Origin of the sequence: Porticoccus sp. W117, assembly GCF_030341905.1 — a bacterium.
In the GTDB taxonomy this organism is placed as follows: Bacteria; Pseudomonadota; Gammaproteobacteria; order Pseudomonadales; family Porticoccaceae; genus SCSIO-12696.
The window spans coordinates 115,344-172,959 of the sequence record NZ_JATAAF010000006.1 but is presented as its reverse complement, the minus strand read 5'-3'; the positions used below and the strand labels follow the sequence as shown (position 1 = coordinate 172,959).

The window sequence follows — 57,616 nt, the reverse complement described above, 5'->3', positions numbered from 1 at the left end:
AAGAGATTTACAGGCGCCGGCAGGAGACAGTTGAACGCAGCTTCGCTGATGCTAAACAACTACACGGTTATCGATATGCTCGCTACACCAGGCTTAATAGAGTGGCTGGTCAGTGTCTGATGGCTGCAACTGCCCAAAACATCAAGAAAATTGCTCAGATGGCGGCCTGAGCCTCTATTGAGCCCTCTCTACACTCCAAACCCCTTGCTTAGCCTCTGTAAATGCCCCAGTACGGTGTTTGCGAGGCTCAACCTAGATTCGAGAAACTCTCCGGCTTTTGGGTTAGCAATGCCCAGAAACAACAAACCCCAGCAAAAATGCCAGGGTTTGTCAGCGATCTGAGCCCAGGCAAATGCCTGGGCTTTTTGTTTTCTGTGCTGTCATCCTGAGCGCAGCGAAGGATCTCGTTGCTTGTTGCGAGCTGGAGATCCTTCGCTGCGCTCAGGATGACAGTGGCTGTTATTTTTTCACCTGATTTTAATCAATTAATTCAATGAATTGCCCTTACCACTCCAAGGGCTATATTGCTAAAAAAGGCGCTTTTCTTTACTATTGCCCGCTATTTGTGGGTGGCCTTGTACAACTGCCCCCAACTCTCTCGCTGGTACCAAAATTGAGCAATAACACTAAGGGGAAGCGTCATGAGTAATGACGGTGTCAACCACGACAGACGTCGCTTTTTGATTGGGGGTGCCTGTGTTACAGGCGCAGTGGGTGCTGGCTTTGCCGCCGTGCCGTTTGTTGGCTCCTGGGCGCCCAGCGCCAAGGCAAAAGCCGCCGGTGCGCCGGTTAAGGCCAACATCGGCAAGTTGGAACCCGGTCAGATGATGACTGTGGAATGGCGAGGCAAGCCAGTCTATGTGGTGCGTCGTACCGAAGCGGTACTGGAATCTCTGCAAAAGACCAAAGATCGTGTCGCCGATCCCAATTCGGAAGCCTCCAAGCAGCCCGCTTACGTTGACCCTTTTAACCGTGCCATCAAACCGGAATATCTGGTTCTGGTGGGGCTGTGCACTCATTTGGGTTGCGCTCCCCAGTTTCAGCCTCAGGTAGGGCCGATGCCGTTTAATGCCGATTGGCAGGGCGGTTTTTTCTGCCCCTGTCACGGTTCCCAATTTGATTTGGCGGGCCGCGTGTTCAAGGGTGTACCTGCGCCGATCAATCTTGAAGTTCCCCCCCACCGTTACGAAGGCGACATACTGGTCGTCGGCGAAGATCAGGAGGCCGCATAATGAGTAAGTTGGCCCAATTCGGCGCGTGGATCGATTCGCGCATGCCCATGCTCCAAGTGGAGTGGAACAAGCACATGGCGCAGTACTACGCGCCCAAGAACTTTAACTTCTGGTATTTCTTTGGGGTACTTTCCCTGCTGGTACTGGTTAACCAACTGGTAACTGGTATCTGGTTAACCATGCAGTACTCCCCAACTGCAGAAGACGCCTTCGCCTCTGTGGAATACATCATGCGTGATGTGGACTGGGGCTGGTTGATTCGCTACATGCACTCCACCGGCGCCTCCATGTTCTTTGTGGTGGTGTACTTACATATGTTCCGCGGCTTGCTTTACGGTTCTTATAAAGCGCCTCGCGAACTGGTGTGGATTTTCGGCATGGCCATCTATCTGGTGCTGATGGCTGAAGCCTTTATGGGTTACGTACTGCCTTGGGGGCAAATGTCTTACTGGGGCGCGCAGGTAATTGTGTCTCTGTTTGGCGCTATCCCGGTGGTCGGTGAAGGCCTGGTAGAGTGGGTCCGTGGTGACTTCCTGATCTCCGGCGCTACCCTGAACCGTTTCTTTGCCTTGCACGTAGTGGCTCTGCCCATCGTATTGCTGGGCCTGGTGGTAATGCACATCTTTGCTTTGCACGAAGTGGGTTCCAACAACCCGGATGGCGTTGAGATCAAGAAAAACAAAGACGAGAATGGCAAGCCTCTGGATGGCATTCCATTCCACCCTTACTTCACTGTGCACGATCTGGTGCCGGTGGTGGTGTTCTTCTTTGCATTCGCCTTTATCTGCTTCTTTGCTCCGGAGATGGGTGGTTTCTTCCTGGAGTACGCCAACTTTGAAGAAGCTAATGCCCTGAAGACCCCTGAGCATATTGCTCCGGTGTGGTATTTCACCCCGTTCTATTCCATGTTGCGGGCGGTTCCGGACAAACTCGGTGGCTTTATCTGTATGGGCGCCGGTGTGGCGGTTCTGTTTGTATTGCCCTGGCTGGATAAGAGCCCGGCAAGATCATTCCGCTACAAGGGCAAGATTCCCGGCCTGATGATTCTGCTGTTTGCCGCGAACTTTATTATCCTGGGCTACCTGGGTGTTAAAGCGCCAACAGCAGCGCGCAATGTACTGGCAGAAATCACCACGGTTTTCTACCTGGCATTCTTTGTGCTGATGCCTTTCTGGACCAATAAAGATATTGGGCCTCGGATTCTTCGCCTGATCTCGTTTTGGGGTACAGGAGCCTTCTTGATTTGGTTGGCTTCCGAAAAAATTGATCTGCCTTATGAAGAATCGGGCATCGGTGTTGGCCTGCGTATCTACGGTTACGCCCTTGGCTTATTTGTCGCTATCCTGCCAATGCTGCTGGATAAAGATGTGCTTAAGCCAGAGCCGGCCCGCATTACCATGAATGGTGGTATGGGCTTCTGGCGTTCCATGCTGGCCTTGGCGGTCATGCTGCTTCTGGTGCTTCTGCCTCTGAAAGCGGTTGGTGCCGCCGGCGCCAAACCCTGTGGCTCCATTGACTGTGACCCGTTTGTGAATCCGGCACTGGCTGAGATTTCAGGGGATTTGACCGCGGGTGACCTCAAGCGCCTGGAACAGGAATCCCGCCAGCGCGGTGTACAGCTGTTTGCCAACTACTGCATGGGTTGCCACTCCGCAAAGTACTCCCGCTACGAGCGCGTTGCTGACGATCTCAATATGCCTCACCAGCTGGTATTGGATAATCTGGTGTTTAACGACGGCAAGATTGGCGACCTGATGGAAATCTCCATGCCGCCGCGCAAAGCCAAGGCCTGGTTTGGTGCTACGCCGCCGGATCTGACCCTGGTGGCTCGCGCTCGCAACCCGGAGTGGCTCTACACCTACCTGCGTCATTTCTACAAGGATGACAACCGCCCGCTGGGGGTGAACAACAAGGTGTTTAAAGACGTGGGCATGCCCCACGTTTTGATGGAGTTACAGGGCTTGCAGGAGTGTGCGCCGGGGCCATCTCTGGATGAGCACGGTCACCCCAAGACCGACCCGCTGACGGGGGCCAAGGTTCTTGATGACCCCTGTGGCGATTACAAAATTGTTCAGCAGGGCACCATGAGCCCGGCGGAATACGACCAGGCCATGTATGACCTGGTGAATTTTCTGGAATACGTAGCCGAGCCTATCGCTGAAAAGCGCCAGAGTATTGGCGTATATGTATTGTTGTTCCTGTCCCTGTTGTTTATCTGGGTGTGGTTACTGAACCGCGAGTACTGGAAAGATATTCACTAGTATTAGCAGGCCCTAATTTTTCCGGGCCGCCCACTGATGGGCGGCCCGTCACTTTTTTGATGAATAGATGAGGTTCCCCATGGGGGTTGTCGCCAAGCGATCTTCAATGACGTTTTTTTCTGACCCGCAGTGTCACTACTGCCACCGGGTTCGTATTGTTCTGGCCGAGAAAGGCGTAACGGTGGATATTGAAACCGTTGACCCGGCCAATCCGCCAGAGGAGCTGGCGGAAGTCAGCCCATACAACTCTGTACCCACCCTGGTGGATCGCGACCTCGCCCTGTACGAATCCAAGGTGATGATGGAATACCTGGATGAGCGTTTCCCCCACCCGCCATTGCTGCCAGCTTATCCGGTAGCGCGGGCTCTGAATCGCCAGTTCATGTACCGCATTGAGCGCGACTGGTGCCAAATGGTGGATCTGATCACCTCTAAGGGCAGTACCAAAGAAGCGGATGCGGCACGCAAGCAGCTGCGCGATGAGCTGGTTTCCATTGCGCCGATTTTTGCGGAAAACCCTTATTTCATGAATGAAGAGTTTTCTCTGGTGGATTGCTGCCTGGCGCCTATCCTGTGGCGCTTGAACTGGTTGGGCATATCACTTCCCAACACCAAACAGGTGAAACCTCTGCACGCCTATATGCAGCGCATCTTTGAGCGCCCATCGGTGATGCAAAGCCTGTCAGAAATTGAACGGGAAATGCGCCCCTGATTATTCGGGGCAGGATGAGCTCAGATGTCAATGGCTTCCAACCGGCCTTACCTGATCAGGGCCTTTTATGACTGGATTGTCGACAACGACTGCACCCCCTACGTGGTGGTGGACGCCTACTTCAATGGTGTAGAGGTGCCCCAGCAGCACGTCAACGATGGTCAGATTGTGCTCAACCTGTCACCCCGTGCCGTGGCGGGCTTTTCTCTGGAAAATCAGCAAATTCGTTTCAGTACCCGGTTTGGTGGCGTGCCCACCGATATTTGCCTGCCGGTGGAATCGGTGCTGGGCATCTATGCCCGGGAAAATGGCCAGGGCATGGTATTCCAGCGCGAGGAGCCGGCAGTGGCTCTGGCGCCGGTACAGAGCGTCGATAGCAATGACCCTGATGGCGATGATGATTCGCCGCCTCCCACGGGCTCTGGCCCCTCCGGCAGTCGCCCCAGCCTTCGGGTTGTCAAGTAGCCTGTACACAATTTAAAAACCCACTGAGCAAATAGCAGCCAGTGGGTTTTTAAATTGTGCTGTGACAACCGATATACTTCCCGCTTCCCAATAGAAATCCTGGCAAATTTTGAGGTGTTGTGATGAACGACCCGGTCGTTATTGTTGGTATGGCTCGTACTCCCATGGGTGGCTTCCAGGGAGATTTCAGTACGGTTTCAGCAACCGATCTCGGTGCGGCAGCTATTGGCGCCGCGGTTGAAAGAGCGGGTCTGGAGCCGGACCAGATTGACGAAGTACTGATGGGCTGTGTACTGCCCGCCGGCCTCGGCCAGGCGCCAGCGCGTCAGGCGGCACTGGCTGCTGGACTGCCGAAAAACGTGCCCTGTAGCACAGTCAATAAAGTGTGCGGCTCCGGCATGAAAACCGTGATGATGGCGGCGGCTGAACTGCAAATTGGCGCGGCAGATGTGGTTGTGGCCGGTGGTATGGAAAGCATGACCAACGCCCCCTACATGCTTCCCAAAGCCCGTGGTGGTCAACGTTTGGGCCACGGTGAGGTGCTCGACCACATGTTCTACGACGGCCTGCAGGATGCCTACGCCGGTGGCCTGATGGGGGCATTTGGGGAAAGTTGTGCCGACAAATATCAGTTCAGCCGGGAGCAGCAGGATGCCTATGCCATCGAATCCCTGCGCCGCGCCAATGCCGCTATTGAGGCCGGTCACTTCAAACAAGAAATTGCCCCAGTCACTGTGAAAAGCCGCAAAGGCGATGTGGTGATCGATACTGACGAACAACCCGGCAAGGCGCGCCCGGACAAAATCCCCGCCCTGAAACCGGCGTTCAAAAAAGACGGCACCATTACCCCGGCCAACGCCAGTTCCATCTCCGATGGCGCTGCCGCTCTGGTACTGATGCGTCAAAGCGAAGCCGAAAAGCGCAACCTCAAGCCCATTGCAGCCATTCGTGGCAGCAGCCAGCACGCCCACGAGCCGGAGTGGTTTACCACGGCCCCGGTGGGTGCCATGCAGAAGTTGCTGCAAAACCTGCAGTGGTCTGTGGAGGATGTGGACCTGTTTGAGGTAAACGAAGCCTTTGCTGTGGTGAGTATGGCCGCCATGAATGAACTGGATATTCCCCACGATAAAGTCAACGTGCACGGCGGCGCTACCGCACTGGGCCACCCCCTGGGAGCCAGCGGCGCACGTATTCTGGTCACCTTGCTGGCTGCCTTGCAGACTCACGGCAAAAAGCGCGGTGTGACGTCTCTGTGTATCGGTGGTGGCGAAGCAACAGCGATTGCGGTGGAGCTGTTGTAGCCAACGTCATTGCCGTTTAAAGCCTCGGTTTTTACCGGGGCTTTTTTGTGGTGCGCCAAGTATGGCGCGTAGCGTCTACTTGGTTCTGTTCCAACACGCGTGGTGGCGGTTGGATGACTTGATGGTGCACTTCTTGGTCTGTCAGCTTCCGATGACGACTGCCGTTCTTCTGGTTAAAGTCTCTGGCCTTTGGGGCTGTCGCTTTGATGGCTGATTTCTTGCCAGTGTACGCAGAGTCACCCCACACGGATGTTTGCTCTTCGGGCAGTAAATAACCAATCACCATCGAGTTATGAGCATTCGCTGAGGTAGCGACAGCTAAGTGAGTCAGCTTGCTCTGGTTATCGACGCCAATGTGGGTCTTCATGGGCCTGCAAAAAAGAAATATATTTATTGCCTTCGTACAAAATAGCAATTAATATGATTCTATTTGTTATTTTAGCAACAAATGTGTTTCATCATGAAATCATTATTGGATCAACTCAAAAACCGCCGGATAAAGCTGGGACTGAAACAGCACGATATGCTGCTGCGCGCTGGCATATCGCGCCAGCAATACCAGCGTCTCGAATCCAAGGGTAATCCCAGGCTGGACACCTTAGAACTCGTAGCCAAGGGCCTGAACAGCGAAATACTGCTGATACCTCAGGAAAAGCTACAAACGGTAAAAGCGGTGCTGGAGGGTGAGAGCGTCGAGACTCCACCGGGAAAAGCCTCAGCGATCGAAGAGAAAAAACGCAACTCTGTTAATGTTTGGGATGACCCTTGGAAAGGTATTCTGGGGGATGACGAATGAGCACAGCGAACACAGATAGTGGCGATGAAGTAAACGTCCTTCAACTAACTCTGCATGGCCGGTTGGTCGGCTACCTGGCAGGCTTTAGTAATGGTCGAAATGTTCTGAGCTTTGCTGAAGAATTTACTGGTGATCCTGGCCGACCCACATACAGCCTGATTACTCATCCAAATTTCCCTCGCGCAGAAAAAATTCTGTCTGAGCCGTGGGCGAGAAATCAACGACTCCATCCAATCCTGTCGAACCTGCTACCGGAAGGTTCTCTGCGTGAGCTGATAGCGCAAGGACTGAAAGTCCATGTAGATAACGAGTTCCACATCTTTTCGTATCTGGGTGAAGACCTGCCCGGCGCACTAGTCGCCACCCCGATGGAGCCCGACGACGTGTCTGATAGCGTTTTAACCAGCTCTTTAGCTCAAGGAAGAAAAGCAAAGGCTGTTAAATTCAAGAAAGGTGATCAGAAAAATAATTTTTCATTAGCTGGCGTCCAGATGAAGTTTTCCATGAAGGAAAAAGACGGTCGTTACAATCTGTCAAAGGGAGACGCCTTGGGCGACTGGATTATCAAAACACCATCCACCAAACATAAGAACGTACCGCTCAATGAATATACCGCCATGTCCTTGGCAGCCATGGTGGGTGTCGATATTCCAGAAATCAAAATAGTTGATCTGAATAAGCTCGATAACCTGCCACAAATCAACCTTCCTGATGAAAAGCAGGCTTTTGCAATCAAACGGTTTGATCGCCAGAACAATGAACGCATACACATGGAAGACTTTGCACAGATACTGGTGAAATACCCGCATGAAAAATATAACTCTGCCAACTACGAACAAATTGGCAGGGTAATTTACGAGTTTTCCGGCGATGGTCTGACTGATGTTCAGCAACTGGCTCGCCGGTTACTGGTCAATATACTACTAGCCAATGGCGATGCACACCTCAAGAACTGGAGCCTGTTGTACCAGGATCGGATAACGCCTCGACTTTCACCTGCTTACGACATCGTAACTACAAGCGTCTACATTGAGGACGAGAGAAAATATGCGCTCAACCTGGGTAGAACCAAAGAATGGTATACGGTAACAGCGGCTAATTTTCAGTCCTGGGCCGACAGAGCAGATATTCCCTGGCGGGCGATAAAGCCACATCTGGACGATGCAATGGACAAAGCCCGCTCCCTTTGGCCCGATGCTTTGAAAGACTTGCCTATGGATGAGGCACACAAAGAGGGATTAAAAAACCACTGGAGTAGCCTGCAGGAAGATTTCAGAATTGCAATAAAATGAAACAATCCTCTGCCTCTCTCAGAGGCTCATCTTTGTTAATGTTCATCAGCAATATTTCTAGCCTCGCTTAGAGCATTTTGGCGAGTGCTGAGGGGCGCCACTGGAGCTTTGACCGTATTCGCGAATCTGCTGAAAAAAGAACACTTTGCGGGTATCATGGCGCTCTCTATTACAATTCGTGTTTCGCCATGCTGCCAGATGCAGCAAAAGCCAATGATTGGAGACTGCTGAATGATCATCAAACCCAAGATTCGCGGTTTTATCTGCACCAATGCACACCCGGCAGGCTGTGCTGCCAGCGTTCGTGAACAAATCGAATACGTCAAACAACAGGGCACAATTGAAGGTGCGCCCAAAAAGGTGTTGGTGATTGGTGCGTCCACCGGTTATGGCTTGGCGTCGCGCATCACCGCGGCGTTTGGTGGTGGGGCCGATACCCTGGGTATCTTCTTTGAAAAACCGCCCACGGAAAAACGCACAGCCTCCGCCGGTTACTATAACTCCGCCGCTTTCCACGAAGCGGCACGAGCGCAGGGCCTGTACGCCGAGAGCCTCAATGGTGATGCCTTCTCCGACGAACTCAAAGAACAGACCATCGCCAAGCTCAAAGCGGAGATGGGCCCGGTGGATATGGTGGTCTACAGCCTGGCGTCACCGCGTCGCACCGACCCGAAAACCGGCGTTACCTACAGCTCTACTCTGAAGCCCGTTGGCCAAAGCTATACCACCAAAGGTTTGAATACTGACACTGAAGTAGTGGACGAAGTGACGGTTGAGCCCGCCAGTGACGAAGAAATTGCCAACACCGTCAAGGTGATGGGGGGCGAAGATTGGGAAATGTGGATCGACGCGCTTTCCGATGCCGGCTTGTTGGCAGATGGCTGTAAAACCGTCGCCTACACCTACATCGGCAAAGAACTCACCTGGCCAATCTACGGCAAGGCCACCATCGGTAAAGCGAAAGAAGACCTGGATCGCGCTTCTAGCGCTATCGATGCCAAACTGCAAACCATTGGCGGTGAGTCCAAAGTGGCGGTGCTGAAAGCGGTAGTTACCCAAGCCAGTTCTGCGATTCCGGTCATGCCGCTGTACATCTCTCTGCTGTTCAAGGTGATGAAAGAGCAAGGCAGCCACGAAGGCGTGATCGAACAAATTTACGGCTTGTTCGCCGACCAGTTCTACACTAATGGCGAGCGCGACCTGGATGAAGTGGGCCGCCTGCGCATGGATTTGAAAGAGCTGGACGACTCCATTCAGGACAAGGTCAAGGAATTGTGGGCTCAGGTATCCACCGAAAACCTGCGCGACCTGTCTGACTATGCAGGCTACAACGACGACTTCCTCAAGCTGTTTGGTTTTGGGTTTGATGGTGTCGACTACGATGCTGACGTCAGTCCGCTGGTTGAGCTTTGATCCGTAAAATGGCAGACGTGAGATGAGAGACGAAAGGGCAGCATCGGCTGCCCTTTTTTATTATGAATGAAGTAACGCGCATATCTTCCCTGATTCGCCGCATCACCGCACCCAACCCCGGCCCCATGACGGCGACAGGTACCCATTGCTACTTGGTGGGGAATAAGCAAGTGGCGGTGATTGATCCGGGCCCGGCTGTTGATACCCATATCCAAAATATTCTCGATACTTGCGGCGACCGCCTGAAATGGGTGGTGGTGACCCACACCCACCCGGATCACTCCCCGGCTGCTCAGGCGCTGATAGCGGCCACCGGTGCTGAGCCCATTGGCCAGGTGATGGTGGATGATGGTCACCAGGACACCAGCTTTCAAGTAGAGCGCAATATTGACGATGGCGAGTGGCTGGAATGTGGAGAGTTTCGTCTGCAGGCCATTTATACCCCCGGCCATGTGAGTAATCACGTGTGTTACCTGTTGCCAGAGGAGGGTACGCTGTTTGCCGGTGATCATTTGTTTGGCGGTGGTTCGGTCGTGATTATTCCCCCCAGTGGTGATATGAAAGATTACCTGACGTCGCTGCGACGGCTACTGGCGTTGGAAATAACCACCATCGCACCGGCCCACGGTGGCTTGATCCGTCAGCCCTATGAAGAAATCAAAAAATTGATTGAACATCGCCTGAAAAGAGAGCGCAAAGTCATTGTCGCCCTTAATCAGTGTGGCGAATCCAGCCTTGAGACACTGCTGCCAGTGGTGTACGACGATGTGGATAGCAGCTTGCACAAAATTGCCAGCTACTCCCTGTGGGCGCACCTATTAAAATTGGAAAAAGACGGCGTGGCGTTGAAAACCATTGACCGACACTGGGCCTTTGGTGAGGAGCATTGGGTGCTGGTTTGAGAGATAGTCCTTGTTAAGAACAACCGGTGAAAAATCACCATCGTGCCGCACAGTACTGCTATGAGTAAAATCACGGTTAAATGTTGTTTGAACAGCTGCGGTTGATGAAAAGCGTTTCCAGTAATTAATGGCACAGCAGCCATTAACAGAGCGTACAGTACGACCGGCAAAATCAACGGCAGATATCCCTGCCGTTGTTTCAACATCGTCTGCGCGGACAGTAGTGGCAGATAAACGGCGATACCTATCAGCCGGTGTTGCTGGTGGTCATCAATGCCCAATGCGGACCAGTCCCACTGTTGTCGAGCGGCTGTCATGGCGATCAGGATACGCAGACTGTTTGCCAACAGACTGGTTGCCCAGGCGGCCAAGGCTGCAGCCGGCAACAACACAGCCTGGTGAATTGGTTTCTTTGGCTGCAATACCCAGCAATACACCATCAGTGACAGAATCATAAAATTAATACCAGCACAGCCTTTTACCAGGCGCACATCGGCACTGTAGCTAAACCATTCCAGGTTCCCGTCTTGATTGCTTCCCTGCAAGAAATGGTGACCGCTAAACCACTCCAGCAATATTGCCAGTGGCTGCATAATCCAGTTGAGCTCGGCGATGGAGGCAGCGCTATAGTGCTGCTTTAAAAGCAGTGCCAGCCCCAGCGACAGCGGCCACCACAATAACCCCCAGCCCAGTGCTGAAAAGTGTTTAGTGAACATTGGTACAACACAATTTGCGGCGGTGTATCCGTATTGCCAGCAACAGGGTAATAAGGCCCAGCAGATACAGCTCCGGTTCTGGCATGGGCTGGCCCACGGCATGGTTGCTAACGCCTTTGGGCAGCGGCAGGGGTTGTTTGATGTTTTGGCTGCTGCCGGTTTTATTGCGCACTATTTCGTCCACCGCCACAAAGGAGGTATGGCGAGTGAGCAGTGAGTATTTCAGGCCAATGTCGACAATGTTTTCCCGCTGCTGTTTGGCATCCTGTTCAGGAATGACATACATCCGTTCCAATCGCTTACGGGCCCACAGTTGCGGCAGGGTAGGGTCAGCGGCTTCAGAGTTCTGCAGCGCAAATGACCACTGGTGTTCACCCTGGCCACTGACTCCTTTTAGTCCGATGGTTGCGTTGGCTTGAGCGTTGCGGTATTTGCCCAGCACCATCACCGCCCGTTGAGCCAGCATATCGGGAACTCTGGCGGGTTCTATATCGTATAGTTCCAGCCCTTTAACTGTGAGCTGAATATTGGTCAGCGCCGGAGCCGAAATATAATCGAAAAACCGTTTTGCCTGGCTGAGGGCCTCGGCCCGATTGGTTACTACAAATGCCTCTGAGCGACCTGCTTTGGCAACGCCTTCTATCAAATGCCGGTTCACCGACGAGCCGATACCAAAGGCGAATACATTGTTGCGGTGCAGGTTCTGGTCAATTAATGAGAAAACCCGCTGTTCGGCGCTGATGTAACCATCGCTCACCAGCACAATATTGCGCGAGCTGTTTTCGTCGCTGTTCATGGCCAGGGCGTTTTTCATGGCGGAATAAAGATCGGTGCCTCCGCCGCCGGACTGGTTGTTCATCATAGCGTTGGCGCGGGCAATATTTTCCGCAGTAGCTGCCAACGGCTGTGGCGATAGCAGCCGGGAACCGCCGGCGAAGAACAGAATGTTAAACCGGTCGCTGGGATTTAGTGTGCCCAGCAAGTTGCTCATCAATTGTTTGGTGGTGTCCAGAGGAAAGCCGTGCATGGAGCCCGACACATCCACCACGAAAAAATAATCCCGCGGGGGCACTTGCTCAGGCAGCACTTTTTGCGGTGGCTGGGCAACCAGTAAAAAGTAGTTTTCTCCGTTACTTTCAAAACGGCTGAGCCCGGTAAGAATTTTTTCCCCTTTTAGCTGGTAGCGCAAAATGAAGTCGCGATTGCCAGCGTTTTTGCTGTCGTGCAATTGCAGGCTGGCATTTTTTTCATCTTGCCAATCGGTAATGATTTTGTGACTGGGTGATTTGAGTGCGCCGATAGGCAGGGGTGAGGCAACCTGCACATCAATGCCATAACGCACCGGGTCTGGTTTGCCTTTGGCCAGGTAAGGGTTGGCTATCCACTGGGTTTCGCCACTGGCCTGGGCAGCATCTCCACCGTAGCGGGGGCCCACCACGCCGGGCAGAACAAATTCGTATATGCCGTCTTCCGGAGTGATGATCTCAGTGTAAGTGAGGGCAATTTTTATAACGTCTCCAGGCATCACATTGGCTACGTCCATCGAGAACACATTGGGTCTTTTCTGGGACAGCAGTGATGCAGATTTCCCGGCTTTTTTAGCCTCGGTGAATATTTTTTTTGCCTGCTGCTTTTCCTTGATTTTGGCCACTATACGCCGCTCACCTATGGTCATGGTCATACCGTTGACCGCAGCTCGAGTAGAACCCGGGAAAATATAGCAGGCATTAATTGGTGTATTGCCTTCGTTGCGATACTCCTGTGTCAGTACCACACTGGCGATAAAACCATTGAGCTGAATATCTGCGTGAGTCGCTTTTAGTGGCAGGCGATCGGTGCCGGAATCGCCTTCTTCCACAAAACTTTCTATAAAAAAATAGGGTGCTGGATTGTGTTGTGGTTGGATCGGGGTAGTGGTTGCCAGAGTGATAGTGGCTGTCGCTAGCAAAAACAAAGCAGCCAACAGCCGGTGGGCGATAGCGAGGCGCATAATTATTCTCCGTTGGTGGACGGAGCTACTATGCCTATGGAGTCTGTAGTTCGGGTGGAGCTACTCTGAATGTTTGTGGAGGCACTGTGGAGGTTGTGCTCAATTTTTCAACCGAAACGACAAATCCACCGCCCGGCAATGCTTGGTCAACGCGCCGGAAGAAATAAAATCGATACCGGCCGATGCGGCTTCTGCCAGATCTTCGGCGGTGATATTGCCAGACACTTCCAGCTTGACTCGCCTATCCGCCATTTCAACCGCTTTAGTGACCATCTCTTTGCTGAAGTTGTCCAGCATCACAATATCCGCGCCTGCATCTATAGCCTGTTGCAGCTCGTCCAGGTTTTCCACTTCCACTTCCACCGGTTTGTCCGCGGCAATCTGACGCGCCTGGCTCACGGCCTGGGCAATGCCACCACAGGCGGCGATGTGGTTTTCCTTAATCAGGAAGGCATCGTATAAGCCGATGCGGTGGTTGTGGCAGCCGCCAACCTTAACCGCGTATTTTTGTGCCAAGCGCAGCCCCGGTAGGGTTTTGCGAGTATCGAGAATCTTGATCGGGCGGTCGCCAATCAGGTGGGCGAACTCGCTGGCTGCGGTTGCGGTTCCACAGAGAGTTTGCAAAAAATTGAGTGCGGCGCGTTCTCCGGTCAACAGGCTGCGGGCACTGCCGGAAAGGGTAAACAGGGTTTGATCCGGCTCAACCCGCTGGCCGTCTTCCACCAGCCAATCAATTTCTACCTGAGGGTCCAGCTGCCGATATACCTCGTCCACCCAGGCACGACCGCAAAAAGTGGCCGCCTCACGGGTAATGACCCGTGCCGATGCCTGGCGCTCCGAGGGAATCAGCATGGCGGTGATATCGCCACTGCCAATGTCTTCTGTCAGGGCGCGCTCCACACACAGGCGAATATCGTCTGCCAATTGGGGGGTGATAGACATGTTGGTTACCGGGGGTTATTACCGAGGGCGCGATTATAGCGGCCTCGCTGTGCAAAGGGCAGTGCTGCTGAGCTAGCTGCTACAGCGGTATTGGTGCCGTCTGGCCTGTGAAGGGAGTCGCAAATAGTAAAAAAGTATTAAAAATTAACTTTATGTTTGGTTCTTATGGTTTAGATTTATGGCGTGGGGAAACCCTTTGCAGCATCGAGCCCCCTTGGTATCCATCCTCAATAACCGTTAATCACAATCGGTGAACAAAATGACCAGGCACCTGCACGTTGTCGACAGCGCATCAAACACCGCCAGAAAAAGGCGACCCGCGGAATTGGACCCCGCTTTGCAAATGCTGGCGTCCAAATCGGTGAATTTTATCGCCGACCGCCTGGAAGTGGTGTTTGAGCAGGTGGACGATACTTTCTTTGATCTGGCGGACAACGCCGAGAACAATCAGCAGCAAACGGTGTACTTCGATGCCATGCGGGTTTTGCGCATGAACCGCAATTCCATCGAGCAGGAATGTTTGAAGTACGTGCGCAGCGGCTTTTACGAAAGCACTCTCACCAGCCTGCTGGTGGCTGCCGCAGAAGAATCGGACGCCGACCTGGATTCCATGGAGTTGATGGAAAACGATGAGGTGGAGCAAAAAGTGGCCTTTGAGGTCATGGTGCGCCGCGCCGAGGAGCACAGCAAGCGAGGCCTGCAGATTCTCTGCAAACGCCTGGACAGTCTTTACGGCTGCCAGGTTAATGACACTAATAACCCGCTGGGTGGCGAAGCCATATGCCGCGCTTTCCAACAGGCGACCGAAAAAGTGGAACTGGATATTCGCTCGCGCCTGGTGCTGCTGAAGTTGTTTGAGCGCCATGTGCTGTCGAAGCTGGCGGAGCTGGTTCAACAGGGCAACCAACTGCTTAAAGAGCTGGGTGTTTTGCCCAATATTGAGCAGACCAAAAAGCGTCCGACGTCAAGGCGTCGACAGACAGCGGCCACCAGCCAACAAATCGCTGGCAGTGGTTCACAGGAAGCCGGTGGTGTGCTGGACAAACTCAGCGCTCTGATTGCCCAGCAGCAGAATAGTCAGCAGGGCACGGAGTTGCTTTACAGTGCCGAAAGTGAGAATTACGCCCCCCACGAAGATCTGTTAGCAGTTATTGGTCAGCTGCATAACAACAGCAGCCGAGTGAACGCTGACGGCGATGCACAATCTTTGCTGGATCACATCGGCCAACAGCTGCCCCAGCAACTCAACCTGATGGATCGCACCGTGGTGACCTTGGTGGATTTACTGTTTCAGCAGGCTTGTGAAAACAAAGTGGTGTCGCCCGCCCTGAACGGCGCCATGAAAAACCTGGAATTGGCGATTGCCAAAATTGCTTTGCAGGATGGCGAGTTTTTCGACAGCGAACAGCACCCGGCTCGGCAGTTGCTCAATGAAGTGGCCCAGGCCTCCATGGGCTTTGGCGAGAATGAAGAAGCCAGCAACGATCCGGTGTACAAAAAAATCCACGAAGTGGTGGAACAGCTGCACCAGTCCGATGTGGAGAGCGATCAGTTACCGCAATTGCTGGACGATTTTGTGTCTTTTGTGGGCCGCGAACAGCGCCGCAGCAGAGCTGTAGAGCATCGCATGTTGGAAGAGGAAGATGGCCGCTCGCGCCTGAACACTTCCCACACCATTGTTAAACAAAATCTGGAACAGCGTTTGCTGGGGTTTGAACTTCCCGGCGTTGTCACTTCTTTTGTGGAGCAGGGATGGGGCAAAGTCTTGTTTTTGGCGCACTTGCGAGAAGGCGAGCTTTCCGGTGCCTGGAACGACGCACTGCAACTGCTGGAAAACATCATTGCGTTTGCCAAGCCGGACGGAAAAGTTGACGACACTGTCGTTGCCAAAGAACAGGATCGCAAAAACCTGATGGAAGAAATTCGCCTGCAATTGGAAAAAGCCGCTATCGACCCCTATCAGATTGAATTTCTTGCCAAAGGCATAGAACGTTTAATTGAGCTGCGTGAAACCGGCCGCGAACAGGGCAAGCCGGATCCAAAACTGGTTGCCAAAAAAGTGGCTGCGTTGATGCTTAATATCCCCGGTGAGCCTTGCAAACTGCCCGGTGATGGCGACGCAAAAAACCTGGAAAGCCGTTATCTGAAACAAGTGGATAATCTGGAAAACGGCGATTGGGTAGAATTGGCAACCGGTGAAGACACCACCCGCAGGGCGCGCTTTGCCGGTATTGTTGGTGCCGACGATGAAGGCAAAAATGGCACCCTGATTTTTGTCAATCGCCGAGGCACAAAGGTGATCCAGGGCTCCCGCCAACAATTGGCTCGGGCGATAAAAACGCAACGCCTGGTGGTGCTGGATAAACAGCCGTTGTTTGACCAAGCTATGGAAACCGTGCTGGATAACTTGCAGCAAAACCTGCAAGAAACAAAAAATATTGCTTGATAGTTTGAAGCTAAAGCGACGCTAATACATTGAATACTGGAATTTTTTCTCCAGTATGGCTATAGTTTTCCCGATAATAAATCCAAAAGTGCTCCCATGGCCGAAGGGCATCTGCACATTGTTAAAAATGGAACTACGCTGCAACAGCGACAAAGTGGTGTTTTGCCGCCGCCTTTGCGCATGCTTCGAGATCGTGCAGAACGCCATTTTGGCGCGCGCCTGAAAGCGGTTTTTGAACAGGTTGACGATACTTTTTTTGATCTCGCCGACCGCTCTGACAACTCCCGCCAGCAAACTCTCTATTTCGACGCCATGCGCTTGATTCGCTTCGAGCGTAAGAATATTGAGTCTGGTTTTCAAAATTCCCTGGAGTTGGCGTTCGACAGCTTGGTGGATGCCGAGGCGGCGGAACGGCGTCAGCAGCGCCAACAAAAAAACACGGCGTTTGAGTTGGCAGATGGCGAGGAATTGGAAGAAATTATTGCCTTGGATGCCATGGTGTCCAGGGCTGATGAAGGTAACCGCCAGCAATTGCAGGTTTTGGCAACCCGCCTGGAATCACTGACCGGTGCGTCGGTTTCATTAAAAGATAACCCGCTGGGGCCGGATACGGTGTGCGACACGTTTTTCCGTGCCACCGCCGACCTGGATATTGGTATTCGCTCCAAACTGGTACTGCTGAAATTATTTGAGCGCCATGTGGTTTCTCCGCTGGGAGATTTTCTGTCGCAGAGTAACCAGTTGCTGCAAGAGTTGGGTGTGCTGCCTGACCTGGAAAAACGCCAGGGGGCCGAGGCGCAACCCATTCGCACTCAGCTACAAAAACAGCCGGTGGAAAACGGCCGTCACCCCGGAGATTTTCTCGATCGCGACAGCCTGCAGCAGCAACAGAAAAATTACGGTCGCCTGGTGAGCCAGCTGAATACGGTGATGGCGCGCCATTGGCAACAGGGTGACGAAGAAAACAATGGTAAATTACCCGAGCTGCCGGAAGCGGCACCCGCCGAAGTGCTGAAAGCGGTAGGGCAGCTGGAGGTAAGTGGCGTGTCGTCGCTGCTGGAACGCATTCAGCAGCAGCTAGCCAATGGCGACCACCCCATGTCGCTGGGCAGTACTGAACGAGGGCTGGTTCACCTGGTAGACGGGTTGTTCGACCATATTTGCGCAGATATGAGCTTCCCTCCTACCCTGGAAGCACAGATGGCAGAATTGCAAATTGCCATCGCCAAAGCGGCTCTCAGCGATTCCGGATTTTTTGATAAACAGCGTCACCCGGCGCGCCGCTTGTTTAATGAAATTGTCCAGGCAGCGCAGGGTTTTACGGATTCAGAAGATCTCGATAACGACCCCCTGTACCCGCATATCGACCAGGCTTTGCAACAGTTGTTGGGTTGTGCCAGCAGCCCGGTGCGCCTCACCCAGGCGTTGACTGAGCTGGTATCGGTGACCGAAAAACAACGTCGCCAGGCGCTGTCCCGTGAGCAGCACTTGCTGGAAGACGAGCAAGCCAGCTCGCAACTCCACCACTCCTATAACGCCGTCAAGCAACTGCTGCACGATGGCATGGTAGGACGCATCGTGCCCAAAGTTGTGGTGACTTTTGCGGAGCAAGCCTGGTGCAAAGTGCTGTTTTTAAATCACCTGCGTGAAGGTGCCGAGTCCGCCCAATGGCGTCGGGCCAAAGCCATGTTTGAGCAAGTATTGGAATGCTGCGGCGGAAATGGTGGTGCTGAAGAAACCAGCGGCGTAGAACTGGCTGCCAATATACGCAGCAAATTGGCAGAGATTGCTCTCGACCCTTACCAGACCGAACATCTGGTTCGTGATTTGGAAAAGCTGCTGACGACGGAATCATCAGCCCGTGACTCAGAGGCAGACGCTGTTGCTGTTGAACAGGTTTACCCGGCAATTCCCGGTGAACAGAAAACCCTGATGCCGGGGGATGCGCTGCCGGATATGAAACAGCTGGGCGATACCATTGAGGAGCATTTTCTCCACGATGCGGAATCCATTCCGGCGGGTTGTTGGGTGGAGTTCAGTACCCCCCGTGGCGGTTTGCGAGCCCGCTATATCGGCGCCGCTGGCCCCCAGAATATTCACATCTTTGTGGATCGCCAAGGGCATAAAGTAGCCGCTGGCAACAGTCGCCAATTGGCGCATTTGCTGAAAAATAATCAGCTGGTCATTATCGATAACAGCCCGTTGTTTGATCGCGCACTGGCGGCGGTGATCGACACCATGCGTCAGCAGTAAAATTTCCTTCTCCTAGCCATCGCGCTAAGCCTTGAATCTGTAGGGGGGATTAGCCGTAGGCGTAATCCACCAGATAATTTTGTGTGCTTTATTGGCGGATTACGCCGCTTCGCAGCTAATCCGCCCTACAAAGGCCGAAAAAGTCACACCAAAGTTCTGAATTTCTTTCTGCATGCCACCGCGCTAAGATGCCCTGATGACAACTGCGATCGACTCCGAGGGTTGGCTGCGCGATGCGGTGCAAGTGCCTTCCCCTAATCACAACCAAAGGCCGGATAATACGCCGGTGGACTTGCTGGTGATTCACAATATCAGCCTGCCGCCGGGGGAGTTTGGCGGCGGCCATGTGACGCGTTTTTTTTGCAATGACCTCAACGGCGCAGAGCACCCGTACTTTGCCACCATTGCGGACTTGCAGGTATCGTCACACTTGTTGATCGACCGTCAGGGCAAAGTGACCCAGTTCGTACCGTTACATGCCCGCGCCTGGCACGCGGGGGCGTCGCAGTTTGAGGGTAGGGAAAACTGCAACGATTTTTCCATTGGCATAGAACTGGAAGGCACAGATGAGTTGCCCTACAGTGACGAACAGTACGCGTGCCTGGTAGAGGTTACTCGGGAGTTAATGGCGCACTTTCCCGGCTTAACCACGGAGCGTATTGTCGGCCACAGTGATATCGCGCCGGGGCGAAAGACTGATCCCGGGCCGGCATTTGATTGGGTGCGTTACAAAAGTGCGCTAGAGCTTCTGAACCAAGTGGGGTAACAGATGGAATTTTTGATAATTCTTGTAGCCTTGGGCCTGCATCGGTTGATTCCGGATTTGCGCTTACTGCATCAGGACGGCTGGTTTTTCAGTTGGATCAAGCAGCTGGGTGAAGGGCCGCTGACCCTGCCGAAATTTATTGTTTCGCTGCTGTTGCCGACAGCACTTATGTGGCTGCTGGGCTATCTGGTGGCACAGTGGTTGGGCATGTTAGGTACCACGGTTTTTGGCTTGCTGGTGCTGCTCTATTGCCTGGGGCGGGGCAACTTGCCTGCCAGCCTGCAGACCATTGAAGGCCATGTGGAACAGGAAGATCGCCAGGCGGTATTTCACGACGCCATGGAACTGGAAGGTGAGGAACTGGTACTGGAATCGGTCGATGGTGAAACCACCCCGGTGCGTGACAGTGACGAAGAGTTACACCAAGCGCTGTTACAAAACCTTTCTTACCGCTTTTTCGAACACAGCTTTCCGGTGGTTTTCTGGTTTTTCCTGTTGGGCGTTCCCGGTGCAATACTTTATCGCCTCAGCGAATTGCAGGCCAACCGTAAGCAATCCCGGGATCAGGCAGACGAAAAATGTGACGACAGCGACGGCATTAACTGCCCCAGCCTTAACCTTGCCCAACGCTGGCTGTGGCTGATGGAATGGGTGCCGGTGCGCATTCTCGGCTTTACCTTTGCTTTGGTCGGCAACTTTGGCTGTTGTATGCACCATTGGAAAGAATGCGTTGTATGCCCCATACGCACGACCGGCCAGGTGTTATTGCATTATGTAGTTGGGGCTTTGTCGGCAGATGTAGACCGCGCGGATATACAGGTAGCGGAGTTAGAAGCCGTGCATAACCTGTTTCATCGCGCCATGGTGTTGTGGCTCTGCCTGATTGCGTTTTTGGTGGTTCTTTAAAACATAGGTTGCAGATTACAGGGCGGGCTGCGCCCTTACAGGTAACAGTTAAAAACCAGCGGCCTGTATTCTGTACCCTGTAGCGCGCAGCGCGTCCTGTTACCTTTGTTTATTCCTGGTGCCAGCGAAAAAGCCAGCCGGCAGCGGTTAAAAACACCAGGCTCATGGCGGTAAGCACCAGCACACTGGGCATTATCTGGCTTATGTCGCCACCTTCCAACATCACGGTTCGTGCCGCTCTCACCATATGAGTCAGTGGCGAAATTTCCGCCAGCCACTGCAACCACTGGGGCGCCCGATCCAGGGAAAACCAAACTTCAGACAACAACAGCATGGGGAAGCTCACCGCATTCAGCAGGCCGTTGGTGAATTCCTCGCTGGCGCTGCGGCTGGCGAATAATAACGCCAAGCTGATAATGCTGAGATTGCCCAACAGGGCAATCAATAGCAGCAACCATGGGCTGCCCACCACCAGTAAATCCACCAGCCACCAACAGGCAAGAAACAAAATGGTGGTGACCACCAGCATAATCGACAACCGCGACATGCCTTGTGCGAGCAGAAATTGCCAGGCTTTTACCGGCGCTGCCTGCAGTCGCTTCAGTACGCCGTTTTTGCGGTAGCGGACGATTACGTAACCCACGCCAAACAGCCCGCTGAACATGATGTTCATGGCCAGCATGCCGGGCAGTACCCAGTCGATATAACGCACCTGGCGGCCGCTGGTTGTTTGTTGTTGCCAGCTGTTCAGTTCGCTGGCCAGCAATTCTTCTAACAGCTGGCTTTTGGCGGACTGTTCGTTGAGCCAGTAGGTCTGGTTAGCCGGATCAAACAGAATGGCGATTTGCTGGTACTGAATCTGTTTCAGGGCTCGTTCCCGGTCGCTGTAATTGATAGCGGCGATGTAATTGCGCTCGGCACCGGGGTAAGTGCCATCCCCCAACAGGCCGATGGTAAACACCTCGGTGTCATCGCCAGAAAACGACAGCGCCAGTATCACCACCAGCAACGGTGTAAAGATAAACGACCAGAACAGCGAGGCTTTGTCGCGATAGTATTCCCGGTTACGGGCGGCCCAGAGTGCGAAAACTTGCTTCATATCAATTGCGCAGATGATGCCCGGTTAGTTTTAAAAACAAATCGTCCAGTGTCGGGTTTCTGACTCGCAATGAACTCAGGTTTATCTGCTTTTCCATAAGCTGCTTTATGGTCTGGTCAACGGACTGGGTTTGCAGTTCGATCTGGCCATTGACCGTAGTGGCCGTCTCTGTGAAATCATCCAGCGTGTTGCCAATATCGCTGCTGTCCAGGCACACATAACTGTGCCCGAAGTGTTGCTTTAGCAACTGTTGTGGCGAGCCTTCGGCAATGATTTTGCCGCTGTCGATAATAATCAACTGGTCGCACAGCTGCTCCGCCTCGTCCATATAGTGGGTAGTCAGCAATATGGTTTTGCCCTGTTGCTTGATGTCTTCAATCAACTGCCAGAAATTGCGCCGGGATTGCGGGTCGAGCCCGGTCGTGGGTTCATCCAGAAACAACAGCTTGGGATTATTGATCAGGGCGATGGCCAGCAGCAGGCGTTGCTTCTGGCCGCCGGAGAGTTTGGTGGCAAAGCTGTCGAGGAAGTCGCCCAATTGGCACAACTCTGCCAGTTCATCGATAGGCGCCGGGTTTTCGTAAAAACCGCCAAACAGCTCTAGCACTTCACGGGTAGTGACAAAATCCATCAATGCGGTGGACTGGAACTGGATGCCAATATCCAGCTTGAACTGCTCAGCTCGCGTCTGGCCTTGGTAAAGAATATCACCGGAAGTGGGCTTTTTAATGCCTTCGATGATTTCAATGGTGGTGGTTTTGCCCGCTCCATTGGGGCCCAGCAGGCCAAAGCAAACGCCTTCCGGAATATCGAAAGAGATATTGTCCACAGCCCGGAAACTGCCGAATTGTTTAATCAGATTGCGAACTTCGATGATTGGCTGCATTGTTCTTTGTCCTTAAGGCGGCGGCAGTATAGCATTGGTGCCTGCAGCGCCGATGGCGATCAATAAAAATAATGGACAAGTAAATGGCACAAGTTCATACCGTATCAACCTGGCGTGAGGCTTTTGGCATCTATAAAAAGCCCCAGGTCGTAACGATGCTGTTTTTGGGGTTTTCTGCGGGCTTACCTTACTTGCTGGTTTTTTCTACCTTAACTGCCTGGCTGAGGGATGAGGGAGTTAGCCGTACAGCTATTGGATTTTTTGGTTGGGTGGGCATTACGTATTCAATCAAAGTTTTGTGGGCTCCTGTGGTAGATCGTATTGGTTTGCCGTGGTTTACACGTACGTTAGGGCAGCGCCGTAGCTGGATGCTGATCGCCCAGCTGGGAATCATGGCCGGATTGCTCAGTTTGGTGCTTTTTCAGCCAGATCAAGCCCTGTATCCGTTTGCTCTTTGTGCTGTATTAATCGCCTTTTCTGCGGCAACTCAGGATATTGCTATAGACGCGTTCCGCATTGAATCGGCGGTTGATGAATATCAAGGTGCGATGTCTGCTTGTTACATTTTTGGTTACCGCTTGGCGCTTCTGGTTGCTGGGGCTGGGGCGTTGTATATAGCTGATTGGGCGAATTGGGAAAGTGCTTATATAGCTATGGCTGCGTTCATGCTGGTAGGGGTGGTAACTGTATTATGTATTCGGGAGCCGAAACGAATTATCAGTGATGATACTCAAGAACTGGAACAACAACTCCGGCGGTTAACTCACAGCGACCGGCCAGGCCGCTGGCGCCGAATTGAGGCCTGGTTTATTGGTGCTGTCGTTAGCCCGTTTGTGGATTTCTTCAAGCGAAATGGCCGGGATGCATTATGGATACTTCTCTTTATCAGCCTTTTCAGGCTGAGTGATATCACCATGGGTATTATGGCCAATCCGTTTTATCTTGATTTGGGTTTTACCAAATCAGAGATTGCAACAGTTACCAAGGTGTTTGGCTTCTTTATGACGATTGCAGGTTCGTTTATCGGAGGTTTGTGTGTCGTCAGATATGGGATATACAAACCCCTGATTGTCGGAGCGGTAGCTGTAGCACTGGCTAATCTGCCATTTGCATGGTTGGCAAATACAGGCCCAGACATGCAATGGTTGGCTTGGGTGATCAGTGGCGACAATTTGAGTGGCGGCTTTTCCAATGCAGTGTTTATTGCCTATCTGTCGAGTTTGACTAATAGGGCGTATACCGCAACTCAGTATGCGCTGTTCAGTTCGTTAATGACCCTGCCAGGAAAATTTATCAGTGGCTTTTCTGGGGTAGTTGTTGATGGGTTTGGCTACCACCACTTCTTCTTATATGCCGCCGGTATAGGTATTCCAGCTATCGTATTGGCAATATGGTTTTTCTACCATTTTCGGCAGAAAGAGAGTTTGGCGGCAGTTCAGAAACCCTAAGGCCGCCATTGGTATTCCCGTAGTTTCACTCTATCTCCACGAAACAATACCCCTTCATCCAGCAGCAATTGCCGCTGACGTTTGTGATTGGGGTGTTCGCTGGGAAAGCTGATTTTACCGGCGGAGTTAATCACCCGATGCCATGGCAGGGTGGAACCAGTTGGTAGTTTCTTGAGCGTCGTTCCAACCAGCCTCGCTGCCCGTGGCAAACCCGCCAGTTCCGCCACCTGACCATAGGTGACCACTTTGCCGGGCGGGATGGAGTGAAGTACGGCGTAAATGCGCTCTTGGGGAGTGGATTCCATGGGGGTAGGGTAGCGGGAAAAGCTACGGGCTGCGAGATTCGGGCTGCGCTCAGGCTTGTAGTGGTCAAGTAAAAACGGACACTTTGCTAAGCCGCCTTTCTAAATGCTGTCGCTTCATAAACATTGGGGCTCTGGTAGCCCAAATAACTGTGTAAGCGGCGGCTGTTATAAAACATCACAATGTAATCCAAGATGTCGGCCTTAGCGGCCGCACGGGTACGATACCGTGCACGGCTCACCCGCTCTACCTTGAGGCTCCGGAAGAATCGCTCCACGACAGCATTGTCCCAGCAGTCGCCCTTACGGCTCATGCTGCCCACCATTTGCCATTCATCCAAAACTTGCTGATAAGGTTGGCTGGCATACTGCACACCACGGTCTGAGTGGTGAATCAGCCCAGGTGAGGGCTGGCGTGTTTGGCAGGCCAATCGCAATGCTCGCACCGCCAAAGAACTCCCCATCCGATGCTCCATCGACCAACCCACCACTTTGCGCGAGTAAAGGTCAATGACCACTGCCAGATAAAGCCATCCTTCATCTGTCCATATGTAGGTAATATCGCTACCCCACACCCGATTAGCCTCTTTCACGTCGAATGCGCGGTTTAACACATTGCTTGCTACTGGCATTCCATGCCGACTATTCGTTGTGACTCGAAAACGCAGCTTGTGCCTCACTACCAACCCAAGTCGACGCATTAAGCTGCGAACAGCGTAGCGGCCAATACGATAGCCAAGAGTCTTCAAAGCCTTGAGCAGTCGGCGTGAACCATAGGTTTGACCAGATTCATCGAACACCCGCCTGACATCCCTCTCCAGCTCACTGCCGCCCTCTTGAGGTGAAGGTGGCCGCTTTAGGTAGCTGTAAAAACCGCTGCGGCTGACCTGCATCACTCGGCACAGAACCGCAACCGGGTAGGCCTTCTTCTGCTGGGCAATGAAGCCGTATCTCAATTCGACTCTTTGGCGAAGAAGGCCGTCGCCTTTTTTAGAATCTCACGCTCCATTTCCAGGCGCTTATTCTCTCGACGCAATCTTAATAGCTCTGTACGTTCACTTTCTAACAGCGGCTCTTCCCCTGTCTCTATGCTGCCTTGTTTACGAGCCTCTGCTTGTCGAATCCAGCGGCGCAGTATATCGGGCGTAACTCCCAAGCTGGAAGCAGCCTCTTTGGGCGTATAGTCCTGCTCAAGCACCAACTGGATTGCATCGGCTTTGAATGCGTCGCTGAATTTACGTCTTTTGATCACTGGCATTGTCTTTCCTCATTACTGCTATTTTATGAGGCTTAACAATGTGTCCGCTACCATTGGACCACTACAGCTGACGGCCCCGCTCGATCAGCCCGAAGCCCGCTGCTCGTAGCCCGCAGCCCCCCCCTTGAAACTCCCACACTTACCCCCACCTTATAACTACCCAAGCACTACCAACTACCGGATAACGCCCCCATGCGCTCACTGTTTCTGCTTTTCATAATCATGCCCATCCTGGAGATGTGGCTGCTGATTGAGGTGGGTGGTGTGATTGGTGCAGTGCCTACCATTGCTTTGGTGTTTCTGACTGCTGCCATTGGCTTTGCTCTGTTGCGCAAGCAGGGTTTTGATACGTTGCGTCGTGGCAACTGGAAAATGCAGCAGGGCCAGATGCCCGCACAGGAAATGGCGGAGGGGTTGATGCTGGCGGTCAGTGGTGCACTGCTGTTGACCCCTGGGTTTGTCACCGACGCCATTGGTTTTGCGGGCCTCACTCCTGGTATTCGCCGCTGGCTGTTCAGCAAGCTGTCTGGTCTGGTCACCGTCGTTGGCGCTGGCGGCTCTGTCTATGAGCATCGCTCTGCGCGCCGCGACGATGCGGATGTAATCGAAGGCAGTTACCGCCGCGAAGATTAACGGGCACATCTAAAAATGCGCTATCTCCGCGATAGCTGTGTTGGCGCCGTACTCGACTCCTCATGTATGTCTTATACACTGCGGGTCTCCGTGCGTCGCCGCCTTGCTCTCACGAAAATATCACTATTTTTAGAAGTGCCCTAACCCTTGAAGCCCCTTGAAACCCACTTAAATGTCCCTATCTATTGTTTGCCCCAAGTGTTTTGGGGCTCAAATTTTTGTGTCGGTACCCTTGATTTTGCTCAGGGTGCCACCACATAGGGTTACATCGCGGGGGTAGACTCGCGCGCTACTTACAAACTAACTCAACTAACTGATTGTTTTAAAAGCTAAAGCTGGAGACAACCAAGATGAAAATTCGTCCCTTACACGACCGCGTGGTAGTACGCCGCAAGGAAGAGGAAGAAAAAACCGCCGGTGGCATTCTGCTGCCAGGTGCTGCCAAAGAAAAGCCCAACCAGGGTGAAGTTGTGGCCGTAGGCGCTGGCAAGGTGCTGGATAACGGTGACGTGCGTGCGGTATCCGTACAGGTAGGCGATCAGGTGGTATTTGGCCCCTACGCTGGCAGCAACACCGTAACTGTAGACGGTGAAGAGCTGATCATCATGAACGAAAGCGAGATCTTTGGCGTTATCGAAGCCTGAGGTTCGACTGTTTATTAACACAGACAGATTCAAAGTTAAGGAAAGGTAATCATGGCTAAAGAAGTGAAATTTGCTGACGACGCCCGCCAGAAAATGCTGGCTGGCGTTAACGTACTGGCCGACGCCGTTAAAGTGACCCTGGGCCCCAAAGGCCGCAACGTGGTACTGGACAAATCCTTCGGCGCTCCCACCGTCACCAAAGACGGTGTATCCGTGGCCAAAGAAATCGAGCTGGCTGACAAGTTCGAGAACATGGGCGCGCAAATGGTGAAAGAGGTTGCCTCTAAAGCCTCTGACGAAGCTGGCGACGGCACCACCACCTCCACCGTTCTGGCTCAGTCCATCCTCAACGAAGGCCTGAAATCCGTTGCTGCGGGCATGAACCCCATGGACCTCAAGCGCGGCATCGACAAAGCGGTTGCCGCCGCCGTGGAAGAAGTGGCCAAGCTGGCCAAGCCCTGTGAAGACTCCACCGCTATTGCTCAGGTTGGCACCATCTCCGCCAACAGCGACACTTCCGTGGGCGATATGATCGCCAAAGCCATGGAAACCGTTGGCAAAGAAGGCGTTATCACTGTTGAAGAAGGTTCTGGCCTGGAAAACGAACTGGACACCGTAGAAGGTATGCAGTTCGACCGCGGCTACCTGTCTCCGTACTTCATCAACAACCAGGACAACATGAGCGTTGAGATGGAGAGCCCCTTCATCCTGCTGGTGGACAAAAAAGTCTCCAACATCCGCGAATTGCTGCCGCTGTTGGAAAACGTTGCCAAAGCTGGCAAGCCGCTGGTGATTGTTGCCGAAGACGTGGAAGGCGAAGCGCTGGCCACTCTGGTTGTGAACAACATGCGCGGCATCGTGAAAGTTGCTGCCTGTAAAGCCCCTGGCTTCGGCGATCGTCGTAAAGCCATGCTGGAAGACATCGCCGTTCTGACTGGCGGTACTGTGATCTCTGAAGAAGTGGGCCTGGAGCTGGAAACCGCCACTCTGGAACACCTGGGTCAAGCCAAGCGCGTGACCATGAGCAAAGAGAACACCACCATCGTTGATGGTGCTGGCGACCATGGCTTTATCGAAGCCCGCGTTAACCAGATTCGTGCCCAGATCGAAGAAACTTCTTCCGACTACGACCGTGAAAAACTGCAAGAGCGCGTAGCCAAGCTGGCTGGCGGTGTTGCCGTGATCAAGGTTGGCGCAGCCACCGAAGTGGAAATGAAAGAGAAAAAGGCCCGTGTTGAAGACGCTCTGCACGCTACCCGCGCTGCGGTTGAAGAGGGCGTAGTACCTGGTGGCGGTGTTGCTCTGGTGCGCGCTGTTCAAGCCATCGAAGGTTTGGCTGGCGACAACGAAGACCAAACCGTGGGTATTCGTCTGGCCCGTCGCGCTATGGAAGCGCCTCTGCGTCAAATCTGCGACAACGCCGGCGAAGAAGCCTCCGTTATCGTCGACAAAATCAAGCAGGGCGAAGGCAACTTCGGCTTCAACGCCGGTACCGGCGAATACGTAGACATGATCGAGCAGGGTATTCTCGACCCCGCCAAAGTAACCCGCACTGCACTGCAGGCCGCTGGCTCCATCGCCGGCCTGATGATCACCGCAGAAGCCATGGTTGCCGATCAGCCAGAAGAAAGCGGCCCCGCCATGCCAGATATGGGTGGTATGGGCGGAATGGGTGGCATGGGCGGAATGATGTAAGCCCGGCAACACCTAGCGAAAAGCCTCGTCCAAGACGGGGCTTTTTTTCGCCTCTGTTCACAAAATTTTTACCTGAGCAACGCTTTAATAGCCACGTTTTATCCACCAGCAAAACTACTTATTAAGGAACTAGCCATGAGTATAGAATTGCCCGCGCTGCCCTATGCCCAAGACGCACTGGAACCGCACATCTCTAGCGAAACCCTGGAATACCACTACGGCAAGCACCACAAAACCTACGTGGACAAGCTCAACGGCCTGCTGCCTGGCAGCGAGTTTGAAGGCAAAACCCTGGAAGAAATCGTTAAGGCCTCTTCCGGTGGTGTGTTCAACAACGCCGCGCAAATCTGGAACCACAGCTTCTACTGGAATTGTCTGAGCCCCAACGGCGGCGGCGAAGCCACTGGCGCCATTGCCGACGCCATCAACGCCAGCTTCGGTTCTTTCGACGCGTTTAAAGAAGAATTTACCAACAGCGCCATCAACAACTTCGGTTCCAGCTGGACCTGGTTGGTGAAAAAAGCCGACGGCTCCCTGGCCATCGTCAACACCAGCAACGCGGAAACCCCGCTCACTGGCAACGACACTCCAGTGCTTACTGTCGACCTGTGGGAGCACGCCTACTACATCGACTACCGCAACGCCCGCCCGGCTTACATGGGTGCGTTCTGGAATTTGGTGAATTGGGAGTTTGTGAACGGCAACTATGCTTAATTACAAGCAGGCTTAATCGCTAAAATTTCGATTTACAAAACGAAAGCCCCGGCTGTGAAGGCAGCCGGGGCTTTTTTATTAATTCATAGTATTTCTTGATACTGTAAAAATATTGATATCCTTCAGACGTGCCTAAAAGGAAATTGGCTACTTCCATCAAATCTCTTTATATTGAGTTGGCTAGCGCTTGTTAAGAAACAATGTTTTTGGCAACACGCGTATGCATGATATACAAATATCGAGCTTGTACCTATGAAAAGAGCGTTTCTAACTTTCGTCACCTTATTGTTCTCAAATATTTCTTGTGGTGATGTCATGCTGTGTGATGAGAATAAGTCAGCTGGGCAGTTTGGTGATTTATCGAGGCCAGAGAGTGAATTCAACTACAGAAAGTATCAGGCTTCATTAGATTATCTCAGCAAAATACCAAGGATGTTCGCTCATGCAGAACAGCCTGAAAAAGTGGCGCGAAGTGCGGAGGTATGGATCGGTTATTTAAACTCTTTAGTAATTGTGCAAGGCTACAACCTCAAGCAGGCGGCGTTGTTTGAACCAACCAAGAAAAATATTGAGGCGTTTTGTGAATTTCTGGAAACAGATGGCAGGTATGTTGACTAGAAACTGAAAGGAGCTTAAAGGAAAAAGAAATAGCCCCGAGCTGTCCCTTTGTTATTTAAGGAGCACATGACAAAACTAATTAATTTCAAACTGTTAGCTTGGAACATCTTTTACGTAATACTTGCGTTGGTGTCTGTGCCTATAATTTTTGTTGTAGCTTTTTCACTAATTTGGCCCGTGAATTCATGTCAAGAAGATTCGGAGGCGGTTGCATATGCTCGGTCTTTGTCTAGTGAAAGGTTAGGCAAGTTATACAGCGATATGGAGAAATACTCTTATAGAGATGACCTGCCAATAGGAGGATATCAAGTCGGACATGATAAATACGTTGTGCCGCAGGAGTTTGCAGATTTAAAGGTTAGAAAAATCAGGCCAAAAGAAGGAAACATTATGGTTGAAGGGTGTTTTGATCACTATATATACCTTGATTTTGGTGGCATAGGTCGATTAGCTAAGCCAAATGATAAGAAAGAGATAATTTTAAGCTGGGGTGAGCACCCTCCCAATACAGGTGCGCAGGTGTTGTGGTCAGAACGGTGAATAATAATGAATGTCTAGGTTTCACATTGTTTCTTTTTTTAAAATAAACTCTGGGAAATATATAAGTCGTAATTTTCTATCAAACATTACGACTTTGCTTTACATCATCAGCGAGCCAAGCCTTGATAAGAGATTGATAGGGCATGTCGCGTTTGTTGGCTTCAATTTTAATACTGTTCAATAAACCTTCCGGCAACCGGAGAGAAATGGTTTTTGTGGAAGGCTTTAAATTGGGCATCGCAACTGACAGGGCCTGCGTCCAATCAACGTATTCGCTGGAATCGTGTTCTTCCCAAAAAGCGCGTTCCTCTGCTTCATTCTTGAACTTGGGTGTCGTTTTAGTTTTGCTCATAAATCTTTCTCTCTTTCCGGTGCATATCGCGAGCTGAAATAACGCGAATCAACGTGTCTTCGGAGCGCAAGGTAAAAGTGATATGCAGTAGTCTGGCATCATTGCTTTTTCCCAAGGCGTGGTAGCGCACCTCGTTTTGGCTGTGTTTTTCGTCAGCTACAACCAGCAGGGGTTGGTTAAAAAACACCTGTTCAGCTTCAAAGCGGTTAACAGTGTGCTTTTCCAGGCTTTTTCGCTCGTTCCCGGAGTCCCAGTCAAAGCCTGTAATCTGTTTCCAATCGATCATTTCTGTATATTGCCATCATATACATTTGTGTCAAGGTTGGCCGCAATAAAAGGGCGGGAGAACTGTAGGGTGGATTAGTCGCGCAGCGACGTAATCCACCAAAATGTTGGCTATGAATCTGGTGGATTACGCCTTTGGCTAATCCACCCTACGAGTCTGGGTGTTTGTGGTGGTAATTATTTTTGAATTTTAAGTTTCTGTTTTTATTCGGTATTTTGTATAGATAGAACCCTGATCGCAAAAACGGTCAGGGTTTTTTAATGGCCAAAATGGCAATTCTGAGAAAAGGTGCCTATCTTAGCTATGTTACCTAACATGGCTAAGATAGGCAAAAGAATGGAGCTAACAACAAAAAAAGCCCAAACCCAGAAAGGCCAGTCGTTACAGCCGGTGCGCCCATATAACGCACCAATCAACAGGGCAGTGGGGGTGATCGATGCTATTTAACTCCCTGACTTTTATCGTCTTTTTCGCAATTGTTCTGCTGCTGCACTACATGCCGTTTTCCTGGCGGCAGAAGAAATTCAACCTGTTGCTGGCCAGCTACCTGTTTTACGCCGCCTGGAACCCGCCTTTTGTTATTTTGTTGTGGATTTCCACGCTGGTGGATTGGCATGTGGCGAAGTGGCTGTATGTGGAAAAGGTTCAGTCCCGGCGCAGGTTGTTGCTGGTTCTCAGTCTGGCCACCAATCTCGGCATTCTTGGCTTTTTTAAATACGGCGATTTCCTGCTGCACAACTGGCAGGCCTTTATGGGCCTGTTTGGCATTGACTACCAGGTGCCGGACTGGAGCATTATTCTGCCGGTGGGCATTTCCTTCTACACCTTCCAGACCATGGCCTACTCGCTGGATATTTATCTGAATCGGGCCAAGCCAGCGAAAAATTTCCTCGACTTTGCCCTGTTTGTCACCTTCTTCCCGCAATTGGTGGCTGGCCCCATTGTGCGGCCCACGCACTTGATTCCTCAGTTTGAAAAAGCACGCAAAGCCACCAAGTCCATGTTTATCTGGGGCCTGGGGCTGATCACCCTGGGAATGTTCCAGAAGGTGGTGATTGCCGATGGCGCGCTGGCACCGGCCTCCGATGCGGTGTTTGGCAGCGATGCGGTATTGAGTTTTAGCGATGCCTGGCTGGGTACGCTGGCATTTGCCGGGCAGATTTTTTCCGACTTTGCCGGCTATTCAACCACCGCCATCGGTGTTGGTTTGACGTTGGGCTTTTCATTACCCACCAACTTCCGTTTCCCCTATGCGGCCATTGGCTTTTCCGATTTCTGGCGGCGTTGGCATATTTCCCTGTCTACCTGGTTGCGGGATTATTTATACATTCCCCTGGGCGGCAACAAGCGCGGGCCGGTGCGCACTTACATCAACCTGATGGCAACCATGCTGCTGGGTGGCCTGTGGCACGGTGCCAGTTGGACCTTTGTGGTCTGGGGTGGTCTGCATGGCCTGTACCTGGCGGTAGAACGCTGGCTCAAGGCAACTTTCAAAGGCGCACAAATTGCCAAAACGATTTTGTTCCGTATTTTTCTGGCGCTGGTGACCTATTTCTTTATCAATATCACCTGGGTGTTCTTCCGGGCGCAGAGCTTTGACAAAGCGTTTTCGATGGTCAAATCCATGTTTGGGTTTAATCCGGATGGCACCAACGTACTGGCTACCGTGTATATCGTTCAGGTGTTGGTGGTCACCATCGCCATGGTGGCAATTCACTGGCGGATGCGCGATACCTCAGTCGAAGCGGTCGTACAAAAAGCACCCTGGCCGCTGGTGGGAGTTGTCTGGGGGCTTATGTTGTTTTTCATCATCATCACACAGGGAGGCGGCGATGCGTTCATCTACTTCCAGTTCTGATCCCTATTCCTACGAAGACCGGCCCATTCCTGAAATACCCTGGAAAAAGGCGTTGATTCTGGGGTTGGTATTAATGGCCCTCGGTATCGCTGCCTGGGAATACAACGCCCGTGTGATTTGGGGCTATGAGACTGGTTATTACATCGACAGCCCCGGCCTGTGGTCTATTGAGCGGCGCAAAGTGGATCGCGGCGAAGCTGAGGTAGCGGTGGTTGGTTCCAGCCGCATTCTTTTCGATCTGGATCTGGATACCTACCAACAAGTCACCGGCGTGCGCCCGGTGATGCTGGCATTGGTGGGCACCAACCCCAGGCCTTTTCTGGGGGATCTGGCGGCTGACGATGATTTTTCCGGACTGTTGATCGTAGGTGTTACACCGGAATTGTTCTTTTCAGAAAAGGCCGGCCTGCTTGGAGATACCACTGACTATTATCGGGATGAAAGCCCATCCCAGTGGGCGGGGCAGCGCATCAGTATGTTGCTTGAGCCACAGCTGGCGTTTTACGACAACGACACGTTTCCGCTGTTTTCCCTGATTGAAAAAATCCCTGTTGAAAATCCGCGAGGGGTGAGGCCACCGGCCTTCCCGGTGTGGAAGCTCAGAGACACTGATATCGACCGCAACAACAAAATGTTCTGGAAGGTGGAGGATCTGGATTACTACCAGACTCACGCGGAAAACACCTGGGCGATGTTTTTGCAGGCGCCGAAAGGGGAACAGCCCGCCTTGGATATGGATGCTTTTCTGGCAGGCATCAGCGCTGATATTGAAAAAATACGCGCCAGGGGTGGCGATGTGGTTTTTGTCCGGTCGCCCTCATCGGAATTCTACCGGGATTACGAGCGGCAGAACCTGCCCAGAAACACTCATTGGGACAGATTGATTCAGGAAACAAACGCAGTGGGTGTTCATTTTGAAGACCATCCGGAGCTGCAAGGCTTTCGTATTCCGGAATGGTCACACCTGCATTCAGACGATGCGGCGCCCTATACGGCAGCACTGACAACCATCCTGATGGAAAAACTCAACGCCGCCAACAAACGATAGAAGTTAGAGGAAGTAAAACATTGGAAACCTACAGTTCAAAAGATGCCCAAAACCAGTTTGGTGAAGTGCTGCTAAAAGCCCAGCACGGGCCGGTATGCATCAAACGCTATAACAAGGCGGCCGCTTATGTGGTATCGGCCAGTGATTTTGAGGCGTTTCAGGAATACCAGGCGCAACAGAAAAATGAGCAGGGCACTGCGCCGCAAGCCGAAGCATCTGCAGCGGATAACAAACAGATCAAGGTCGGCATCACCCAATACCCGGGGTCGCTGCATGCCTCCTTTGGCCGCCAGATGGCAGACGCTTACCTGCAAGCCTTTATCATGCGCCCGCCGCTGCGCTACGGCAGTGATGGGCAGCTTCATGGAAAAAGGTACGTCAGCCTGCCTACCCTGGACAATGGCGACGTCAATATCATCACCCAGGACGATGGCCAGCGCAGCATGGCAGTTACCTTTCGCATTATTCCGGAGGCCTGTTGGGGTGACGGTTCTGCCATCGTTTCCGACGATTTTAAGTTGCGCTGGGAAATCAGCTGCCATCCGGATCTGGATACTCGCAGCAAAAGCTGGTTTCAGCGTATTCAGCGCTTTGAACAGGTGGATGACAAAACTTTTGTTCTCCACTTTAAGGGGGTTGTAAATGAGTTTAGCGATATAAGCCCTTTGACCCCCCTGAATGCGCGATTGGAAAGGCCTGTGTTTGAAAGCAACCCGGTCGAGTATCAAAAGAATTCGCTGTACCGAACCCAACCAACCAACCCGGCGTTGTGGAATGGGCCGTTTTGCCTCGAATCCATGGTTTCCCGCAGCGAATACATTCTGGTTCGCAATCGCCATTGGTTTGGCAAGCAAGCCCATTACGAACGCATCAGGGTTCTTGCCGTAGAAGATGTTGTCGCACTGGAAAGTGCGGTGCTGTCCGGTGCCGTTGATGTGGCGGGATACGGGATGCAAACCATTCAGGCACTTGCCGTTGAAGAACTCCATGGCCATGACTTCAAAGTGATTTTTGGTACAAGTGCACTGCTGATGAACGTCAGGCTCAACCTGGATAACCCTATCCTGGCGGATGTCAGAGTGCGTCAGGCATTGCTCTATGCCTTGAACAGGGCGCAATTCAATCAGGATTATTTCGCTGGCAAGCAAGTCATTGCCAACGGCCATCCCAGCGAAAAGGTTATCGAGGGTGTTCCCTGTTATGACTTTGATGCGGCCAAAGCGATTCAGCTGCTGGAAGAAGCGGGCTGGGATTCCATCGAACAAGGCATTCGCCACAATCGGCAGGGTGAGCCACTACGCCTGGAGCTGGTGTCTGCCATCGGCCACAAGGAACATGAGTTAGTGCAGCAGTGGATGCAAATGGAGTTAAGGAAAATAGGTATTGACCTGCACCTCCAGAACTACACCACTACCTTGTACGTAAACCAGATCATGTCAAAGCGACAGTTCTCCGCCTTGGCCCTCAACAGTATCGGCGTCGGTGCTGACCTTCAATACCGAAACCTCTATCACTCTTCTTCTGTGCCCAGCGCAGCGAATAGCTTTGCTGGCAATAATCTGGCGGATTTTAGCCATGAAGAAGTCGACCAACTGATCGAGGAATTTGATGCCGCCATGGACGGCGATGAACGCCGTCGTCTGGGTGTGGCGATTCAGCGCATCGTATTCGAGGAGTTGCCGATTATTCCCATGTTCTGGCGACCCAGCGTCAACATTATTCCCTCCTGGTTAAAAGGCTTTCAGCCCAATTGTTACGGCGTTGGCAATAGCAGCAGGGTTGAGGATTGGTATCAGGAGTAGCGTTACTCACTGCAAACGAGTTATTGAAAAGGAGGCAGTAATGAAAAGTAAAAAAACTGTATTCCGAAAACTAACAACGCCGTTTTTTGCGCTGTTGGTATTGGCTGCTTGTAGTGGTGGCAGTGAAAACACTGTCGAAAAAAATGCCTCTGAATCTGTTGATAAAAAAATTGCAAAAAAACACCTGACCATCGGCATCAACCAATACCCGTCAACCTTGCACCGTGCATTCTGGCGTATGACGGCAGACCATTACGCGCTGTCGCCTCTGGTGCGCAGGCCAGTGATTTACGATGACAATATGCAATTGGTCTGCCGAACCTGCGTCACCTTGCCAACTTTGGAAAATGGCTTAGCAAAAATGGAGCAAACACCGGATGGCAAACCCGGCATGGCGGTTACTTTTCAGATTCAGCCAGATGCCCGTTGGGGCGATGGCTCGCCGTTAGTGGCTGACGATTTCAAACTGCGCTGGGAAATGGGCCGTAACCCCAAGGTGGGTGCCAAACGGCCCTCGGATTTTGCGCCTATTTACCAGTTCGATATTGTCGATGACAAAACCTTTGTCTTACATCTGGATAAGGTTTTTTTCGGCTACAACTACATCAAGGAAATGATGCCAGTGCCCGCGCATCTGGAACGGCCGATCTTTGAAGAAAATCCTCTCGAATACCGCAAAAACAGTCTTTACGTGACCGAGCCTCTCAATCCCGGCCTTTGGCACGGGCCTTATTTGCTTGAAGAAATCACCTTTGGCAATCAATTGGTCATGACGAAAAATCCATACTGGAATGGCACCCAGCCGCAGTTTGAAAAAATCACATTGCGGGCTATCGAAAATACCTCAGCACTGGAGGCCAATCTGCTGTCCGGCACCATCGATGTAGTGGCTGGCGAGGCCGGCGGTTTTCAGGTTGACCAGGGGCTGTCGTTCGAAAAACGCCACGGCCACAAGCACCAGGTAGTTTATACCTTGGGTGTGCTCTACGAATTTATGCCGGTTAATCATCGCAATCCCGTTCTGGCGGACAAGCGTGTTCGCAAGGCGCTGATGTACGCGCTCGATCGTCAGCAGCTTAACCAGCAGATTTTCGGTGGTAAGCAGCCACCAGCACATGGTCTGGCCATTCGCTATAACCAAAAAGTTTCCGAACAAGTTACCCGATACGACTATGACAAAGATCGCGCTATTGCCTTGCTGGAAGCCGCAGGTTGGAGCGACATAAAAAATGGCATTCGTCATAACGCTCAAGGCGAACCATTGCGGCTTAACCTGAACAGCATCAGCGGCAATAAAACTCGCGAGCTCATTCAACAAGCTCTCCAGGCCCAGCTTAAAGACGTAGGTGTTGACCTGCGCATTAACAATGAAACCGCACGAGCTTTTTTTGGTGGAACTCTGGTTAAAAGAAAATTTCCCGGATTGGCGCAGATGGGCATGCCCAATATGGGAGACATGCCATATCACAATTTTCTGAATTCCCAATCTATTGGTTCTTCCGATAACGGCTTTCAGGGAGGTAACTGGGGCGGTTTCAATAATCCCGAAATGAATCGACTCACCGATATGTACGAGCGAGAAATAGACGCCGAAAAACGTCAGATATTGGTCGAGAAAATAAACCAGCTGTACACCGACGAACTGCCCCACTTGCCCCTTTATTGGCGCCCACGGGTTGATGTGCTGCCCCTGGAAATGACCGGTTTTCGAGCCAGTGGTCACTTTGTGGTCAGCACCAACTGGATTGAAGAGTGGCGCTGGGAGTAAAAAATGTTGAGGGGAACAAACATGAAAGCGAATGAATTTAGAGCGTCATCCCCGCGCAGGCGGGGATCCATCTGGGCCAACATGTCAAGTAAGCTGGCTTCCCGCCCGCGCGGGAATAACAACTTACTATGGATCGGTTTCATTCTTTTACTGTTATTGCTAACCGCCTGTAGTGAAAAAAGTAAAACTACCAACGGTAGTGCAGCAAAATCTGAAACAACCGGCAAAACACACCTAACCATCGGCATCGGTCAGTATCCCAGTACCTTGCACCGCTCTTTCACAAACATGATGTCCTCAACCTATGCGGTTGCGCCCATGCTGCGCGAACTAACGATTTATGACGACAAGAGCGAGCTGGTATGCCGCACCTGCGTGACCTTGCCAACCATTGAAAATGGCCTTGCGGTGTTGGAAACCACACCGGATGGCAAACCCGGTATTTCGGTGACTGTTCAGATTCACCCGGAGTTTTCCTGGGGCGACGGTACACCGGTCACAGCCGAGGACTTTAAGCTGCGCTGGGAAATCGGCCGCCACCCTGACGCGGGCAGCATTGCTCCCAGCGCCTTCGAGCCTGTTTACCAGTTTGATGTGGTAGACGATAAAACCTTTGTGCTGCACTACGATGAGATTAAATACAGCTTTAACGATTTCTGGCTAATTCCGCCCATTCCCTCGCAGCTGGAGCGATCTATCTACGAGCAGGATCCAGAGACATACAAAGACCGCAGCCTCTACGCCACAAACCCCACCAATCCCGGTTTATGGAACGGCCCCTATAGACTGGAAAGGGTCACTCCAGGTGTCGAACTGACCATGGTTCGCAACCCTTACTGGTTCGGTGAACAACCCCGCTTTGATAGCGTGACCCTGCGCGCCATTGAAAACACCGCAGCGCTGGAAGCCAATCTGCTATCCGGCAGTATCGATATGATTGCCGGTCAGTCTAACGGCCTGCAAATTGACCAGGGGATCTCCTTTGAAAAGCGTCATGGCAGCGACTACCAGGTTCTTTATACCCACAAGGCGTTGCTGGAACTCATTATCGTACAGATGAAAAAAAATCCGGTACTTGCCGATAAGCGAGTGCGCCAGGCGCTGCTCTATGCGCTGGACCGTGAAGGGATAAACCAGCAACTCTTTGCCGGCAAACAGCCGGTTGCCCATATTGGCGATCGCAAGTATGACTCAGTCCCTGAAGGCGTACCTCAATACAATTACGACCCACAACGGGCGATAACACTACTCGAACAAGCCGGTTGGGATAAGATTAAAAACGGCATTCGCCACAACAGCGCCGGCGAGCCTCTGCAATTTGAATTGCTCAGCACCAGTGGCAACAAATCCCGCGAGCTTATCCAGCAGGCTATCCAGGCTCAGCTAAAAGCGGTAGGGGTGGATGCACGAATAAAAAACCAGACTGCTCGCGTTTTCTTCGGCCAATCAATGCGCAAGCGAACTTTCAAAGCACTGTCATTAATGGGCACTTCGTCGCCGGCAGACAGACAATATCGCCCCTTCCATTCTTCATCCTACGACGGCGGTAAAAACCCCATGGGTTATAGCAACCCGGAAGTGGATCGCTTGGTTGAAGCCTATGAGCGGGAGCTGGATGCCGCCAAACGCCGCCAGTACGGTGAACAGATCGTGCGCATCGTTCGTGAGGAAGTTCCGGTGCTGCTGCTTTATTGGCGACCACGGGTCGATGTGTTACCGCTGGATTTAAAAGGTTTTCGCGCCTCTGGCCACAAGGTGCCGGATAGCAACTGGATTGAAGAATGGCGCTGGGAAAAGCGCCTTTAACGACCAGCAATTGAGACGGAGTTTGACATGCGTAAACAAAGAATTTCTTTTTGCCAGCTAGTGGCAGTGCTCTGTAGCCTGAGCTTGCTGACTGCGTGCAGCAGTGACAAAGAAACGGTTAGCGAAGCGGCTGTTGAGGCAGTGAGCAAAAAACACCTCACCATCGGTATGACCCAATACCCTGAAAGTCTGCATCGATCTTTTGCCCGTCAAACCTCGGCGGATTATGTGTTGAGCCTGATGCTACGTAGATCGGTTTACTACGACGATCAAGCTAAGCTGCAGTGCAATACCTGCGTGAATATTCCCACCCTGGAAAATGGCAAGGCCCGCATCGTCGAGAAAGAAAACGGTGAGCGAGGCATCGTTGTCAATTTTCAAATAAAGCCAGGCTTGAACTGGGGTGACGGCAGCCCGGTAACCACAGAGGACTTCAAGTTGCGCTGGGAAATTGGCCGCCACCCGGATGTGGGGGCCAATCGGTTGAGTTGGTTTGAAAATATTGAGCGATTTGAGATTCTGGATGACAAAAACTTTGCCCTTCATTATCGGGAAGCGACTAATGAATATAATTATATCCGTGCTTTGGCGCCGATAAATTCCCGTTTGGAAAGAACAATTTTTGAGGAAAATCCCGCCAACTACAGAGACCGCAGCCTCTATAAAACCGAACCGACCAATCCAGCGCTCTGGAATGGCCCTTATCTGCTGAAATCTTTAACCCCTGGTGCAAAGTTTGTTGTAACGCGTAACCCTCACTGGCACGGCCAGCGGCCTCAGTTCGACGAAATTACCATCAAAATCATAGAAAACACCTCTGCCCTGGAAGCCAACTTGCTGTCTGGCGCGATCGATATGATCGGTTTCGGTTTGCAGTCCGATCAGGGGTTTTCCTTCGAGAAACGCCACGGCCGCAATTACCAGGTTGTCTATTCCGAAAACGCAGTGTTCTCGTTTATGACAGTGAATATGGATAACCCCATTCTTGCTGATAAACGGGTTCGAAAAGCCATTTTGTTTGCTCTGAATCGAGAAGAAGCCAATCAACAGTTATTCAGTGGCAGACAGCAAATTATGCGGGGGTTTAATCCTGACAGGCCCATAGAAGGAATTACTCAATACCCTTTTAACCCAGGTAAAGCGATTGAATTATTGGAGGAGGCCGGTTGGCAGATCCTTAAAAAGGGGATTCGTCATAACGATAAAGACGATCCTCTGCAATTCGAACTGGTCAGCGTCAGCGGTAATAAATCCCGCGAGCTGTTGCAACAGTGGATGCAGGGGCAGCTAAAAAACGTAGGCATCGATCTGCGTATCCGCAACCAGACGGCGCGAGTGTTTTTTGGGGAAACCCGTAAAAAACGCCTGTTCTCTGGCATGACTTTGCAAAGCAATCCTTCCCAACCCTACATCAACTGGCGACGTGTTATGCATTCCTCTGCAATTCCTACGCCTGAAAATAAATTTAGCGGCTTTAACAGGGCAGGGTACAGAAGTGACGAAATGGATCAGATAACCGATGTTCTTGACCGGGCGTTAACCCAGGAAGAACGCCAGCAGGTGGATGCCGCTATACAAAAATTGGTCATGGAGGAGCTTATCGTCATCACGTTGTTCTGGAAGCCGCGGGTTCACGTTGTTCCTCTGGGGCTTAGTGGTGTTAATACCTCACGCTATGACGCTGTGAACACTAACTGGGTTGAGGAATGGCGCTGGTAATAAAACCAGATTTGCGAATAGCAATAGCCGCACAGGAGAGAAATATGCGTAACAAAAAAAGTATTTTTTGCCGACCAGCGTCAGCGTTGCTTGCGCTGTTATTGATAACCGCCTGTGGTGACAGAAATCAAACTGCCAAAACCTCAGTGGAAAAATCTGAAGTAACTGCTGAAAAACACCTTCGCATAGGAATCGGCCAGTTTCCTGGTACAAGGCCCTTGGGTTACGCCGGTTATATATCCGGTTTTATTTTGCGCGGTATGACGACTTTTGATGATAAAGGCAAAGTTTTCTGCACGCTGTGTACCACGCTTCCCAGTTTTGAAAACGGTCTGGCGGTTTTAAATCAAAAAGCCAACGGGGAGACAGGTATCTCCCAAACTTTTCACATCCACCCGGAAGCTCGCTGGGGTGATGGATCACACATTACCAGTGAAGATTTTAAATTGCGTTGGGAAGTAGGGCGCGATAAATCCACAGGCCATAGAGCTCATGGCTACTACATGCATTTCTCTCGTTTTGAAATAGTAGACGACAAAACCTTTGTGCTCCATTCCGGTGAAGACGGTTATCACTACCAGGATCATAGACCCCTGAAGCCCCTTAATGCCCGACTTGAACGGGCAATCTTTGAGCGCGACCCCAAGGCTTACCTCGACAACAGTTATTACTCGGCAGAGCCCGCAAACCCCGCGTTGTGGAATGGCCCCTATCTGGTTGCCAAGATGACACTAGGGGATGAACTGGTGATGGAACGCAACCCCTATTGGTATGGAAAGCGACCTTATTTTGACAAAATCACCATTCGGGCCATCGAAAATTCTGCGGCATTGGAGGCGAATCTGGTGTCGGGGACCATCGACATGATTGCCGGTGGTGCAGGGGGGCTGCAAACCGATCAGGCGATTTCTTTTGAAAAACGCCACGGTGAAAAATTTAATATTTTTTATGCCCATGGAGTTCTTCTGGAACGCTTATTGGTAAACATGGATAACCCAATCCTCAGCGATAAGCGAGTACGTAAAGCCTTGCTCTATGCGCTGGATCGGCAGCAGATCAGCGAACAATTATTTGATGGCAAACAACCGGTAGGGCACGAACGCTACATTCGCTATAACAAACCGGTGCCCGAAGGCGTTCACAAATACGACTACGACAAGTCCCGTGCAATCGCCTTGCTGGAGGAAGCGGGGTGGGCAGAGATTAGGAATGGTATCCGCTATAACAACAAAGGCGAACCTCTGAAATTGGAACTGGGCGGTGCCAGTGGCGATAAAACCCGCGACCTGATTCGCCAGGCAATACAGAGTTACTGGCGAGACGTTGGGGTAGACCTGCGTTTGACAACGCAAACGCAGCGGGTGTTTTTCGGCCAGACGGTACGCAAACGCAAATTTCCCGGTTTGGCACTGGGTGCGGTTGGTTACAGCCCACATCACCTTTACAAGCACAGATACCACTCTGCGAGCATTCCTTCCGATGAAAATGGTTTTTCCGGAATGAACCACGGCGGCTTTCACAACGCTCAGGTGGATGAGTTGGTAATCGCTCATTTGCTGGAACTCGATGCTGAAAAATATCACCAGATGACGAGAACCATTCAGTCAATTCTTACTGACGAACTGCCGGATATTCCTCTTTTTTGGCGCCCCAAAATTCACGTTCTACCCTTGGGGTTAAAAGGCTTTCGAGCGTCCGGGCATATCACACCCTGTTCAGTTTGGGTGGAAGATTGGAGGTTTGAATAATGGCCATTACTCCCCTCCTGAAAGTAGACAACCTCAGCATCGGCTTTGACAACGACGACGGCTTGGTGCGGGTGGTGGAAGATGTGTCCTTTACCCTCGAACGGGGCCAGACCCTGTCGCTGGTAGGGGAGAGCGGTTGCGGTAAATCCCTTACCGCTTTTGCCCTGCTGCAACTGTTGCCACCCTTTGGAAAAATTCTTTCCGGCTCGGTTTGTTTGCAGGGTGAAAACCTGGCGAGCATGGATGAAGCACAGCTGCAAAAGATTCGCGGCAATCGCATCTCGATGATTTTTCAGGAACCCATGAGCGCGCTGAACCCGGTTTTCCCGGTAGGTGTGCAGGTGGCGGAAGCGCTGATTTTACACAAGGGCATGGCGAAAAAAGCCGCGCTGAAAGAGGCGGTTGGTATGTTGGAAAAAGTGGGTATTCCCGACCCGGCATCGCGGGCAGTGAATTATCCCCATCAGCTATCCGGCGGTATGCGCCAGCGGGTGATGATCGCCATTGCCCTGGCTTGTGAACCGGAAATTCTGATTGCCGACGAACCCACCACTGCGCTGGATGTAACCATTCAGGCGCAGATTCTCGACCTGATGCACGACTTGCAGGAAAACCTCGGTACCGCGATTTTATTTATCAGCCACGACTTTGGCGTGGTGTCGCGGATGGCGGATGACATTGCGGTGATGTACGCCGGGCGGGTGATTGAGCAGGGCAGTTCCAGTGATATTTTGCTCAACCCACAACACCCCTATACCCAGGCGCTTTTGCAAACCACTCCCCGCATTGATGCCAGCCTGGACCGTCTGCCCGCCATTGCCGGTCGCGTGCCAGGCCCAAGGCGGCGCCCCCCTGGCTGTTGTTTTGCCCCCCGTTGTTCGGTGGCGGTGGACTGTTGCAGCAAACAGCGGCCAGAGCGTTTGGCGTTAAGTAAGTCCCATATTGCCGCCTGCCATGTTTTGGATTCCAGCAAACAGGAGGTCAGCCATGCCCACGGATAATGTGCTGGTCTCCACTCGCGGATTGTGCAAGCGCTTTAAAACCCGCGTCGCTAACGGCAAAGGTTGGCAGAAAAAAACCGTCAACGCGGTGGCGGATGTCAGCCTGGATATTGTCGCCGGGGAAACCCTGGCACTAGTCGGCGAGAGCGGCTGCGGAAAAACCACGTTGGGGAGAATGCTGTCGCTTTTTTATCAACCCAGCGAGGGTGATTTGGCGATTAAAGGGGAGGATGTTGCCGGCTTAAAACCCAAACAGGTAAAACCCCTGCGCCGCCATGTGCAGATGATTTTTCAAGATCCGGTGTCTTCATTAAATCCACGCCATACGGTGGAGGCAATTCTTACCGAGCCCCTGAAGTTCTTTTCCAGTGACAATGCCCAGCAACGTCGAGAAAAAGCGGTGGAGTTGCTGGAAGCGGTAGGCCTGCCGGAACGAAGCCTGCGCAAATACCCTCACGAATTCAGCGGTGGCCAACGCCAGCGCATTGTGATCGCCCGCGCGCTGATTCTGCACCCGGCCTTTGTGGTTGCGGACGAGCCGGTGTCAGCGCTGGATGTATCGGTACAAAGCCAGATATTGAATTTGCTGAAAGATTTGCGCGAGCAATTTAACCTCACCTATCTGTTTATCAGCCACGACCTGGCAGTGGTACATCACCTGGCCGACCGGGTGGCGGTGATGTATCTGGGGCGAATTGTTGAAGTGGGCGAGCGCGATAGCCTGTTCCAGAATCCACGCCACCCTTACACGCAAGCGCTGCTCAGTTCGGTGCCCGGTGTGGTACCCAACAAAGGCAAAATTGGCAAAATTTTGCACGGCGACCCGCCCAGTCCTATCAGCCCACCCCATGGCTGCCCGTTCCATCCCCGTTGCCCGTTAGCTCAAGATCGTTGTCGTCAGTCCATGCCGGTACTGGAGGCAGCGGATTCAAACGGCGCCCATCAAGTGGCGTGCCACTTTCAGGAACAGGCTGCCGGGCCCGCAGTAATTAAGGAGGTGGTTCAGCTATGAGGCAATATCTGTTGGCGCGCAGCGCGCAATCGCTGGTGGTTATTTTGCTGATGTCTTTCGTCATCTACGGCCTGATTGGCCTGATGCCTGGCGACCCCATCGACATTCTGGCCAGTGAAGACCCCACCATGACGCCGGAAGATGTGGCCGCACTGCGGGCGCTCTACGATCTGGATTTGCCGGTTTACGAACGCTATTTGAATTGGTTGGGACGGGCGTTTACTGGCGAGCTGGGTTACTCCCGGTTGTTTGGTCAGCCGGTGCTGGATGTACTCGGCCCGGCGCTGGTGAGCACGTTGGTATTGATGGGCACCGCGTTTATCGTCGCCATTGCCATCGCGATTCCCGTGGGTGTGCTGGCGGCGTCGAAGCCGCGTTCGGCGTTGGATTACGGCGTAAACCTGTTTGCCTTTGCCGGTATTTCCCTGCCTTCTTTTTGGTTGGCGTTGATGTTGATGACCCTGCTGTGTGTCACCTTGGGCTGGTTGCCAGCGGGGGGTACGGCCCCAGCGGGTAGCGGTGTGCTGGAACAGTTGCGTTATATGCTGTTGCCTGTGGCCACCATCGTTATTGTCAACGTCGGCAGCTACTCCCGTTTTGTGCGCGCCTCTATGCTGGAAGTGTTGCGCAAAGACTATATCCGTACTGCCAGAGCCAAAGGCGCTGGCCAGTGGCGAGTGGTTTGGCGCCATGGTTTGCGCAACGGCATGATTCCTGTTGTGACTATTCTGGCGCTGGAATTTGGTTCGTTGTTTTCCGGCGCCTTGATTGTAGAAACCATTTTTTCCTGGCCCGGTATGGGCAAACTGATTTTTGATTCCATTATGGGCAACGACTTTAACCTGGCGTTGATCGCTTTGTTGTTGGCAACGGTGCTCACCTTATTGGGTAACCTGTTGGCGGATATCTGCTACGCCAAACTCGACCCACGAATCGTTATTGGCGAAGGGAGGTAAACCCGGTGGTAAATAACAATTCTCCATTAGTGCTTGCCTTGCGCCGCTTTACTCGCCACAAGCTGGCCATGACCAGCGGCATGGTGTTGCTGGTGATGATTTTGTTGGCCCTGTGTGCGCCCCTGTTCGAAATCTGGCTGGGAGTGGGTGCCAACGATGTGAATTTATTAAACCGCTTGCAAGGGCCGTCACTGGCTCATCCATTGGGCACCGATGAATTGGGTCGCGATCAGTTTTTGCGATTGTTGTACGGCGGTCGCGTGTCGCTTTTTGTAGGTTTTACCGCGGCGGTATTTTCGGTGGTGATCGGCACGGTGATCGGTTTGACGGCGGGCTACTTTGGCGGCCGTGTCGATGCGTTTTTAATGCGCATGACCGACAGCTTTATTGCCCTGCCGGGTTTGCCTCTGTTGATTGTGATTGCCGCTATCGACCTGAGTAAATTGGGGTTGCCCGATGCCTGGGTGCAGTCGGAAAGCGTCAGCCTTTATCGCATTGTGTTTATTGTCGCCCTGTTGGGTTGGACTGGCGAGGCGCGCCTGGTACGCGGCGCGGCCCTGAGCCTGCGGGAGCGTGAGTTCGTGATGGCCGCCAAAGGCGCCGGCGCTAGCCACCGACACATTATGTTCCACCATATTCTGCCTAACCTGTTGTCACCGATTATCGTCGCCGTGACCCTGTCGATCGGTGGGGTAATTTTGGTGGAGTCGGCATTGAGTTTTCTCGGCCTCGGTATCCAACCGCCAGTGGCCAGCTGGGGAAATATGCTCACCAACGCCCAGCAATTAATTTGGGAAGCACCCATGCAGGCGGTGTACCCCGGCCTGATGATTTTTATCACGGTGATTGCGTTTAATTTTTTGGGGGATGGTTTGCAGGATGCTTTTGATCCCAAAGCGGAATATTGATCGGTAAGTCATCCCCGCGAAGGCGGGGATCCAGAAGTTTCTCGTCATCGCGAGCGCAGCGTGGCGATCCAGCGACCTTGCTTTTAAATCAGTTATTTAAAGACTCTGGATTGCCACGCTGCGCTCGCAATGACGGCTTTGGAGTTTATCCCAGACTGCAGCGCGCGAAGGCGGGAATGGCATTGATCAAATGAAATATTTTTAATGAGGTAAAAATGATGACACAGACAGACATTTACCACTGGAGTGAGGTGGATAAGTCACCGTTAGCGGAAGACTTTGTGAATTACCTGGACATGGTAACTGCCCTGAAAGGCACTCAGGAAAGGAAGCATGAAAGCTATCAGGTGATGGGCGCCAAAGAGGGTGGCAGTTATCTGGATTTAGGCTGTGGCACTGGTGACGATGCCATTGAGTTGGCGAAAATTGCCGGCCCCAGTGGACGGGTGGTGGGTGTGGATAACAGTGCTGTGATGATTTCTGAAGCCCAGCAAAAAGCTCAAAAAGCGGGTGTTGACGTAGAGTTTTATCAAGGCAGTGGTGAAGCGCTGGAATTTGCTGACAACAGTTTTGATGCATGTCGCGCTGACCGGGTATTCCAGCATTTGCCAGATCGCAAAGTGGTATTGGCGGAGATGATTCGCGTGACTCGTTCCGGGGGTAGAGTGTTAATTAACGACCCGGATTACGGCGGTCGTATGGTGGATGGCTACAACAGGGAACTCACCGATAAAATTTTAACTTTTATGAATAATCGGGTTCGCAATCCCTGGGCTGGGCGGCAGAATTACCGCTTGTTAAAAGAAGCCGGGTTGTTGGAAGTGGCATCCTCTCCAAGGTTGAGCGCCAGCACAAATTTTGAACGTGCCAAAAGACTGGGCCGCTTTCCCGATGCTGCGCGGATCATGCAAGAGCAGGGCGTGTTAACCGAAGAAGAGGCAAATACCTGGATTGCCGATATGGAACGGTCAGCGGAGGCCGGGTATTTCTTCTGTGTGGTGGCCAGTTTTATGGTGTGTGGAGTGAAGCCGTAGTTGGAGGTATGGTGTGTTGTAGCAAAGGAGGGGACAGGTATGAAAACAAATTTCAAATCATTTACTGAAAGCACTCAGGAAGACTGGCAGATAATTGTTGGCGAACAAAAGAAGTTTATGGTTGGCCTGCCGGATCGTATTTTGCAGCACATGCAGTTGCTTGAAAATGACTATGGTGGCTTTCCTGTAGACAGGTTACAGCACTGCTTGCAAACCGCAGAGCTTGCCGCAGAAGCCGGGGAAGATGACGAATATGTAGTTTGTGCTCTACTGCACGATATCGGCGACACTCTGGGTAGCTTCAACCATGCGGATGTGGCCGCTGCTATTTTGCAGCCCTTTGTATCGGAGGCCAATCACTGGATGATAAAGCACCACGCCATTTTTCAGGGCTACAACTTCTTCCACCATCTGGGCATGGATCGCAATATGCGGGACAAATTCAAAAGCTCAGAATATTACGAGCACACCGAGCGATTTGTGGCCAAGTACGACAATATCGCGTTCGATAACTCACGGCCAAAACTGTCGCTGGATGTATTTGCTCCGCTGGTGCGAAAAGTGATGGCCGCGCCCAGGCAGAGTTTGTATAAAGCAGCGCTTGATGGCGGCAACTGAATTTCTTCAGCGAATTTTTCCTTCTAATACGACTTTTTTGCACACTCCAGGAGCTCTATGACAAACGCTCAATCGTTACCCCGTTCGGTGGGTTTTTGGGGCACCACGCTATTCTCGGTAAATGGCATGATCGGTTCCGGGATTTTTGCCTTGCCGGCCATTCTGGTGGCAGCGGTAGGCAGTTTTGCGCCCTGGATGATGCTTTTGGGAGCGGTGCTGATCTTGCCCTTGACCATTATCCTAGCGACGCTTGCAGCGCGTTTTGACGCACACGGCGGGCCTGTGCTTTACACGCAGGCGGCGTTTGGTTCCTTTGTTGGTTTTCAAACCGGTTGGTCTCGTTACGCATCGGGCGTGGTAGCGGTTGCGGCGAATACACAGGTTGCCGTTGCCTACCTGGCGGTGCTTTTTCCAGTGTTGGAAGACCCCCTCATAAATGTCAGTGCTGTGATTGGATTTATCGCGTTTACCACCATCGTCAATATTGTTGGCATGCGTACATCGGTTGGCACGCTTGGGGTGATGACTGTGATTAAGTTGGCGCCCATTGTCATCTTGGTGTTGGTGGGGCTGGTAACCCGCGACCCTGCCATTGGCTTTCACTTGCCCGAATTTACTGAGGTGGAAAGCGTTATTCTGCTGACATTTTATGCCTATATGGCGTTTGAGAATGCGACCTTTCCCGCCGGAGAGGTACGTAACCCCAAACGCAATATTCCACTCGTGCTAATAACCTCGCTGTTTGCCGTCGCTCTGTTTTATATGCTGGTGATTTGGACTTACCTGGCGATCGCCCCTGAGGTTAGTGGTAACGAAAGTGCGCTGGCGGCAGCGGCAGGGGAGTTGTTTGGGCAAACCGGGGTGGTGATTATTTCGGTGGCGGCGGCGTTCTCTATCGGCGCAAATACGTTGTCGGGCGGTACAGTTACCCCGCGCCTTACCTATGGCATGGCTGAGCAGGGTACGCTGCCAAAAGTCTTTGCCTATGTGTCGTCACGTTTTCAATCACCTTATTTCTCTATTCTGTTTTATGGCGCCGCCGCGATTCTTTTCAGCCTGTGGGGCGGTTTTGTGGTTTTGGCATTGGCAAGCACACTGTCAAGAATAGTGATGTACCTGTTAACGGCTTTTGCGCTGCCGGTTTTGCAACGAAAAAACAATGAGAAAACCTCTTGGTGGCATTTGTTGATGGTGTTGCTGGCAGCAGCGTCGACAATTTGGGTGGCCAGCCATGCCAGTGGAGAAGCCTATCAAATGCTTGGGTTTATTCTGGCTGTGGGCACGGGCCTTTATTTTTTGGCCGTGCGGAAAAACTTGCATGAACCGGGCAAATGATCGAACCAGTTCAAAAAATATCTGCTGTTACCTTCCAACATGTTATGCCGCAATTTTTGTAGTTTGCCTCCCCAGCGACTAGAATCCATGCAGGATACGGATTGACCTAACAGTTATTACAACAATCTATCTTGGGAGGTACGTATGGAGCATTTACTGGAATTACTGGCCCGTTGGGGGCACGGCCTGTTCGGCGTTACCTGGATCGGCTTTCTGTATTACTTCAACTTTGTGCAGGGGGGCTATTTCAAGAAAGCATCCCCGGAAGCGCTGGCTGATGCCAAACAACACCTGGCGCCTGCCGCCCTGTGGTGGTTCCGCTGGGGGGCGATGTTCACCTTTATTACTGGCCTGTATTTGTTCGGCAGACTCGCCGGGGGCTTTAACAGCCTGATATTGGTTGGGGCCGTAATGGGTACCATTATGTTCCTCAATGTATGGCTGGTGATCTGGCCCAACCAGAAAGTTGCCTTGGGCATGGTGGAGGGTGACGCTGCCGCTGCGGGCGCCAAAGCCTTGTTGGCCTCTCGAACCAATACGCTGTTTTCCGGCCCCATGTTGCTGGGTATGTTGGGTTCTCACAGTCACGCAGGTGCTCTTGACCCCTGGTGGTCGAATGTTAACGGAAGCAGCACCACCGGCTTGATCATTATGCTGGCGATTGTGTTGTTGCTGGAACTCAATGCCCTGTTTGGCAAGCAGGGGCCACTGGCCAGTGTTAAGGGTGTGATTCACTGTTCACTGCTGTTATCTGTCGTAATGGCAGCGTTGCTGCACTATCTGTAAAGCCTTGTATGTGACGCCCTTTCGTAAAGCCGGTGCACTGCACCGGCTTTACCGTTTCAGGGTATTGTGAAACGTGCGTTATATCTCCAAAGTCGCCCCTCTTGTTCTGGGCTCGGCCAGTGTATAATCGCCGCCATTGATTCCGCTATTGATCCCACGGGGTAAGCATGCCAGACAGCAAGAACTTTAATTCTATTGTGCCGGATCAGGACGAGCGCATCGGTGCCCGTGGGCCTGCTACGCCGTCACGCCAGCCCAGAACGCGCAATTCAGCAGCCCCTGCAGCCCCTCAGAACAGTGCTTCGCCGGGTGGTTTCTGGAAGGTGTTGGTGATTCTGCTATTGCTGGTAGTGGCCGCCGGTGGCTGGTACGGCTGGCAGCAGTACCAGCAGCTGACGTCGCTGCAAGAGAGCTTCGACCAACTCAATGATCGCCTGGCCTCTACCGATGATTCACTGAGCAAGTCCGGTGATGCGCTGTTGTTGAAGATCAAGGAACAGAACGAAACACTGGAAAAGCATTGGAGCGAAATTCGCAAGCTGTGGGGCGTCTCCAATGACCGCAACAAAAAGAAGATCGAGAAAAACCAGAAAGATGTGGCGGTACACAGCAACCGCCTCGCCAAACTGGATAAAGCCACCGCCGGACTGGACAAGGTGGTGAAGCAAAGCGAGCTCAACAGCAAGCAGGTTGCCAGCATTAACAGCACTTTGCTGTCTGCCAATGTGGATATGGAAGCATTGCAGCAGCAATTGCAGGAAACCGTACAACAGCTCAACAGCATGGAAACCAGCCTGAAAAGCTGGCAGCAGCAGGTTAATGGCCGCCTGAACGAAACCGACGAAGCCATTGAGTCCATCGACGCTTACCGTCGCCAGATAAACCAACAGTTATTGCAGCTGCGCCAGGGCGGCCAGTAGACAAAGCATCAAAATTACCTTTCCAAGCCGGGGGATTTATGACCACCATTCGCCAGGACGATCTGATCGACAGCGTCGCCGACGCACTGCAATTTATTTCTTACTACCACCCACTGGATTACATCCAGGCGGTGCATCAGGCCTACCTGAAAGAAGAATCTCAGGCGGCCAAAGATGCCATGGCGCAAATTCTGATCAACTCCCGCATGAGTGCCATGGGCCATCGCCCCATTTGCCAGGACACTGGCATTGTGACCGTGTTTATGAAAATTGGCATGGATGTGCGCTGGGAAGGCAGCATGAGTGTGGATGATATGGTCAACGAGGGCGTACGCCGCGCCTATCTGCACCCGGATAACGTATTGCGTGCCTCCATTCTGGCAGACCCTGCCGGCGCCCGTAAAAATACCAAAGACAACACTCCGGCTGTGATTCACTACGAAATCGTGCCCGGCGACAAAGTGGAAGTGGATGTGGCTGCCAAAGGTGGTGGTTCGGAGAACAAGTCCAAGATGGTAATGCTCAACCCATCGGACAGCATCGTCGACTGGGTGGTAAAAACCCTGCCCACCATGGGCGCTGGCTGGTGCCCGCCGGGAATGCTGGGTATTGGCATTGGCGGCACTATGGAAAAAGCCGCTGTGTTGGCCAAAGAATCTCTGATGGATGAAATCGATATTCACGAACTGCGCGAGCGTGGCCCGCAAAATCGCGTGGAAGAACTGCGCCTGGAAATTATGGATGCGGTTAATGCCTTGGGGATTGGTGCCCAAGGGCTCGGCGGCCTGACCACTGTAGTGGATGTGAAGATTAAGGATTACCCAACTCACGCAGCATCTCTGCCCGTTGCCATGATCCCCAACTGCGCTGCTACCCGCCACGCGCACTTTGTGCTGGATGGTTCTGGCGCCGCTCTGCAAACCCCGCCAGATGTGGACCAGTGGCCTGACATTACCTGGGAAGTGGGCGATAACGTGCGCCGCCTCAATCTGGATACGGTCACTCGCGAAGAAGTGGAATCCCTCAAGCCCGGCGAAACCGTACTGCTGTCTGGCAAGATGCTCACCGGCCGGGATGCGGCCCATAAGAAGATGATTGATATGCTGGCCAAAGGCGAGCAGCTGCCGGTAGACCTGACCAACCGCTTTATCTACTACGTTGGTCCAGTAGACCCGGTGGAAGGGGAGGTGGTTGGCCCCGCAGGCCCCACCACTGCTACCCGTATGGATAAATTCACCCGCACCATGCTGGAACAGACTGGCCTGGTGGGCATGATCGGTAAGGCCGAGCGTGGCCCGGCAGCCATTGAGGCGATTCGCGACAACAAAGCGGTTTACCTGATGGCTGTGGGCGGCGCTGCCTACCTGGTTTCCAAAGCCATTACCGGCGCTGAGGTGGTGGCCTTCCCGGAAATGGGTATGGAAGCCATCTACGAATTTGAAGTGAAGGATATGCCGGTGACAGTCGCCGTGGATTCCAGCGGTGAATCAGTACACCAGACCGGGCCACAAATCTGGAAAGCAAAAATTGAGGAACGGGCGATTAGCGTCGAGTAGCTCACTTTTTCGTCCACTCTATTAACAGAGTTTGGAAAGAAAATAGAGTCCACTGAATATGGCGGAATTGTTACAAAGCGAGGATTTACATTGCCTGTACCCGCTGGTATAAATGCCGCCCATTAAAGAACGCCGCTGTACTGCTGTCTCCGGCTGGGAATTTTAAACTTGAAAGGAAATGATTATGCGTAAGCAAATTGCCATGTCTGTCGCCGCTGTGGCCTTCGCCGCGGCTGCTTCAACAACAGCCCAGGCTGAGACTGAGCACCTCTACCTGGGGCCAACTCTGGGTTACTACCACGCCGATAGCAAGCGTGCATTTAATAGTGACAGCAACGGTTCTCCGTTTGCCCAGCTCACCGGTGGTATTCGCTTCCACAACAACTGGGCACTGGAACTGGGTTACGGCAACAACATTGGTGGTAGCGACCTGGAAAAAACCGAGCTGAATGCCATTTTCTACCTTGGCGACGAGGTGGAGTACAAGAACAAGTTGCGTACCTACATTGCTACTGGTATCAGCCGTTTCAGCAGTGACGAAGCCAACCTGATCAATGGTTTTGACAGCACCTGGCAAGGCCGCCTGGGCTTTGGTTTGAGCAAGCTCTACCAAAACAATTGGGAAGTACGCGGTGATGTAAGTGTTTACCATCAGATTCGCGACGAAGGCCCACTGGATAACGCCACTGACACCGCTTTTAACCTGTCTTTCCTGAAGCACTTTGGCGAGATTGATGCACCTGCCCCGGTTGTAGCACCCACGCCTGTTGTTGAGCCAGAGCCCGTTGTTGAGCCTGCTCCTCAGCCAGAACCAGAGGCAGAGCCGGAAACCCGCACCATCACTGTTCGCCTCAATGTTGAGTTCGAATTCAACAGCGACGTGGTACGCGGCATTTACGGTGACGAGCTGGAAGCCATTGCCAACGCCATGAAAGTTCAGGAAGACATTGAGCTGGTATTGGAAGGTCACACCGATTCCCGCGGTGCTGATGACTACAACCAGGACTTGTCCGAGCGTCGTGCCAAAGCGGTAAAAGCCACTCTGGCTGACACCTACGGCATCAGTGCCGACCGCATCTCTGCAGTTGGCTACGGCGAATCCCGCCCGGTTGCCAGCAACGACACCGACGAAGGTCGTCAACGCAACCGCCGTGTGGTTGGTGAGATGTCTTACACTGAGGTTGCTCCACAGTAAGCCTCAGTTCTTAACCTGAGTTTTTACTCAAAAGCCCGAGCTTTGTCTCGGGCTTTTTGTTTTTGCGGAGCAGCTACGGGCCTCGGGCTACGGGCGACGAGCAGACTGCACGAAGCCCGTAGCCCGCTGCTCGTAGCTAATTATTTTTGCTAAAGTGCTCATGGATATCGCACCGATAATAATCAGGGAAACTCCATGCCGACGACTTTGTACTGGCACGACTACGAAACCACTTCCGCCGACCCCGCCCGCACCCGTCCTTCGCAATTTGCCGGGGTGCGTACGGATACGGACTTAAATGTGATCGGCGAGCCGCTGATGATTTATTGTCAGCCCAGTCGCGACCTGTTGCCTGCGCCGGGGGCCTGCCTGGTAACAGGTATCACACCCCAGCAAGCGGAAAAGGAAGGTGTCACGGAGCCGGAGTTTATCGCCCGTATTCACCGTGAATTGTCGCAGCCGGGAACCTGTGGGGTGGGCTACAACAGCATTCGTTTTGACGACGAGGTCACTCGCTATACGCTCTATCGCAATTTCTTTGACCCCTACGAGCGGGAATGGAAAAACGGCAACAGTCGCTGGGACATTATCGATATGTTCCGCCTGGCCAGAGCATTGCGCCCGGACGGCATTAACTGGCCGGACTACGACGACGGCTCCCCCTGTTTCAAGCTGGAAGAACTCACCAAGGCCAACCGCCTGAGCCACGAATCCGCCCACGATGCGTTATCGGATGTCTACGCCACCATCGCCATGGCAAAACTGCTGAAGGATAAACAGCCGAAACTGTATCAGTACCTTTTTGACAATCGCACCAAGCAGCAGGTGGGCAAAAACATCGACCTGGTAAACCGGCGCCCGTTTTTGCACCTGTCTTCCCGCCTGCCCAGAGAAAATGCCTACCTGGGCTTGATGATGCCCCTGGCGGTAAACCCCAGCAACAAAAACGAAATTGTCTGCGCCAACCTCAATGGGGATATTGAGCCGCTGTTTGCGCTGGACGCGGAGCAGATACGAGAGCGCCTCTATACTCGCACGGAAGATTTACCGGAAGGGGAGCAACGCATTCCTTTAAAAGGCGTTCACCTCAATCGTTCGCCGGTAGTGGCTACCGCTAAACTGCTGGATGAAGCCAGTGCCGAGCGCCACGGTATCGATTTGCCACACTGCCGGCGCAATTGGCAGCGATTGCGAGATGCTCAACTGGCAGACAAACTCACCCAAGTGTATAGCGCCCGCCGGGAGTGGACTGATACCAACCCGGAAACTTCCTTATACAACGGTTTTTTGCCAAACCAGGACAAAACTTTGTTGGCCGAAGTTCGCAACAGCTCACCGGAAGAATTGGCGGATGACTCCATTCAATTCAGTGACCCCCGTTACCGGGAACTGCTGTTTCGTTACCGCGCCCGCAATTTCCCCGACACCCTCAGCGCCGAAGAACAACACCAATGGGAAGAACTTCGCTTCGCCCACCTGAACGACCCGGAGAGTGGCTACCTGACACTGGATGCCTACTTTGAAGATATTGAGAAACGGTTGGCGGAGCCGGATTGCAGTGAGCGAGATCGGAAGATTTTGCAGGCGCTGCGGGATTGGGGGGATGAGATTCTTTAAGGGTAAAGAGTTTTAGCTGCGAGCGACGTGCTACTGGCTGCGAGCAGATCCAGCGGGGTCGTCTGGTAACTCTCACGACCACGTCATTCCCGCGCAGGCGGGAATCCAGAAACCACTGTATTTCAAACTTTAGTGCCACAGCCAGTATGGATCCCCGCCTGCGCGGGGATGACGATTCTTCTGAGTTGTTGGCTGCTGGCACAGTCTGCTCGTCGCCCGAAGCCCGTTGCTCGTGGCTTTACGCTTTTCCTATATTCCGACTCTTCGCCGCACTGCTATTGCTCTGGCCACTGGCATTGTAGGAGTGGTTGTCGGCGGGGGCGCCGCGTTGCAGGATATGTTGGGCTTGGCGAACGCTACCCTGTTCACGCTGAATCAGCATGCCCAGTTGGCGGTTTTCTGCACGGCATTGTTCAGCGGCGCTGCTGAGTTTTTGCCAGATGTCTTCAAGCTGTGAATGCTTGTTGCCAGCCAGCAGTTGTTGCATGCCTTCGCGATCGGCAGCATATCCGGCCTGGGTCAGCAGGTTTTCCCGCTGCCGGGCAGCGGCCTCCAACTGTTGCACCAGCTGGCCCTTGTGGTTGGCGTTTTCTACGAGAGATTCGGTGTCCTGCTGTTCCAGGGCTTTTCGCTCTTTGCCCAGACACTGTTGCAGTGCCTGGGTGAGCTCAAGTTCCTGTTGCAGTTGTTGTTGCAGTTGCAGGGTGTTGGTTGTCATCGATTACCGCGCTGTTATAACAGGTCGCGTTCCAGCTGGCTGAGCTTGTCGGCAATGCGCTGGGGGTCGGGTTGGTAGCTGCCGCTGGCGATGGCTTCTCGCAGCTCGGCAACTCGTGCACTGTCTACCACAGGTGTATTGGCCAGGCTCTGTTCCAGCTCTTGCAGGCGGGCGGCCTGGTCGGTCACTGTAACCGTGTCACCGGCGGCCGGGGCATCTGCCTGATTTCGCCCGTGAATGCTGTTCTCATTGGCTTTTTCCGGTCCTTTGGCATGGGCAGGCACCTTTGACGCTGGTGTGCCTAAATGACCGGGCCGTAATTGTTTGATATCGGAGTCCATAGGACTGCTCCACAAAATTTATCTGTCTGCCACTTAATGGCGGCTTTTAAGGTAAAAACTTTAGTGCCGTTTGTCCGTTAAACCGGGCGGTCAATCCACCAGCTAATCTACAGCTATTAATCTACAACTACAGCCCCCTGAGCGTCGATGGTGCCTTCCACCACTTTCTTTGAGCTCAGGTTTTGCACTCGAATCCTGTCGCCCGCGGCACCATTGGCCAGGGCTTTGCCATTCATACGCACTTCAAAATTGCGCTGCTGTGCGATCAACGTTACCTGTTGGCCGCGTTTGATCAGCGTTGGCGATTTTAGCATGTTGCGAGTGAGGGTTTTTCCAGCTGCCACAGTGCGGGTCAGTTCCTTGCCGATCAACTCCTCGTTATTTTCCAGATAACCCGCCGGAACCTGGTGCAGCGGTTGCTGCACCATGGAAAAGTCTTCGTAAGTCAGCAGGGCGCCCCGCTGTAACGGGTGGTTGGCGGTGGCCACCGCCGCATAGGCGGTAACGGTTACCGGTACGTACAGAGTCCAGGGTGTAGGGGCAGTGCAGCGTACACCGACGGTGCTTTTGCCAATAAGTTTGCCGCCAGGAGGCAGAAATACCTGCAAAGGCTGGCCGCAACGTTCCAGTTTCAGGCGCTTGTCTAGGCGACCGGGTGCCACATTGGCGGAACTGAGCCGCTGTATTTGTGGTTGCTGCAGCAGGTATTCCTTAACCGCGTTTTGGATGCTCTGCGGGGTTTGTTTTTCAGCGGCGCTGGCGATTTGTGGCGACAGCGCACTGCTGCACAACAGTATCAGTAATGGCAGATGGCGTTTGAACATCCGTTTTATGACTCTCAGCTGGGTTCCATAACCCATAAGCAAGTTGTATGCCGTGGCGCTTCAATCATGCGGCTAAATATCACTGGGCAATCCCTCTGTGGGCGGCAAAAGAGCGGACAGAGGTTGCCGCTTGCCGCCCGGTTAACGGTTTTATCAATCTTAACTTATTGAAAATAAT

53 protein-coding genes are annotated in these 57,616 nt (G+C 52.6%); 40 read left to right on the top strand and 13 right to left on the bottom strand.

The window, feature by feature from the left end; all coding sequences use genetic code 11:
- The 6 genes from QSV34_RS06865 to QSV34_RS06840 form a co-directional block, all read left to right on the top strand.
- On the top strand, positions 1-170 hold a 170-nt coding region (locus tag QSV34_RS06865; RefSeq protein ID WP_289151995.1), incomplete at its 5' end, for a transposase.
- 471 nt (positions 171-641) lie between these two features.
- A complete protein-coding gene (petA, locus tag QSV34_RS06860; RefSeq protein ID WP_289153139.1) occupies positions 642-1,232 on the top strand; it encodes a ubiquinol-cytochrome c reductase iron-sulfur subunit in 591 nt (196 codons plus the stop codon).
- Entirely contained in the window at positions 1,232-3,493 is a 2,262-nt protein-coding gene (locus QSV34_RS06855) for a ubiquinol-cytochrome c reductase (protein WP_289153137.1), read from the top strand. The genes petA and QSV34_RS06855 overlap by 1 nt, the downstream gene beginning before the upstream one ends.
- Positions 3,494-3,572: 79 nt before the next feature.
- Positions 3,573-4,205: a glutathione S-transferase N-terminal domain-containing protein gene (locus QSV34_RS06850; protein ID WP_289153157.1), complete on the top strand. Its 633-nt coding sequence runs from the start codon at positions 3,573-3,575 to the stop codon at positions 4,203-4,205.
- Positions 4,206-4,229: 24 nt separating this feature from the next.
- On the top strand, positions 4,230-4,670 hold the full coding sequence (locus QSV34_RS06845; RefSeq protein ID WP_289153136.1) for a ClpXP protease specificity-enhancing factor: 441 nt from the start codon (positions 4,230-4,232) through the stop codon (positions 4,668-4,670).
- A gap of 122 nt (positions 4,671-4,792) precedes the next feature.
- The gene (locus tag QSV34_RS06840) at positions 4,793-5,971 is read left to right on the top strand and encodes an acetyl-CoA C-acyltransferase (protein ID WP_289153134.1); all 1,179 of its coding nucleotides are present in this window, start codon (positions 4,793-4,795) and stop codon (positions 5,969-5,971) included.
- Between the two features lie 31 nt (positions 5,972-6,002).
- Here QSV34_RS06840 and QSV34_RS15185 read toward each other — a convergent pair whose 3' ends face one another.
- Complete coding sequence (locus QSV34_RS15185) at positions 6,003-6,338, bottom strand: transposase (RefSeq protein WP_353738364.1); 336 nt, start codon at positions 6,336-6,338, stop codon at positions 6,003-6,005.
- Positions 6,339-6,431: 93 nt separating this feature from the next.
- On the opposite strand from QSV34_RS15185, the gene QSV34_RS06835 reads away from it, so the two are divergent.
- The 4 genes from QSV34_RS06835 (at position 6,432) to QSV34_RS06820 (ending at position 10,374) form a co-directional block, all read left to right on the top strand.
- Positions 6,432-6,767: a helix-turn-helix domain-containing protein gene (locus QSV34_RS06835; RefSeq protein ID WP_289153133.1), complete on the top strand. Its 336-nt coding sequence runs from the start codon at positions 6,432-6,434 to the stop codon at positions 6,765-6,767.
- Positions 6,764-8,059, top strand: a complete 1,296-nt coding sequence (locus QSV34_RS06830; protein WP_289153132.1) for a type II toxin-antitoxin system HipA family toxin — start codon at positions 6,764-6,766, stop codon at positions 8,057-8,059. Before QSV34_RS06835 ends, QSV34_RS06830 begins: the two co-directional genes overlap by 4 nt.
- A 231-nt stretch (positions 8,060-8,290) precedes the next feature.
- Entirely contained in the window at positions 8,291-9,472 is a 1,182-nt protein-coding gene (gene fabV / locus QSV34_RS06825; protein WP_289153131.1) for an enoyl-ACP reductase FabV, read from the top strand.
- A 62-nt stretch (positions 9,473-9,534) separates the two neighbouring features.
- Entirely contained in the window at positions 9,535-10,374 is an 840-nt protein-coding gene (locus QSV34_RS06820; RefSeq protein WP_289153130.1) for an MBL fold metallo-hydrolase, read from the top strand.
- Here QSV34_RS06820 and xrtK read toward each other — a convergent pair.
- The 3 genes from xrtK to nadC form a co-directional block, all read right to left on the bottom strand.
- Entirely contained in the window at positions 10,269-11,090 is an 822-nt protein-coding gene (gene xrtK, locus QSV34_RS06815) for an exosortase K (protein WP_289153129.1), read from the bottom strand. The two genes, QSV34_RS06820 and xrtK, sit on opposite strands and share 106 nt — an antisense overlap.
- Complete coding sequence (locus QSV34_RS06810; protein ID WP_289153127.1) at positions 11,080-13,080, bottom strand: VIT domain-containing protein; 2,001 nt, start codon at positions 13,078-13,080, stop codon at positions 11,080-11,082. Before QSV34_RS06810 ends, xrtK begins: the two co-directional genes overlap by 11 nt.
- Before the next feature lie 99 nt (positions 13,081-13,179).
- Complete coding sequence (nadC, locus tag QSV34_RS06805) at positions 13,180-14,022, bottom strand: carboxylating nicotinate-nucleotide diphosphorylase (RefSeq protein ID WP_289153125.1); 843 nt, start codon at positions 14,020-14,022, stop codon at positions 13,180-13,182.
- Positions 14,023-14,281: 259 nt separating this feature from the next.
- Here nadC and QSV34_RS06800 point away from each other — a divergent pair, with 259 nt between their 5' ends.
- The 4 genes from QSV34_RS06800 to ampE all read left to right on the top strand — a co-directional run bounded on the left by QSV34_RS06800 (position 14,282) and on the right by ampE (position 20,393).
- Positions 14,282-16,468, top strand: coding sequence for a DUF1631 family protein (locus QSV34_RS06800; protein WP_289153123.1), 2,187 nt, complete (start codon positions 14,282-14,284; stop codon positions 16,466-16,468).
- Positions 16,469-16,564: 96 nt separating this feature from the next.
- A complete protein-coding gene (locus tag QSV34_RS06795; RefSeq protein WP_289153122.1) occupies positions 16,565-18,721 on the top strand; it encodes a DUF1631 family protein in 2,157 nt (718 codons plus the stop codon).
- A gap of 196 nt (positions 18,722-18,917) precedes the next feature.
- The gene (ampD, locus tag QSV34_RS06790) at positions 18,918-19,487 is read left to right on the top strand and encodes a 1,6-anhydro-N-acetylmuramyl-L-alanine amidase AmpD (protein WP_289153121.1); all 570 of its coding nucleotides are present in this window, start codon (positions 18,918-18,920) and stop codon (positions 19,485-19,487) included.
- A 3-nt stretch (positions 19,488-19,490) separates the two neighbouring features.
- Positions 19,491-20,393, top strand: a complete 903-nt coding sequence (gene ampE / locus QSV34_RS06785) for a regulatory signaling modulator protein AmpE (RefSeq protein ID WP_289153120.1) — start codon at positions 19,491-19,493, stop codon at positions 20,391-20,393.
- Between the two features lie 109 nt (positions 20,394-20,502).
- Here the strand turns inward: ampE and QSV34_RS06780 are convergent, their stop codons facing one another.
- Positions 20,503-21,492 carry an ABC transporter permease gene (locus QSV34_RS06780; RefSeq protein ID WP_289153118.1) on the bottom strand — a complete coding sequence of 330 codons (990 nt, stop codon included), beginning with the start codon at positions 21,490-21,492 and terminating at the stop codon, positions 20,503-20,505.
- 1 nt (position 21,493) lies between these two features.
- Positions 21,494-22,378, bottom strand: a complete 885-nt coding sequence (locus QSV34_RS06775) for an ABC transporter ATP-binding protein (protein WP_289153116.1) — start codon at positions 22,376-22,378, stop codon at positions 21,494-21,496.
- A gap of 83 nt (positions 22,379-22,461) precedes the next feature.
- On the opposite strand from QSV34_RS06775, the gene QSV34_RS06770 reads away from it, so the two are divergent.
- Positions 22,462-23,826 carry an AmpG family muropeptide MFS transporter gene (locus QSV34_RS06770; protein ID WP_353738363.1) on the top strand — a complete coding sequence of 455 codons (1,365 nt, stop codon included), beginning with the start codon at positions 22,462-22,464 and terminating at the stop codon, positions 23,824-23,826.
- On the opposite strand, the gene QSV34_RS06765 is transcribed toward QSV34_RS06770, so the two are convergent.
- Positions 23,823-24,131 carry an MGMT family protein gene (locus tag QSV34_RS06765; protein ID WP_289153115.1) on the bottom strand — a complete coding sequence of 103 codons (309 nt, stop codon included), beginning with the start codon at positions 24,129-24,131 and terminating at the stop codon, positions 23,823-23,825. The two genes, QSV34_RS06770 and QSV34_RS06765, sit on opposite strands and share 4 nt — an antisense overlap.
- An 86-nt stretch (positions 24,132-24,217) precedes the next feature.
- Positions 24,218-25,386 (bottom strand): IS3 family transposase gene (locus QSV34_RS06760; RefSeq protein WP_502928994.1). Its coding sequence is split into 2 segments (ribosomal slippage): positions 24,218-25,113 and positions 25,113-25,386, totalling 1,170 coding nucleotides; the frame shifts between segments, so codons are not numbered across the junction.
- Positions 25,387-25,578: 192 nt separating this feature from the next.
- Here QSV34_RS06760 and QSV34_RS06755 point away from each other — a divergent pair.
- The 6 genes from QSV34_RS06755 to QSV34_RS06730 all read left to right on the top strand — a co-directional run bounded on the left by QSV34_RS06755 (position 25,579) and on the right by QSV34_RS06730 (position 30,230).
- Positions 25,579-26,019 carry an FxsA family protein gene (locus QSV34_RS06755; protein WP_289153113.1) on the top strand — a complete coding sequence of 147 codons (441 nt, stop codon included), beginning with the start codon at positions 25,579-25,581 and terminating at the stop codon, positions 26,017-26,019.
- Between the two features lie 350 nt (positions 26,020-26,369).
- Complete coding sequence (locus QSV34_RS06750; protein ID WP_289153111.1) at positions 26,370-26,663, top strand: co-chaperone GroES; 294 nt, start codon at positions 26,370-26,372, stop codon at positions 26,661-26,663.
- Positions 26,664-26,711: 48 nt separating this feature from the next.
- Positions 26,712-28,358, top strand: a complete 1,647-nt coding sequence (gene groL / locus QSV34_RS06745; protein ID WP_289153151.1) for a chaperonin GroEL — start codon at positions 26,712-26,714, stop codon at positions 28,356-28,358.
- A 135-nt stretch (positions 28,359-28,493) separates the two neighbouring features.
- Complete coding sequence (gene sodB / locus QSV34_RS06740) at positions 28,494-29,072, top strand: superoxide dismutase [Fe] (RefSeq protein WP_289153109.1); 579 nt, start codon at positions 28,494-28,496, stop codon at positions 29,070-29,072.
- Positions 29,073-29,324: 252 nt separating this feature from the next.
- On the top strand, positions 29,325-29,690 hold the full coding sequence (locus QSV34_RS06735) for a hypothetical protein (protein WP_289153108.1): 366 nt from the start codon (positions 29,325-29,327) through the stop codon (positions 29,688-29,690).
- Between the two features lie 66 nt (positions 29,691-29,756).
- Positions 29,757-30,230: a hypothetical protein gene (locus QSV34_RS06730; RefSeq protein WP_289153105.1), complete on the top strand. Its 474-nt coding sequence runs from the start codon at positions 29,757-29,759 to the stop codon at positions 30,228-30,230.
- Positions 30,231-30,309: 79 nt separating this feature from the next.
- On the opposite strand, the gene QSV34_RS06725 is transcribed toward QSV34_RS06730, so the two are convergent.
- Both QSV34_RS06725 and QSV34_RS06720 read right to left on the bottom strand, forming a co-directional pair.
- Complete coding sequence (locus tag QSV34_RS06725; RefSeq protein WP_289153104.1) at positions 30,310-30,582, bottom strand: BrnA antitoxin family protein; 273 nt, start codon at positions 30,580-30,582, stop codon at positions 30,310-30,312.
- Positions 30,569-30,868 (bottom strand): BrnT family toxin, encoded by a 300-nt coding sequence (locus QSV34_RS06720; protein ID WP_289153102.1) that lies wholly within the window; start codon positions 30,866-30,868, stop codon positions 30,569-30,571. The genes QSV34_RS06725 and QSV34_RS06720 overlap by 14 nt, the downstream gene beginning before the upstream one ends.
- 436 nt (positions 30,869-31,304) lie before the next feature.
- Between QSV34_RS06720 and QSV34_RS06715 the strand changes: the two genes are divergently transcribed.
- The 19 genes from QSV34_RS06715 (at position 31,305) to sbcB (ending at position 55,555) form a co-directional block, all read left to right on the top strand.
- Positions 31,305-32,726 (top strand): MBOAT family O-acyltransferase, encoded by a 1,422-nt coding sequence (locus tag QSV34_RS06715; RefSeq protein ID WP_289153101.1) that lies wholly within the window; start codon positions 31,305-31,307, stop codon positions 32,724-32,726.
- On the top strand, positions 32,701-33,774 hold the full coding sequence (locus QSV34_RS06710) for a hypothetical protein (RefSeq protein WP_289153099.1): 1,074 nt from the start codon (positions 32,701-32,703) through the stop codon (positions 33,772-33,774). Before QSV34_RS06715 ends, QSV34_RS06710 begins: the two co-directional genes overlap by 26 nt.
- A 20-nt stretch (positions 33,775-33,794) precedes the next feature.
- Entirely contained in the window at positions 33,795-35,576 is a 1,782-nt protein-coding gene (locus QSV34_RS06705) for a type II toxin-antitoxin system prevent-host-death family antitoxin (RefSeq protein WP_289153098.1), read from the top strand.
- A gap of 40 nt (positions 35,577-35,616) precedes the next feature.
- Entirely contained in the window at positions 35,617-37,344 is a 1,728-nt protein-coding gene (locus tag QSV34_RS06700) for a peptide ABC transporter substrate-binding protein (protein ID WP_289153097.1), read from the top strand.
- 318 nt (positions 37,345-37,662) lie between these two features.
- Positions 37,663-39,150: a peptide ABC transporter substrate-binding protein gene (locus QSV34_RS06695; protein WP_289153095.1), complete on the top strand. Its 1,488-nt coding sequence runs from the start codon at positions 37,663-37,665 to the stop codon at positions 39,148-39,150.
- Positions 39,151-39,177: 27 nt separating this feature from the next.
- On the top strand, positions 39,178-40,869 hold the full coding sequence (locus QSV34_RS06690) for a peptide ABC transporter substrate-binding protein (RefSeq protein ID WP_289153093.1): 1,692 nt from the start codon (positions 39,178-39,180) through the stop codon (positions 40,867-40,869).
- A gap of 44 nt (positions 40,870-40,913) precedes the next feature.
- A complete protein-coding gene (locus QSV34_RS06685; RefSeq protein ID WP_289153091.1) occupies positions 40,914-42,617 on the top strand; it encodes a peptide ABC transporter substrate-binding protein in 1,704 nt (567 codons plus the stop codon).
- The gene (locus QSV34_RS06680; RefSeq protein WP_289153089.1) at positions 42,617-43,618 is read left to right on the top strand and encodes an ABC transporter ATP-binding protein; all 1,002 of its coding nucleotides are present in this window, start codon (positions 42,617-42,619) and stop codon (positions 43,616-43,618) included. Before QSV34_RS06685 ends, QSV34_RS06680 begins: the two co-directional genes overlap by 1 nt.
- Positions 43,605-44,630 carry an ABC transporter ATP-binding protein gene (locus QSV34_RS06675; protein WP_289153087.1) on the top strand — a complete coding sequence of 342 codons (1,026 nt, stop codon included), beginning with the start codon at positions 43,605-43,607 and terminating at the stop codon, positions 44,628-44,630. The genes QSV34_RS06680 and QSV34_RS06675 overlap by 14 nt, the downstream gene beginning before the upstream one ends.
- Positions 44,627-45,586 (top strand): ABC transporter permease, encoded by a 960-nt coding sequence (locus QSV34_RS06670; RefSeq protein WP_289153086.1) that lies wholly within the window; start codon positions 44,627-44,629, stop codon positions 45,584-45,586. The genes QSV34_RS06675 and QSV34_RS06670 overlap by 4 nt, the downstream gene beginning before the upstream one ends.
- Positions 45,587-45,591: 5 nt before the next feature.
- Positions 45,592-46,494, top strand: a complete 903-nt coding sequence (locus QSV34_RS06665; protein ID WP_289153084.1) for an ABC transporter permease — start codon at positions 45,592-45,594, stop codon at positions 46,492-46,494.
- A 215-nt stretch (positions 46,495-46,709) separates the two neighbouring features.
- The gene (locus tag QSV34_RS06660) at positions 46,710-47,528 is read left to right on the top strand and encodes a methyltransferase domain-containing protein (RefSeq protein ID WP_289153082.1); all 819 of its coding nucleotides are present in this window, start codon (positions 46,710-46,712) and stop codon (positions 47,526-47,528) included.
- A gap of 39 nt (positions 47,529-47,567) precedes the next feature.
- Complete coding sequence (locus QSV34_RS06655; protein WP_289153079.1) at positions 47,568-48,146, top strand: HD domain-containing protein; 579 nt, start codon at positions 47,568-47,570, stop codon at positions 48,144-48,146.
- A 57-nt stretch (positions 48,147-48,203) separates the two neighbouring features.
- Positions 48,204-49,481, top strand: coding sequence for an APC family permease (locus QSV34_RS06650; protein WP_289153077.1), 1,278 nt, complete (start codon positions 48,204-48,206; stop codon positions 49,479-49,481).
- A 144-nt stretch (positions 49,482-49,625) separates the two neighbouring features.
- A complete protein-coding gene (locus QSV34_RS06645; RefSeq protein ID WP_289153075.1) occupies positions 49,626-50,267 on the top strand; it encodes a urate hydroxylase PuuD in 642 nt (213 codons plus the stop codon).
- 167 nt (positions 50,268-50,434) lie between these two features.
- A complete protein-coding gene (locus tag QSV34_RS06640) occupies positions 50,435-51,187 on the top strand; it encodes a hypothetical protein (protein WP_289153073.1) in 753 nt (250 codons plus the stop codon).
- Positions 51,188-51,225: 38 nt separating this feature from the next.
- Positions 51,226-52,743 carry a fumarate hydratase gene (locus QSV34_RS06635; protein WP_289153071.1) on the top strand — a complete coding sequence of 506 codons (1,518 nt, stop codon included), beginning with the start codon at positions 51,226-51,228 and terminating at the stop codon, positions 52,741-52,743.
- Between the two features lie 184 nt (positions 52,744-52,927).
- Positions 52,928-53,938 carry an OmpA family protein gene (locus tag QSV34_RS06630; RefSeq protein WP_289153070.1) on the top strand — a complete coding sequence of 337 codons (1,011 nt, stop codon included), beginning with the start codon at positions 52,928-52,930 and terminating at the stop codon, positions 53,936-53,938.
- 195 nt (positions 53,939-54,133) lie between these two features.
- Positions 54,134-55,555, top strand: a complete 1,422-nt coding sequence (gene sbcB, locus QSV34_RS06625; RefSeq protein WP_289153068.1) for an exodeoxyribonuclease I — start codon at positions 54,134-54,136, stop codon at positions 55,553-55,555.
- Between the two features lie 238 nt (positions 55,556-55,793).
- On the opposite strand, the gene QSV34_RS06620 is transcribed toward sbcB, so the two are convergent.
- From QSV34_RS06620 to flgA, 3 genes are all read right to left on the bottom strand, one after another.
- Positions 55,794-56,273 carry a flagella synthesis protein FlgN gene (locus QSV34_RS06620; RefSeq protein WP_289153067.1) on the bottom strand — a complete coding sequence of 160 codons (480 nt, stop codon included), beginning with the start codon at positions 56,271-56,273 and terminating at the stop codon, positions 55,794-55,796.
- A 14-nt stretch (positions 56,274-56,287) separates the two neighbouring features.
- Positions 56,288-56,614, bottom strand: a complete 327-nt coding sequence (flgM, locus tag QSV34_RS06615) for a flagellar biosynthesis anti-sigma factor FlgM (RefSeq protein WP_289153065.1) — start codon at positions 56,612-56,614, stop codon at positions 56,288-56,290.
- Positions 56,615-56,730: 116 nt separating this feature from the next.
- Positions 56,731-57,438: a flagellar basal body P-ring formation chaperone FlgA gene (flgA, locus tag QSV34_RS06610; RefSeq protein ID WP_289153063.1), complete on the bottom strand. Its 708-nt coding sequence runs from the start codon at positions 57,436-57,438 to the stop codon at positions 56,731-56,733.
- Positions 57,439-57,616 lie beyond the last annotated feature (178 nt).

What these genes read in the sequence shown, in the direction of transcription:
- QSV34_RS06800 (WP_289153123.1), top strand. Translation starts at nt 14,282, where the DNA reads ATGACCAGGCACCTGCACGTTGTCGACAGCGCATCAAACACCGCCAGA.
- QSV34_RS06775 (WP_289153116.1), bottom strand. Translation starts at nt 22,378, where the DNA reads ATGCAGCCAATCATCGAAGTTCGCAATCTGATTAAACAATTCGGCAGT.
- QSV34_RS06670 (WP_289153086.1), top strand. Translation starts at nt 44,627, where the DNA reads ATGAGGCAATATCTGTTGGCGCGCAGCGCGCAATCGCTGGTGGTTATT.
- flgA (WP_289153063.1), bottom strand. Translation starts at nt 57,438, where the DNA reads ATGTTCAAACGCCATCTGCCATTACTGATACTGTTGTGCAGCAGTGCG.
- petA (WP_289153139.1), top strand. Translation starts at nt 642, where the DNA reads ATGAGTAATGACGGTGTCAACCACGACAGACGTCGCTTTTTGATTGGG.
- QSV34_RS06660 (WP_289153082.1), top strand. Translation starts at nt 46,710, where the DNA reads ATGATGACACAGACAGACATTTACCACTGGAGTGAGGTGGATAAGTCA.
- fabV (WP_289153131.1), top strand. Translation starts at nt 8,291, where the DNA reads ATGATCATCAAACCCAAGATTCGCGGTTTTATCTGCACCAATGCACAC.
- QSV34_RS06845 (WP_289153136.1), top strand. Translation starts at nt 4,230, where the DNA reads ATGTCAATGGCTTCCAACCGGCCTTACCTGATCAGGGCCTTTTATGAC.
- QSV34_RS06630 (WP_289153070.1), top strand. Translation starts at nt 52,928, where the DNA reads ATGCGTAAGCAAATTGCCATGTCTGTCGCCGCTGTGGCCTTCGCCGCG.
- QSV34_RS15185 (WP_353738364.1), bottom strand. Translation starts at nt 6,338, where the DNA reads ATGAAGACCCACATTGGCGTCGATAACCAGAGCAAGCTGACTCACTTA.
- QSV34_RS06855 (WP_289153137.1), top strand. Translation starts at nt 1,232, where the DNA reads ATGAGTAAGTTGGCCCAATTCGGCGCGTGGATCGATTCGCGCATGCCC.
- QSV34_RS06730 (WP_289153105.1), top strand. Translation starts at nt 29,757, where the DNA reads ATGACAAAACTAATTAATTTCAAACTGTTAGCTTGGAACATCTTTTAC.
- xrtK (WP_289153129.1), bottom strand. Translation starts at nt 11,090, where the DNA reads ATGTTCACTAAACACTTTTCAGCACTGGGCTGGGGGTTATTGTGGTGG.
- nadC (WP_289153125.1), bottom strand. Translation starts at nt 14,022, where the DNA reads ATGTCTATCACCCCCCAATTGGCAGACGATATTCGCCTGTGTGTGGAG.
- sodB (WP_289153109.1), top strand. Translation starts at nt 28,494, where the DNA reads ATGAGTATAGAATTGCCCGCGCTGCCCTATGCCCAAGACGCACTGGAA.
- QSV34_RS06850 (WP_289153157.1), top strand. Translation starts at nt 3,573, where the DNA reads ATGGGGGTTGTCGCCAAGCGATCTTCAATGACGTTTTTTTCTGACCCG.
- QSV34_RS06810 (WP_289153127.1), bottom strand. Translation starts at nt 13,080, where the DNA reads ATGCGCCTCGCTATCGCCCACCGGCTGTTGGCTGCTTTGTTTTTGCTA.
- QSV34_RS06755 (WP_289153113.1), top strand. Translation starts at nt 25,579, where the DNA reads ATGCGCTCACTGTTTCTGCTTTTCATAATCATGCCCATCCTGGAGATG.
- QSV34_RS06655 (WP_289153079.1), top strand. Translation starts at nt 47,568, where the DNA reads ATGAAAACAAATTTCAAATCATTTACTGAAAGCACTCAGGAAGACTGG.
- QSV34_RS06720 (WP_289153102.1), bottom strand. Translation starts at nt 30,868, where the DNA reads ATGATCGATTGGAAACAGATTACAGGCTTTGACTGGGACTCCGGGAAC.
- QSV34_RS06680 (WP_289153089.1), top strand. Translation starts at nt 42,617, where the DNA reads ATGGCCATTACTCCCCTCCTGAAAGTAGACAACCTCAGCATCGGCTTT.
- QSV34_RS06830 (WP_289153132.1), top strand. Translation starts at nt 6,764, where the DNA reads ATGAGCACAGCGAACACAGATAGTGGCGATGAAGTAAACGTCCTTCAA.
- QSV34_RS06620 (WP_289153067.1), bottom strand. Translation starts at nt 56,273, where the DNA reads ATGACAACCAACACCCTGCAACTGCAACAACAACTGCAACAGGAACTT.
- QSV34_RS06765 (WP_289153115.1), bottom strand. Translation starts at nt 24,131, where the DNA reads ATGGAATCCACTCCCCAAGAGCGCATTTACGCCGTACTTCACTCCATC.
- QSV34_RS06695 (WP_289153095.1), top strand. Translation starts at nt 37,663, where the DNA reads ATGCTGCGCGAACTAACGATTTATGACGACAAGAGCGAGCTGGTATGC.
- QSV34_RS06735 (WP_289153108.1), top strand. Translation starts at nt 29,325, where the DNA reads ATGAAAAGAGCGTTTCTAACTTTCGTCACCTTATTGTTCTCAAATATT.
- flgM (WP_289153065.1), bottom strand. Translation starts at nt 56,614, where the DNA reads ATGGACTCCGATATCAAACAATTACGGCCCGGTCATTTAGGCACACCA.
- QSV34_RS06650 (WP_289153077.1), top strand. Translation starts at nt 48,204, where the DNA reads ATGACAAACGCTCAATCGTTACCCCGTTCGGTGGGTTTTTGGGGCACC.
- QSV34_RS06685 (WP_289153091.1), top strand. Translation starts at nt 40,914, where the DNA reads ATGCGTAACAAAAAAAGTATTTTTTGCCGACCAGCGTCAGCGTTGCTT.
- ampD (WP_289153121.1), top strand. Translation starts at nt 18,918, where the DNA reads ATGACAACTGCGATCGACTCCGAGGGTTGGCTGCGCGATGCGGTGCAA.
- QSV34_RS06645 (WP_289153075.1), top strand. Translation starts at nt 49,626, where the DNA reads ATGGAGCATTTACTGGAATTACTGGCCCGTTGGGGGCACGGCCTGTTC.
- QSV34_RS06690 (WP_289153093.1), top strand. Translation starts at nt 39,178, where the DNA reads ATGCGTAAACAAAGAATTTCTTTTTGCCAGCTAGTGGCAGTGCTCTGT.
- QSV34_RS06780 (WP_289153118.1), bottom strand. Translation starts at nt 21,492, where the DNA reads ATGAAGCAAGTTTTCGCACTCTGGGCCGCCCGTAACCGGGAATACTAT.
- QSV34_RS06700 (WP_289153097.1), top strand. Translation starts at nt 35,617, where the DNA reads ATGAAAAGTAAAAAAACTGTATTCCGAAAACTAACAACGCCGTTTTTT.
- QSV34_RS06770 (WP_353738363.1), top strand. Translation starts at nt 22,462, where the DNA reads ATGGCACAAGTTCATACCGTATCAACCTGGCGTGAGGCTTTTGGCATC.
- QSV34_RS06795 (WP_289153122.1), top strand. Translation starts at nt 16,565, where the DNA reads ATGGCCGAAGGGCATCTGCACATTGTTAAAAATGGAACTACGCTGCAA.
- QSV34_RS06635 (WP_289153071.1), top strand. Translation starts at nt 51,226, where the DNA reads ATGACCACCATTCGCCAGGACGATCTGATCGACAGCGTCGCCGACGCA.
- QSV34_RS06835 (WP_289153133.1), top strand. Translation starts at nt 6,432, where the DNA reads ATGAAATCATTATTGGATCAACTCAAAAACCGCCGGATAAAGCTGGGA.
- ampE (WP_289153120.1), top strand. Translation starts at nt 19,491, where the DNA reads ATGGAATTTTTGATAATTCTTGTAGCCTTGGGCCTGCATCGGTTGATT.
- QSV34_RS06715 (WP_289153101.1), top strand. Translation starts at nt 31,305, where the DNA reads ATGCTATTTAACTCCCTGACTTTTATCGTCTTTTTCGCAATTGTTCTG.
- QSV34_RS06820 (WP_289153130.1), top strand. Translation starts at nt 9,535, where the DNA reads ATGAATGAAGTAACGCGCATATCTTCCCTGATTCGCCGCATCACCGCA.
- QSV34_RS06640 (WP_289153073.1), top strand. Translation starts at nt 50,435, where the DNA reads ATGCCAGACAGCAAGAACTTTAATTCTATTGTGCCGGATCAGGACGAG.
- sbcB (WP_289153068.1), top strand. Translation starts at nt 54,134, where the DNA reads ATGCCGACGACTTTGTACTGGCACGACTACGAAACCACTTCCGCCGAC.
- QSV34_RS06710 (WP_289153099.1), top strand. Translation starts at nt 32,701, where the DNA reads ATGCGTTCATCTACTTCCAGTTCTGATCCCTATTCCTACGAAGACCGG.
- QSV34_RS06840 (WP_289153134.1), top strand. Translation starts at nt 4,793, where the DNA reads ATGAACGACCCGGTCGTTATTGTTGGTATGGCTCGTACTCCCATGGGT.
- QSV34_RS06750 (WP_289153111.1), top strand. Translation starts at nt 26,370, where the DNA reads ATGAAAATTCGTCCCTTACACGACCGCGTGGTAGTACGCCGCAAGGAA.
- QSV34_RS06675 (WP_289153087.1), top strand. Translation starts at nt 43,605, where the DNA reads ATGCCCACGGATAATGTGCTGGTCTCCACTCGCGGATTGTGCAAGCGC.
- QSV34_RS06725 (WP_289153104.1), bottom strand. Translation starts at nt 30,582, where the DNA reads ATGAGCAAAACTAAAACGACACCCAAGTTCAAGAATGAAGCAGAGGAA.